Source organism: Exiguobacterium sp. s152 (assembly GCF_018618335.1).
Taxonomy (GTDB): domain Bacteria; phylum Bacillota; class Bacilli; order Exiguobacteriales; family Exiguobacteriaceae; genus Exiguobacterium; species Exiguobacterium chiriqhucha.
Genome location: NZ_JACSLX010000001.1, coordinates 399,403 through 457,073 on the forward strand (window position 1 = coordinate 399,403; position 57,671 = coordinate 457,073).

55 protein-coding genes, 3 pseudogenes and 2 riboswitches (2 of these 60 only partly in view) are annotated in these 57,671 nt (G+C 52.1%); of the genes and pseudogenes, 15 read left to right on the forward strand and 43 right to left on the reverse strand.

Features of this window, described 5'->3' with window-relative positions; all coding sequences use genetic code 11:
- Positions 1-1,096, reverse strand: partial view of a methionine adenosyltransferase gene (gene metK, locus KNP72_RS02065; RefSeq protein ID WP_214831935.1) — the 5' portion only. 113 nt of this gene lie to the left of the window's left edge; only the first 1,096 of its 1,209 coding nucleotides appear in the window; its start codon is at positions 1,094-1,096; its stop codon lies off the left edge, out of view.
- A gap of 132 nt (positions 1,097-1,228) precedes the next feature.
- Positions 1,229-1,348: riboswitch (SAM riboswitch) on the reverse strand.
- A 315-nt stretch (positions 1,349-1,663) separates the two neighbouring features.
- Here metK and pckA point away from each other — a divergent pair.
- Positions 1,664-3,235, forward strand: coding sequence for a phosphoenolpyruvate carboxykinase (ATP) (gene pckA / locus KNP72_RS02070; protein WP_214831936.1), 1,572 nt, complete (start codon positions 1,664-1,666; stop codon positions 3,233-3,235).
- 35 nt (positions 3,236-3,270) lie between these two features.
- On the opposite strand, the gene KNP72_RS02075 is transcribed toward pckA, so the two are convergent.
- From KNP72_RS02075 to KNP72_RS02130, 12 genes are all read right to left on the reverse strand, one after another.
- Positions 3,271-4,026: an alpha/beta hydrolase family protein gene (locus tag KNP72_RS02075; protein ID WP_021065549.1), complete on the reverse strand. Its 756-nt coding sequence runs from the start codon at positions 4,024-4,026 to the stop codon at positions 3,271-3,273.
- Positions 4,007-4,480, reverse strand: coding sequence for an RNA deprotection pyrophosphohydrolase (gene ytkD / locus KNP72_RS02080; protein WP_021065548.1), 474 nt, complete (start codon positions 4,478-4,480; stop codon positions 4,007-4,009). Before ytkD ends, KNP72_RS02075 begins: the two co-directional genes overlap by 20 nt.
- A gap of 98 nt (positions 4,481-4,578) precedes the next feature.
- Entirely contained in the window at positions 4,579-5,931 is a 1,353-nt protein-coding gene (locus KNP72_RS02085; protein WP_029595138.1) for a glucose-6-phosphate isomerase, read from the reverse strand.
- A gap of 106 nt (positions 5,932-6,037) precedes the next feature.
- The gene (locus KNP72_RS02090) at positions 6,038-7,201 is read right to left on the reverse strand and encodes an iron-containing alcohol dehydrogenase (protein ID WP_214831937.1); all 1,164 of its coding nucleotides are present in this window, start codon (positions 7,199-7,201) and stop codon (positions 6,038-6,040) included.
- A 68-nt stretch (positions 7,202-7,269) separates the two neighbouring features.
- Positions 7,270-8,268: a Gfo/Idh/MocA family protein gene (locus tag KNP72_RS02095; RefSeq protein ID WP_214831938.1), complete on the reverse strand. Its 999-nt coding sequence runs from the start codon at positions 8,266-8,268 to the stop codon at positions 7,270-7,272.
- A gap of 94 nt (positions 8,269-8,362) precedes the next feature.
- On the reverse strand, positions 8,363-8,755 hold the full coding sequence (gene yugI, locus KNP72_RS02100) for a S1 domain-containing post-transcriptional regulator GSP13 (protein ID WP_214831939.1): 393 nt from the start codon (positions 8,753-8,755) through the stop codon (positions 8,363-8,365).
- Positions 8,756-8,949: 194 nt separating this feature from the next.
- Positions 8,950-10,194, reverse strand: coding sequence for a lysine N(6)-hydroxylase/L-ornithine N(5)-oxygenase family protein (locus KNP72_RS02105; RefSeq protein ID WP_214831940.1), 1,245 nt, complete (start codon positions 10,192-10,194; stop codon positions 8,950-8,952).
- A gap of 58 nt (positions 10,195-10,252) precedes the next feature.
- Entirely contained in the window at positions 10,253-11,437 is a 1,185-nt protein-coding gene (locus KNP72_RS02110) for an aminotransferase (RefSeq protein ID WP_214831942.1), read from the reverse strand.
- Positions 11,434-11,928 (reverse strand): Lrp/AsnC family transcriptional regulator, encoded by a 495-nt coding sequence (locus tag KNP72_RS02115; RefSeq protein WP_021065542.1) that lies wholly within the window; start codon positions 11,926-11,928, stop codon positions 11,434-11,436. Before KNP72_RS02115 ends, KNP72_RS02110 begins: the two co-directional genes overlap by 4 nt.
- A gap of 3 nt (positions 11,929-11,931) precedes the next feature.
- Positions 11,932-12,732, reverse strand: a complete 801-nt coding sequence (locus tag KNP72_RS02120; protein ID WP_214831944.1) for a glycosyltransferase family 2 protein — start codon at positions 12,730-12,732, stop codon at positions 11,932-11,934.
- The gene (locus tag KNP72_RS02125) at positions 12,729-12,977 is read right to left on the reverse strand and encodes a NifU N-terminal domain-containing protein (RefSeq protein WP_021065540.1); all 249 of its coding nucleotides are present in this window, start codon (positions 12,975-12,977) and stop codon (positions 12,729-12,731) included. The genes KNP72_RS02120 and KNP72_RS02125 overlap by 4 nt, the downstream gene beginning before the upstream one ends.
- A gap of 12 nt (positions 12,978-12,989) precedes the next feature.
- Entirely contained in the window at positions 12,990-13,223 is a 234-nt protein-coding gene (locus tag KNP72_RS02130) for a DUF1871 family protein (protein WP_021065539.1), read from the reverse strand.
- A gap of 509 nt (positions 13,224-13,732) precedes the next feature.
- On the opposite strand from KNP72_RS02130, the gene KNP72_RS02135 reads away from it, so the two are divergent.
- From KNP72_RS02135 to KNP72_RS02145, 3 genes are read left to right on the forward strand one after another with little or no spacing between them, the layout of a single operon-like run.
- Positions 13,733-16,000: a ribonucleoside-diphosphate reductase subunit alpha gene (locus KNP72_RS02135; RefSeq protein ID WP_214831946.1), complete on the forward strand. Its 2,268-nt coding sequence runs from the start codon at positions 13,733-13,735 to the stop codon at positions 15,998-16,000.
- Positions 16,001-16,029: 29 nt separating this feature from the next.
- Positions 16,030-16,536, forward strand: coding sequence for a flavodoxin domain-containing protein (locus KNP72_RS02140; RefSeq protein WP_214831948.1), 507 nt, complete (start codon positions 16,030-16,032; stop codon positions 16,534-16,536).
- The gene (locus tag KNP72_RS02145; protein WP_131471322.1) at positions 16,493-17,533 is read left to right on the forward strand and encodes a ribonucleotide-diphosphate reductase subunit beta; all 1,041 of its coding nucleotides are present in this window, start codon (positions 16,493-16,495) and stop codon (positions 17,531-17,533) included. The genes KNP72_RS02140 and KNP72_RS02145 overlap by 44 nt, the downstream gene beginning before the upstream one ends.
- A gap of 57 nt (positions 17,534-17,590) precedes the next feature.
- Here KNP72_RS02145 and KNP72_RS02150 read toward each other — a convergent pair whose 3' ends face one another.
- The 3 genes and pseudogenes from KNP72_RS02150 to KNP72_RS02155 all read right to left on the reverse strand — a co-directional run bounded on the left by KNP72_RS02150 (position 17,591) and on the right by KNP72_RS02155 (position 20,197).
- Entirely contained in the window at positions 17,591-18,988 is a 1,398-nt protein-coding gene (locus tag KNP72_RS02150) for an N-acetylmuramoyl-L-alanine amidase (protein WP_483298420.1), read from the reverse strand.
- Between the two features lie 48 nt (positions 18,989-19,036).
- Positions 19,037-19,282, reverse strand: a pseudogene (locus KNP72_RS16100) (SH3 domain-containing protein); the annotation flags it as partial.
- A 129-nt stretch (positions 19,283-19,411) separates the two neighbouring features.
- Positions 19,412-20,197, reverse strand: a complete 786-nt coding sequence (locus KNP72_RS02155; protein WP_214717622.1) for a MazG nucleotide pyrophosphohydrolase domain-containing protein — start codon at positions 20,195-20,197, stop codon at positions 19,412-19,414.
- An 85-nt stretch (positions 20,198-20,282) separates the two neighbouring features.
- On the opposite strand from KNP72_RS02155, the gene ytvI reads away from it, so the two are divergent.
- Entirely contained in the window at positions 20,283-21,410 is a 1,128-nt protein-coding gene (gene ytvI, locus KNP72_RS02160; protein ID WP_214717623.1) for a sporulation integral membrane protein YtvI, read from the forward strand.
- Positions 21,411-21,414: 4 nt separating this feature from the next.
- Here ytvI and KNP72_RS02165 read toward each other — a convergent pair whose 3' ends face one another.
- Positions 21,415-22,074: a DUF429 domain-containing protein gene (locus tag KNP72_RS02165; protein WP_214831950.1), complete on the reverse strand. Its 660-nt coding sequence runs from the start codon at positions 22,072-22,074 to the stop codon at positions 21,415-21,417.
- 135 nt (positions 22,075-22,209) lie between these two features.
- The gene (locus tag KNP72_RS02170) at positions 22,210-23,652 is read right to left on the reverse strand and encodes a leucyl aminopeptidase (protein WP_214831951.1); all 1,443 of its coding nucleotides are present in this window, start codon (positions 23,650-23,652) and stop codon (positions 22,210-22,212) included.
- 329 nt (positions 23,653-23,981) lie between these two features.
- Here KNP72_RS02170 and ptsP point away from each other — a divergent pair, with 329 nt between their 5' ends.
- A complete protein-coding gene (ptsP, locus tag KNP72_RS02175; RefSeq protein WP_214717627.1) occupies positions 23,982-25,700 on the forward strand; it encodes a phosphoenolpyruvate--protein phosphotransferase in 1,719 nt (572 codons plus the stop codon).
- A 136-nt stretch (positions 25,701-25,836) separates the two neighbouring features.
- Here the strand turns inward: ptsP and ptsG (KNP72_RS02180) are convergent.
- The 5 genes and pseudogenes from ptsG (KNP72_RS02180) to KNP72_RS02200 all read right to left on the reverse strand — a co-directional run.
- A pseudogene (ptsG, locus tag KNP72_RS02180) lies at positions 25,837-27,774 on the reverse strand (glucose-specific PTS transporter subunit IIBC); the annotation flags it as partial.
- 140 nt (positions 27,775-27,914) lie between these two features.
- Positions 27,915-29,414 (reverse strand): annotated as a pseudogene (ptsG, locus tag KNP72_RS02185) (glucose-specific PTS transporter subunit IIBC); the annotation flags it as partial.
- A 217-nt stretch (positions 29,415-29,631) separates the two neighbouring features.
- On the reverse strand, positions 29,632-30,477 hold the full coding sequence (gene glcT / locus KNP72_RS02190) for a glucose PTS transporter transcription antiterminator GlcT (RefSeq protein WP_021065527.1): 846 nt from the start codon (positions 30,475-30,477) through the stop codon (positions 29,632-29,634).
- A 105-nt stretch (positions 30,478-30,582) separates the two neighbouring features.
- Positions 30,583-30,900 (reverse strand): YuiB family protein, encoded by a 318-nt coding sequence (locus KNP72_RS02195; protein ID WP_021065526.1) that lies wholly within the window; start codon positions 30,898-30,900, stop codon positions 30,583-30,585.
- Positions 30,901-31,026: 126 nt separating this feature from the next.
- The gene (locus KNP72_RS02200) at positions 31,027-32,238 is read right to left on the reverse strand and encodes an NAD(P)/FAD-dependent oxidoreductase (protein WP_214717628.1); all 1,212 of its coding nucleotides are present in this window, start codon (positions 32,236-32,238) and stop codon (positions 31,027-31,029) included.
- Positions 32,239-32,504: 266 nt separating this feature from the next.
- Here KNP72_RS02200 and KNP72_RS02205 point away from each other — a divergent pair, with 266 nt between their 5' ends.
- Positions 32,505-33,482 carry an NAD(P)/FAD-dependent oxidoreductase gene (locus KNP72_RS02205; RefSeq protein ID WP_034778371.1) on the forward strand — a complete coding sequence of 326 codons (978 nt, stop codon included), beginning with the start codon at positions 32,505-32,507 and terminating at the stop codon, positions 33,480-33,482.
- 35 nt (positions 33,483-33,517) lie between these two features.
- Here KNP72_RS02205 and KNP72_RS02210 read toward each other — a convergent pair whose 3' ends face one another.
- A complete protein-coding gene (locus KNP72_RS02210) occupies positions 33,518-34,372 on the reverse strand; it encodes an NAD-dependent epimerase/dehydratase family protein (RefSeq protein WP_214831953.1) in 855 nt (284 codons plus the stop codon).
- A gap of 129 nt (positions 34,373-34,501) precedes the next feature.
- Between KNP72_RS02210 and KNP72_RS02215 the strand changes: the two genes are divergently transcribed.
- Positions 34,502-34,744 (forward strand): hypothetical protein, encoded by a 243-nt coding sequence (locus KNP72_RS02215; protein WP_214717630.1) that lies wholly within the window; start codon positions 34,502-34,504, stop codon positions 34,742-34,744.
- A 39-nt stretch (positions 34,745-34,783) separates the two neighbouring features.
- Here the strand turns inward: KNP72_RS02215 and KNP72_RS02220 are convergent, their stop codons facing one another.
- The gene (locus tag KNP72_RS02220; RefSeq protein WP_021065521.1) at positions 34,784-35,140 is read right to left on the reverse strand and encodes a HesB/IscA family protein; all 357 of its coding nucleotides are present in this window, start codon (positions 35,138-35,140) and stop codon (positions 34,784-34,786) included.
- Between the two features lie 97 nt (positions 35,141-35,237).
- Positions 35,238-35,379: riboswitch (FMN riboswitch) on the forward strand.
- A 160-nt stretch (positions 35,380-35,539) separates the two neighbouring features.
- Between KNP72_RS02220 and KNP72_RS02225 the strand changes: the two genes are divergently transcribed.
- Both KNP72_RS02225 and KNP72_RS02230 read left to right on the forward strand, forming a co-directional pair.
- Entirely contained in the window at positions 35,540-36,127 is a 588-nt protein-coding gene (locus tag KNP72_RS02225; RefSeq protein WP_031199812.1) for an ECF transporter S component, read from the forward strand.
- Positions 36,128-36,201: 74 nt separating this feature from the next.
- The gene (locus tag KNP72_RS02230; protein ID WP_214831954.1) at positions 36,202-36,780 is read left to right on the forward strand and encodes a nucleotidyltransferase family protein; all 579 of its coding nucleotides are present in this window, start codon (positions 36,202-36,204) and stop codon (positions 36,778-36,780) included.
- 101 nt (positions 36,781-36,881) lie between these two features.
- Here KNP72_RS02230 and KNP72_RS02235 read toward each other — a convergent pair whose 3' ends face one another.
- Entirely contained in the window at positions 36,882-38,093 is a 1,212-nt protein-coding gene (locus KNP72_RS02235) for a NupC/NupG family nucleoside CNT transporter (RefSeq protein ID WP_214831956.1), read from the reverse strand.
- Positions 38,094-38,303: 210 nt separating this feature from the next.
- Entirely contained in the window at positions 38,304-38,540 is a 237-nt protein-coding gene (locus KNP72_RS02240) for a YuzB family protein (protein ID WP_021065517.1), read from the reverse strand.
- A gap of 97 nt (positions 38,541-38,637) precedes the next feature.
- On the opposite strand from KNP72_RS02240, the gene KNP72_RS02245 reads away from it, so the two are divergent.
- Positions 38,638-39,693: an NAD(P)/FAD-dependent oxidoreductase gene (locus KNP72_RS02245; RefSeq protein WP_021065516.1), complete on the forward strand. Its 1,056-nt coding sequence runs from the start codon at positions 38,638-38,640 to the stop codon at positions 39,691-39,693.
- Between the two features lie 239 nt (positions 39,694-39,932).
- On the forward strand, positions 39,933-41,363 hold the full coding sequence (locus KNP72_RS02250) for a S8 family serine peptidase (RefSeq protein WP_214831958.1): 1,431 nt from the start codon (positions 39,933-39,935) through the stop codon (positions 41,361-41,363).
- A gap of 38 nt (positions 41,364-41,401) precedes the next feature.
- Here the strand turns inward: KNP72_RS02250 and KNP72_RS02255 are convergent, their stop codons facing one another.
- Entirely contained in the window at positions 41,402-41,695 is a 294-nt protein-coding gene (locus tag KNP72_RS02255) for a DUF1462 family protein (RefSeq protein WP_029595112.1), read from the reverse strand.
- Between the two features lie 96 nt (positions 41,696-41,791).
- Between KNP72_RS02255 and KNP72_RS02260 the strand changes: the two genes are divergently transcribed.
- Complete coding sequence (locus KNP72_RS02260; RefSeq protein ID WP_228617585.1) at positions 41,792-42,049, forward strand: NifU family protein; 258 nt, start codon at positions 41,792-41,794, stop codon at positions 42,047-42,049.
- A gap of 34 nt (positions 42,050-42,083) precedes the next feature.
- Here KNP72_RS02260 and KNP72_RS02265 read toward each other — a convergent pair whose 3' ends face one another.
- Positions 42,084-42,854, reverse strand: coding sequence for a TIGR01457 family HAD-type hydrolase (locus KNP72_RS02265; RefSeq protein WP_214831960.1), 771 nt, complete (start codon positions 42,852-42,854; stop codon positions 42,084-42,086).
- A 4-nt stretch (positions 42,855-42,858) separates the two neighbouring features.
- On the reverse strand, positions 42,859-43,302 hold the full coding sequence (locus KNP72_RS02270; RefSeq protein ID WP_214831962.1) for a DUF86 domain-containing protein: 444 nt from the start codon (positions 43,300-43,302) through the stop codon (positions 42,859-42,861).
- 158 nt (positions 43,303-43,460) lie between these two features.
- Between KNP72_RS02270 and glpX the strand changes: the two genes are divergently transcribed.
- Positions 43,461-44,441 (forward strand): class II fructose-bisphosphatase, encoded by a 981-nt coding sequence (glpX, locus tag KNP72_RS02275; RefSeq protein WP_021065511.1) that lies wholly within the window; start codon positions 43,461-43,463, stop codon positions 44,439-44,441.
- Between the two features lie 37 nt (positions 44,442-44,478).
- Here the strand turns inward: glpX and KNP72_RS02280 are convergent, their stop codons facing one another.
- The 8 genes from KNP72_RS02280 to KNP72_RS02315 form a co-directional block, all read right to left on the reverse strand.
- Positions 44,479-45,147 carry a DUF975 family protein gene (locus KNP72_RS02280; RefSeq protein ID WP_214831963.1) on the reverse strand — a complete coding sequence of 223 codons (669 nt, stop codon included), beginning with the start codon at positions 45,145-45,147 and terminating at the stop codon, positions 44,479-44,481.
- Positions 45,148-45,248: 101 nt separating this feature from the next.
- The gene (locus tag KNP72_RS02285; protein WP_214831965.1) at positions 45,249-45,554 is read right to left on the reverse strand and encodes a hypothetical protein; all 306 of its coding nucleotides are present in this window, start codon (positions 45,552-45,554) and stop codon (positions 45,249-45,251) included.
- A 165-nt stretch (positions 45,555-45,719) separates the two neighbouring features.
- Positions 45,720-46,100 (reverse strand): YutD family protein, encoded by a 381-nt coding sequence (locus KNP72_RS02290; protein ID WP_058764068.1) that lies wholly within the window; start codon positions 46,098-46,100, stop codon positions 45,720-45,722.
- A 48-nt stretch (positions 46,101-46,148) separates the two neighbouring features.
- A complete protein-coding gene (locus KNP72_RS02295; RefSeq protein ID WP_251128812.1) occupies positions 46,149-47,489 on the reverse strand; it encodes a bifunctional metallophosphatase/5'-nucleotidase in 1,341 nt (446 codons plus the stop codon).
- A gap of 14 nt (positions 47,490-47,503) precedes the next feature.
- A complete protein-coding gene (locus KNP72_RS02300; RefSeq protein ID WP_214831966.1) occupies positions 47,504-48,349 on the reverse strand; it encodes a DUF72 domain-containing protein in 846 nt (281 codons plus the stop codon).
- A 17-nt stretch (positions 48,350-48,366) separates the two neighbouring features.
- A complete protein-coding gene (locus KNP72_RS02305; RefSeq protein ID WP_214831967.1) occupies positions 48,367-49,548 on the reverse strand; it encodes an MFS transporter in 1,182 nt (393 codons plus the stop codon).
- A 114-nt stretch (positions 49,549-49,662) separates the two neighbouring features.
- The gene (brnQ, locus tag KNP72_RS02310; protein WP_214801394.1) at positions 49,663-50,982 is read right to left on the reverse strand and encodes a branched-chain amino acid transport system II carrier protein; all 1,320 of its coding nucleotides are present in this window, start codon (positions 50,980-50,982) and stop codon (positions 49,663-49,665) included.
- A gap of 240 nt (positions 50,983-51,222) precedes the next feature.
- Entirely contained in the window at positions 51,223-51,495 is a 273-nt protein-coding gene (locus KNP72_RS02315) for an acylphosphatase (RefSeq protein WP_214714519.1), read from the reverse strand.
- A 92-nt stretch (positions 51,496-51,587) separates the two neighbouring features.
- Here KNP72_RS02315 and KNP72_RS02320 point away from each other — a divergent pair, with 92 nt between their 5' ends.
- Complete coding sequence (locus KNP72_RS02320; protein ID WP_214831968.1) at positions 51,588-52,970, forward strand: alanine/glycine:cation symporter family protein; 1,383 nt, start codon at positions 51,588-51,590, stop codon at positions 52,968-52,970.
- Between the two features lie 34 nt (positions 52,971-53,004).
- On the opposite strand, the gene KNP72_RS02325 is transcribed toward KNP72_RS02320, so the two are convergent.
- The 5 genes from KNP72_RS02325 to KNP72_RS02345 form a co-directional block, all read right to left on the reverse strand.
- Positions 53,005-53,979 (reverse strand): L-lactate dehydrogenase, encoded by a 975-nt coding sequence (locus KNP72_RS02325; RefSeq protein ID WP_214831969.1) that lies wholly within the window; start codon positions 53,977-53,979, stop codon positions 53,005-53,007.
- 127 nt (positions 53,980-54,106) lie between these two features.
- Positions 54,107-54,481, reverse strand: a complete 375-nt coding sequence (locus KNP72_RS02330; RefSeq protein WP_214831970.1) for a YciI family protein — start codon at positions 54,479-54,481, stop codon at positions 54,107-54,109.
- Between the two features lie 132 nt (positions 54,482-54,613).
- Positions 54,614-56,011: a Fe-S cluster assembly protein SufB gene (gene sufB, locus KNP72_RS02335; protein WP_214831971.1), complete on the reverse strand. Its 1,398-nt coding sequence runs from the start codon at positions 56,009-56,011 to the stop codon at positions 54,614-54,616.
- Between the two features lie 19 nt (positions 56,012-56,030).
- The gene (sufU, locus tag KNP72_RS02340) at positions 56,031-56,465 is read right to left on the reverse strand and encodes a Fe-S cluster assembly sulfur transfer protein SufU (RefSeq protein ID WP_024372279.1); all 435 of its coding nucleotides are present in this window, start codon (positions 56,463-56,465) and stop codon (positions 56,031-56,033) included.
- Positions 56,455-57,671 carry the 3' portion of a cysteine desulfurase gene (locus tag KNP72_RS02345; RefSeq protein WP_128122090.1) on the reverse strand. Its footprint extends 4 nt past the window's final position, so the window shows 1,217 of its 1,221 coding nt (coding positions 5-1,221); the start codon falls outside the window, past its right edge; it ends in the stop codon at positions 56,455-56,457. The genes sufU and KNP72_RS02345 overlap by 11 nt, the downstream gene beginning before the upstream one ends.

Below are 57,671 nucleotides of genomic sequence, written 5' to 3' on the forward strand. Positions count from 1 at the left end.
TTGGGCGACGAAGGTCGAGCATCTTGATGATGCCGGCCGGACGGAGGTCGAAGTTCTCACGAATGAGTTCGACGAGCTCAGTCTCGCTCAATTTGCCTGTGCCGAACGTATCAACCGCGATCGATACCGGGTGAGCAACACCGATTGCGTAAGCAAGTTGAACTTCTGCTTTGTCAGCAAGTCCCGCTGCAACGAGGTTTTTCGCCACGTAACGAGCTGCATACGCTGCTGAACGGTCAACTTTGGTAGGATCTTTACCTGAGAACGCGCCGCCGCCGTGACGAGCGTATCCACCGTACGTATCGACGATGATTTTGCGTCCTGTGAGGCCTGCATCCCCTTGTGGTCCACCGATTACGAAGCGGCCAGTCGGGTTGATGAAGTATTTCGTGTCCGCATCGATGAGTTCAGCCGGGATGACTACATCGATGACGTGCTCTTTCAAATCAGCTTGGATTTGCTCGAGCGTGATGTCTTCCGCGTGTTGTGTCGAGATGACGATTGTGTCGATGCGAACTGGGTTGTTCGCTTCGTCGTATTCGACTGTCACTTGTGTCTTACCGTCTGGGCGAAGGTAAGCGAGCGTGCCGTTCTTACGAACTTCTGCCAAACGACGTGACAATTTGTGAGCGAGTGAAATCGGGAGCGGCATGAGTTCCGGCGTCTCTTTTGTTGCGTAACCGAACATGAGACCTTGGTCACCAGCACCGATCGCATCGATTTCTTCTTCAGTCATTTGTCCTTCACGAGCTTCGAGCGCTTGGTCAACACCTTGCGCGATGTCTACCGATTGCTCATCGATCGATGTGAGGACAGCACAAGTCTCTGCATCGAAACCATATTTCGCACGTGTGTAGCCGATCTCACGAACAGTTTCACGAACAACTTTCGGGATATCCACGTAAGTTGATGTTGTGATTTCACCTGCTACGAGCACGAGACCTGTTGTGACAGACGTCTCAGCCGCAACGCGGGCGTTTGGATCTTCAGCTAAAATTGCATCCAAAATCGCATCTGAGATTTGGTCACAAATTTTATCCGGATGTCCTTCCGTGACGGACTCCGAAGTGAAAAGTCGACGGTTCAAGTTTGCCATTTCGAAAAACCTCCTATAATAAAGGGTGATGTGTGGACGGTACTCGTTCCCCTTACGCGTTGCTTTGGGACGGTAATGAAAAAAACCTCTCGCCATGTTCAAATGGGAAAGGTTGAATCGTTCTTCCTTACCCTCTTATCGTTCGAAGCTTACGCTTCGCTTCAGGATAGCACCTTTTCCGAATAACAATGAAAACTCGGACGGTTGCTGGGCTTCGTAGGGCCTTGTTCCCTCCACCGCTCAGAATAAGAGTATCCGTTACGAAGACCATCATATAAATGACACCCCGTTCTGTCAAGCGTATCGACCGAATTCGTCAAACTTTTCACAAACGGTCAAATAGTTATGTTTGTGAAATATCAAACATTTTTTTGTCCGTTTTGGTTTTTGTACTATGACCTGGTACAGAATATGTTAGAATGACAATGTAAGAAAGCGCTTACTTTAAAGGGTAAAAAATGCTTGTTTTTGATTAGTATGTCACATATAATAAAAACGTCATACTGATTAAACGCGGAAGTATGCGGATTTCATCCACATCTATTTAGGGGAAAGGTGGGATTCAGGATGGCGACAACGCTCCTGAAAATCGAAGAATTAATTAATGGTGCCGACATGAAGCGGAACTTGACGGTTCCAGAACTGGTGGAAGAAGCCATTCGCAACGGTGAGGGCGTACTGACGAAAGACGGGGCTTTATCGGTCAGTACCGGGAAATTCACAGGACGGTCACCGAAAGACAAATTCGTCGTGCAAGATGAAGTCAGCAATCATTTAGTAGACTGGGGTCCAGTCAACCAACCGATCGCGGAAGAGAAGTTCACCGCGCTACTCGACAAAGTGTTGACGCACCTCGAAACGATAGACAAGCTCTATTATCTCGAGGCGTCTGCGGGGGCAGACGAGCACTATACGCTCCCGGTCCGTGCCATCACGGAATACGCGTGGCACAATTTGTTCGCCAAACAGTTGTTCTTGCGTGAATGGCCGACGAAAGGTGCCTTCGAGCCATTCACGGTCATCTATGCACCGAGTTATAAGGCCGACCCAATCATCGACGGGACGAACTCCGAAACGTTCATTCTCGTCTCATTCGCCAAGCGGACCATTCTGATCGGGGGAACAGAATACGGCGGCGAGATTAAAAAATCGATTTTCTCGGTCATGAACTTCCTGTTGCCGGAACAACATGTGTTATCGATGCACTGCTCGGCGAACGTATCGGACGCCGGCGAGACGGCCCTTTTCTTCGGTCTATCGGGAACTGGGAAGACGACACTGTCGGCCGACCCGGAACGCCATTTGATCGGGGATGACGAGCACGGTTGGTCACCCGACGGCGTCTTCAATATCGAGGGCGGTTGCTACGCGAAGACGATCAATTTGTCGCGCGAGAACGAGCCGGAAATCTACGATGCCATCCGTTTCGGCTCATTGATTGAGAACGTCGTCTTAGACGAGAACCGGGCACCGGATTATAAGAATATCTCGCTCACCGAGAACACACGGGCCGCCTATCCGATTCAATTCATCGATAACGCGATGCTTCCGTCACGGGCCGGTCATCCGAACACGATCGTCTTCTTGACGGCCGATGCATACGGGGTATTGCCTCCAATCAGCAAATTGACGAAAGAGCAGGCGATGTACCACTTCTTGTCAGGGTATACGTCAAAACTCGCCGGCACGGAGCGCGGCGTCACTGAACCACAGGCGACGTTCTCGACCTGCTTCGGGTCACCGTTCCTGCCGCTCGCACCGGAACGCTATGCGGACATGCTCGGTACGCTGATTGAGAAGCACGACGTCGACGTCTATCTCGTCAACACGGGTTGGACCGGCGGCGCGTACGGAGAAGGATCACGGATAAAGCTCGCCTATACACGGGCGATGGTGAACGCGGCGGTCAACGGCAAATTGCGTGACGTCGAGACGACGCGCCACGACATTTTCAATGTCGAGATTCCACGCCACATTGACGGCGTGCCAGACGACGTGCTCAATCCGCGGGACACATGGAAAGACGGAGCGCGCTACGATGCCGAAGCAACGGCGCTCGCCCGGAAGTTCCAGGACAATTTCAAACGATTCACGAAAGCGAGTGAGGCGGTCGTTGCGGCCGGACCAATCATCGTATAACGAAAAATGAGACGATTGCCGATTCGGCAGTCGTCTCATTTTTTTGAGTTGGCGAGCATCCATTCCATCGCCGCATCGGTCGTCTTCCATTTTTCCCAAAACGGGAGTTGATGGGCGAACGGGACGACCCAAAGTTCGGCCCGCTCCCCCATCCGTTCCGCTACCGCCGTCGCATGGCGGAGTCGGACTTGTTCATCATCGGTGCCGTGAATCAACAACGTCGGTGCATCCCATTCCTTGTAGAGCGGCGAGCGCTCGACATAAGCGGCACGGGCCGCTTCCGGGTCGCCCCCGGTCATACGGCGCAACATCTTCCGCATCGAACGCTGTTCTTCATACGTCCACTCGAGATTGGTCACACCCGCCCATGACGTGACGGACGTGAGCGGTCGTTCCGCGGCGAGCGACAACGCCATCATGCCCCCGCGCGAGAAACCAAGGGCATGAATGAACGTATCCGTTCGACGGACGCGATCGTAGAGAGACAGGACGTCCTCTAGATCGGCGCCGCCGAAGTCCTCTTTCCCGCTCCCTCCATGGTTACCCCGGTAAACGGGCGCCACGACGTGAAAACCTTTGGCAGCGAACTGCATCAACCGGGGCAAACGCACATCCCCGATGCGTCCTGTTCCGCCGCGCAGATAGAACAGGACATGTCCGTTCGGCCGTTTCGGTGTGATCGTATAGGCGACGACGTCCTCACCGTCACGCGTCGCATACCAGCCACGATGGACCGGATAACCGGCGTACGGCGGCAGGACCTCGACCTTGTCAAACCAATTGTTTTTCATAGAGCACCTTCATCGTTTCCGGGAGCACCCGGTCTTTCATCATGAAGCTGTACCGATTGTTCCGGAGCAGATTCGTCGGCAATTCCTTCATAAGGACGGCCCCATCGGTCTCGTCGACCGCCGGATGATCGTCGAAACGTTCGATTTCGGCGAAATAAATATTTTTAATGACCGTGTCGCCACGCCCAAGCACGCGATATTGGCCGAGATAATGGAGCGTCTTCACGACACCGCCCGTCTCTTCATACACTTCCCGAATCGCGGCGTCATCCTCGTGTTCGCCGGGTTCGACTTTCCCACCCGGAAACTCGAGCCCGCGCTGCTTGTGCTTCGTCAGCACCCATTGATTTTCAAAGCGAGCGACGACCCAGACGTGGAGCGGTGTATCCGAAAATGGATAGTGCGCAAAGCTCAACTCGACTTTATTGTGATAGTAGTCCGTGAATGTCAACATAGTCCATCCCTTTCTTTCCCCTGTCTACTCTCACTTTACCTTGTCTTCCACTAGTTTCAAACAAAAAAATAGGCCCGCCGGAGCGGACCTACTCAAAATTATTGGTTCAAGCGCTTTTCAAGCTCAGCTTTTTGCTCTTCGTAACCTGGTTTTCCAAGCAACGCGAACATGTTCGCTTTATACGCTTCAACGCCTGGTTGGTTGAACGGATTCACTCCGAGGATGTATCCGCTCATCGCGCATGCCTTCTCGAAGAAGTAGAACAAGTAACCGAGGTGGTACGGCGTCATCTCTGGCAATTCGACGACGAGGTTCGGGACTTCTCCGTCCGTGTGGGCGAGGAGTGTTCCTTCAGCTGCCTTGTCGTTGACGAATTGAATCGTCTCACCAGCGAGGAAGTTCAAGCCATCGAGGTCTTGTGAATCTTCCGGCACGTTCATCGCGTGACGGACGTTCGTGACACGGATAACCGTCTCGAACAAGTCACGACGACCTTCCTGAATGTATTGTCCCATCGAGTGGAGATCCGTCGAGAAGTCGACTGCCGCCGGGAAAATCCCTTTGTTGTCTTTCCCTTCTGACTCGCCATAAAGCTGTTTCCACCACTCCGATACGTAATGCAAGGCTGGTTCGTAGTTGACGAGCAACTCGATCGACTTGCCTTTCGCATATAAAGCGTTACGGACGACCGCGTACTGATACGCTTCGTTGTCCGCCAAGTTCGGAGACGAGTAAGCCGTTTGGGCATCGCGTGCACCTTCCATGAGGGCGTCGATGTCGATGCCTGCTGCCGCGATCGGAAGGAGTCCGACCGGTGTGAGCACCGAGAAGCGACCTCCTACGTCATCTGGAATCACGAACGTCTCGTAGCCTTCTGCATCCGCGAGCGTCTTCAAGGCGCCACGGGCACGGTCTGTCGTCGCATAAATACGTTCACGTGCGCCATCTTGACCATACTTGTCTTCCATGAACTGTTTGAGGACACGGAACGCGATGGCCGGTTCAGTCGTCGTTCCCGATTTCGAGATGACGTTGACTGAGACGTCCTTGCCTTCGAGCACTTGGAGCAACTCCGTCAAGTATGTCGACGAGATGTTGTGGCCGGCGAAGAAGACTTGTGGTGCGTTGCGTTCTTCCTTAGATAACACGTTGAAGAATGAATGTTGGAGCATCTCGATTGCCGCGCGTGCGCCGAGGTATGATCCACCGATTCCGACGACGACGAGGACGTCCGAATTTTCACGGATTCGTTCCGCAGCCGCTTTGATGCGAGCAAACTCATCCGTATCGTAGTTTGTTGGAAGGTCGACCCACCCAAGGAAATCGCTACCTGCCCCACTGCGGTCATGAATGACCGAATGCATTGCTTTCACGGTTTCTTGCAATTGATCGACTTCATGTTCCCCGACGAAAGACAGGGCGTTTGAATAATCGAAACGTACTGTTGACATGTCATTTCCTCCTTTAAATCGCTCATTGAAGAGCCATACATGACCCATCATAAACGGAAACGTCTGATTCGTTCAATCATTATTGCAAAATAGGCATGAAATCGCCTTATTTGCTCAGTTCAAGAATCGCTGCGACGTCTTCACGTTCGAGCGTACGGAAGCGACCGAATGCGCCTCGTTTCATCGCCGAGTTGAGGATGGCGTCAAATGTCGATTCATCGATGTCATAGTCACGGAGTGAGCTTGGTGCACCGAGCTCATCGAAGAAGGCGCGGACAGCTGCAATCGTCCGTTTCGCCGTCTCAAGATCGTTACCGGCCGGTTCAACGTTGAACACTTCCGTCCCGAGGCGTGCAAATCGAGCGGCGTTGTCTTCTTCAAGCACATGCTCCATCCAGCGCGGGAACAAGATTGCGAGTCCGCCTGCGTGTGGGATGTCATGGACAGCCGAGACCGCATGCTCGATGTTGTGTGACGCCCAGTCGCCCGAGGCGCCCATTTGGAGCACTCCGTTCAAGGCGATCGTTCCGGCGAACAAGATGATGGCGCGCAAGTCGACGTTCTCCAAGTCATTGACGAGTTTCGGTGCCGATTCGACGACCGCTTTCAACACGCCTTCCGTCATACGCTCTTGGACCGGCGCATGGTTCGGGTGGAAGTATTGCTCGAAACAATGACTCATCATATCGACGATGCCGTAAATCGTTTGATCTTTCGGTACCGATACCGTATAACGCGGATCGAGAATCGAGAACGTCGGATAGACAAGCGGGTGGCCCCAACCGTACTTCTCTTGCGTCTCCCAGTTCGTGATGACCGAGCCCGAGTTCATTTCAGAGCCAGTCGCTGCGAGCGTGAGCACCGTACCGAACGGGACCGCTTCTGTCGGGATGTGGTCGCGAAGCACGATATCCCAAGCGTCGCCTTCATACGGGATGGCCGCCGAGATGAGTTTCGTACAATCGATGACCGAACCACCGCCGACCGCGAGCAACGCGTCGATGTTCTCTTCGCGTGCTTGTTTGACCGCGCGACGTACCGTCTCGATGCGCGGGTTCGGCTCGACGCCTGAGAAGTCGACGTAGTCGATCGCAGCATTGTTTAACTCGGCCACGACTTCTTCGTACGTGCCGTTCTTTTTGATGCTCCCGCCTCCATAGACGAGCATCACTTTCTTGGCGTCAAGCGCCTGTAACTCGCTCGCGAGTTTTTCGATTTGATGAGTCCCGAAAATAAGTTTCGTCGGGTTTTTGTATTCAAAGTTGTGCATAATTCATCCTCCTTCGAAAATATGTAACACCTACACTATATACCCTGTTTTTTGTGATTGAAAAGCAATCAGGTCTGAGCGTAGATGCGGTCGATGATTGTATGGAGCGTCACCGCCTGTTCCGCTTGCTGGTACGACGGCTCCTGACGACACGCCTCGAGAAACGTGTGAATCTGTCTCGCATACGGGTCTTCGAGCGCGAGGTGAGCCGGTGTCTTATCGAACAACGCCCCGTGCTCTTCCGTATGGATGACGAGTGGGAACAGCGACGCGCCACCGTTCGTCCCACGCAGTTCGACCCGCATCGTGTCCGCCGCGTCGACGTTGGCCATGAAACTCGCGTCTAAGAACAAGGATGCCCCATTATCGAACGTGACCATCGCCCGCGCCGTGTCTTCGACCGAAAACGCGTCCGCGTCCCAATCGCCCATCAGCCCGACACCAGGTCGTGTTCCGAGATATTGACCGACGTGACCGACCACATCGACCGGCTTCGGATAATCCATCAAATAGAGGGCAAGGTCGAGCATATGCACCCCGATATCGAGCAGTGCGCCGCCTCCCTGCAACTCTTTATTCGTGAACACGCCCCATCCCGGGATGCCACGGCGCCGAAGGGCGAGCGCGGTCGCGGCATAGATGTGTCCGAGTTCACCCGCCTCGATCATCCTCTTCAATAGTTGGGTATCCGACCGATGCCGGTAATGGAAGCCATAATGAAGGGTTCGCTCAGCTCGTCTGGCCGCCTCTAGCATCTCGTTCGCCTCGTAAGCCGAGATGGCCGGCGGTTTCTCGCAGAGGACGTGACAGCCGGCCTCGAGTGCGGCAATGACTTGTTGTTTATGTAAGGCGTTCGGTGTACAGATGCTGACCGCATCGAGTGTCTCTTCGGCGAGCATCTCCTCGACCGTCTCGTACACCCGTTCGATTCCGAACTGCTTCGCCACCGCCTCTCCGCGTTCGCGTGTCCGATTCATAACGGCGACGACGTCTGCGCCTGCTGCGATGTATTGCGGGATATGGGCGGTTTTGGCAATCCCGCCCGTACCGATGATTCCGATTTTCATGGTCCTCACTCCTTTTCTGTACTGTTCGTGAACGAGTGGGACATTTCCTGTACAAAAAAAAGACGACCTGCACAGGGCAGGTCGTCTCAATCACTTACTTTCTGAAGTTCGTGTTTTTGATCCAGTCTTCGAGCTTGTCCTTGAGGACAGTGAAGCCTGGTGCTTCTTCTTGCTTGAAGTTTGAAGCTTCGTTGCGGCGTGGTGCGCCACGACGAGCTGGCTTAACCGACTTCTCGCGTTTTGGAGCTTCTTGTGTCGCTTTCATTGAAAGCTTGATTTTCTTAGATGCTTCATCAACATCAAGAATTTTCACTTCAACTTCTTGACCGACTTGAACGTACTCGTTCACGTCTTTCACGTAGTCATGTGAGATTTCAGAGATGTGGACAAGACCTTGAGTCTCGTCGTCGAGTGCGACGAACGCACCGAAAGGTTGGATTCCTGTTACTTTACCTTTTAAAACTTGATCTTTTTCGTATTTTGCCATTACAAACACTCCTATGCTAAATTCATCAACTTACTATAACATACTTTTTTCGATAAAGTGTACAAATTAGTAAAAAAGATTATTTGGGATTGTTTTTGTGTTTCAAAGTCGACGGGTCGGGTAAATACAAATCAAGCAAGACTTCAAGTATTCCCCCCTGATTCCGCTAGGCTAAGGCCTAGCCCTTTTTTTGTTCAAAAACTTGTAAACGGTTGCTGCGCGGCCACATCAAACACCGTTTCCCCCATCATTTCATTTAACATGATCGCGTTTCGATACACTGCCATCCCCAAGTTCGTCGCCGCCGGACCGTGCGAATGTTCTAAATTCGTATGGGTAAATAAACCTCCCGCCAACGTCGTCTTCGTTGCAATCTGATAGCGACTATTGACGCGCCACTGCTGCTCCGCTTCCCATTCAATCTCGAATCGTTCGACCCACGTCGGGATGCGCGGTCGATAGCCGGTCGCCGCCACGACCGCATCATATTCACCCGTGAACGATTGTCCCGTATATTGTTGCGTCCCTTCGACAGTATAAACGATTTCGTGTGCGATGTGCTCGATTTCAATCTGCGTGTACAGGTTCGTCGCTTGCTCACTTCCGTCCGCAGTCCGATGATACAACAGTCCATAAATCGCTCGAAGCGTCTCAGGATTGACCCCGTTCCGGAACCGCTCGAACGCTTTTCCGAGTTGATCCCGCTCCGCATAGGGCAAACGATTGAAATAGTCGACGTACGGCAAACTGAAAATTTCCTCGCCGAGCTTCCCACTCTCGAGGGATTCGAACACATCCGAGCGCGTCACCCAATCGATTCGTTGGCGCATTTTATCGGACCGGGTCAATAAATCGAGATATACCTCGGCTGCACTTTGACCGCTGCCGATGACGACGATGCGGTCGGTTTCAAGCAAGCGCTCCCGCTCCATCCGATACGAACTCGTATGGACGACGTCTTGGAAGGCGTCTGGGACGAGAGGTTCTGCTCCCGTGCCGATGACGACGTGACGTGACGACAGCACCGTTTCCCCATCAGGTGTCTCGACCGTGACGAGAAACCCATCCGCCGCCGGACGGACATCGGTGACCCGGTGCGAGAACTTGATCGTGTCGAGCGAGGCGGCGACCGATTGTAAATACCGGTTGAACTCCGTCCGCGGAATCGTCGGGCTCTCTTGGACGATGAATGTCTGCAAGCGGCCGTTCTGTTTCAAGTAATTCAAATAACTGTGACGGTTCGTCGGATCGGCAAGCGTCACGAGATCATATAAGTAATGCGTCTGCATCGTCGCCGACTCGAGCAGCATGCCTTCGTGCCACTTGAAGTCCTCCCGTTCCTCAAAACAGACACCCTTCAATGACGTCGCTTCATTGAGCGCCATCAATCCCAGATTGTACGGCCCGCAGCCGATTGCTACAAAATCCACTTGTTCCATTGACTTCACCTCGCTCGTCTTTTCCCACCTATTATACCGCTAAAACGTAAACAGACCCTCATCGCTGAGAGTCTGTTGTTGTCGTCACCTCGAACTGTTTCATAAACCGATCGATGCGACGAATCGCTTCTTGTAACTGTTCGACCGACGTCGCGTAACTGGCACGGACGAAACCTTCGCCACTCGCACCGAACGCGTTGCCCGGTACGACCGCGACCCGTTCCTCGAGCAAGAGACGCTCGGCGAACTCTTCGCTCGTCAAGCCCGTGTGACGGATTGACGGGAAGGCATAGAACGCGCCTCCCGGCACGTGCGTCGGTAATCCGGCGTCATTGAGGGCCTGGATGAAGTAGTTACGGCGCTGTCGATAGCTCTTCACCATCTTCGGTACATGTTGGTCGCGACTACGGAGCGCCTCGAGACCGCCGAATTGGACGAGTGTCGGGGCACACATCATGCCGTACTGATGGACTTTGAGCATCTCTCGCGTCACGACTTCCGGCGCGCATGTGAAACCGAGCCGCCAGCCCGTCATCGCGAACGCCTTCGAGAACCCGTTGACGACGATCGTCCGCTCGCGCATATCGTGGAGCGTCGCGAAACTCGTGAACGGCTCATCGTAAGACAGCTCGGCATAAATCTCATCGCTGACAACCCAGAGATCGTGTTTCGTCGCGAGCTCCGCAATTTCGGTGAGCTCTTCGCCCGTCATCGTGGCCCCAGTCGGATTCGATGGGAAACAGAGGAGCATCGCCTTCGTCCGTTCGGTGATGGCCGCCTCGACATCGTCCCGGTTCAAACGGAACCCGTTCTCCGGACGACAGGCGACAGGAACGACCGTCCCGCCAGCGAGTTCAATGAGCGGTCCGTATGAAACGAAGGCCGGCTCGACGACGATGACCTCGTCACCTGGGTTGAGGAGTGCCCGGAACGCGATATCGAGCGCTTGTGAGGCGCCCGTCGTGACAATCAATTCCGTCGCCGGATCATACGTCGCCCCGAACCGGTCCGTCATGTAACTCGCGATTTCTTGTCGCAACTCGAGGAGTCCTGCGTTGGCGCTATAAGCCGTATACCCTTGCTCGAGCGCTGCATAGCTCGCCTCGCGCACATTCCATGGCGTGATGAAATCTGGCTCCCCCACCCCGAGAGAGACGACGTTTTCCATCGTTTGCGCCAAATCAAAGAAGCGGCGGATGCCGGACGGCTTCATCGAGACGACTTGTTGAGATAGTGACTTCATGGCGTAATGTTCAACCGTTTGTCTTCGACTTGTGGGGTGAACAAGATGCCATCGTGTTTATACGTCTTCAGTTTGAAGTGCGTCGTCGTCGAGACGACCGAATCGAGCGGTGACAGTTTATCCGACACGAACGACGCGACGTCTTGGAGTGAGTTCGCTCGAATGACGACTTGCAAATCGTAAGCCCCTGACATTAAATAGAGCGCCGTCACTTCCGGGAAGCGATAAATCCGCTCGGCGACCTCGTCGAAACCACGGCCGCGCTTCGGTGTGACTTTGACGTCGATGAACGCCGTGACGTCGTGCCGGTTGATTTTTTGCCAGTTGACCATCGCCCGGAAACCGAGCAAAATCCCGTCCGCTTTGAACTTCTCGAGCATCGCCTCAACGGTCGCCTCGTCGGTCGCCAGCAAGTTCGCCAACAATTTCGTCTCGAGGTAGCCTTTCTCTTCGAGCAACTCGAGCAGTTCTAATTCTTTCGATGTGTACATAATTTATTCTCCTTCCGTTCTACCGGGGAACGCCCCTGTGAACGTTCTCTCTGTCTGTCTCACGTAGTCCCGTCGCTCGGCTTGAACGATATGGAAGTTTTTCATCTCCATATCGACGAGGCCGTGCTTGTGACAAAACCGATCAAAGTAAAGACGACGCGTCTCATCTTGTTTGGCCGACAGATTGTCCGTGCCGTTAAACGCGTAGAGCACGGTCGCGCGCGCGGGATGCCGAATCGTCCCGACTTCACTGACACGTAGAATGAAATCCCAGTCCCAGTAGTTATAGACATCCTCGTCGAACGGTCCAATCGTCTCGTGGAGCTGTTTGCGATACAGCGTGCCGGACGGGATGAACGTCGAGTCTTGACGGAGTCGTTCCAAATCGAGGTCGTAGGCGAACGCCTCCCAGTCGGTGACGCGGCGACGTCCATCTTCCCATATGAAGCGGAACAGTTCCGCATCCGTGAAGACGAGGTCGGCCGAGCGGATGTCCGCGAGCGCCAACTCGAGATGTGTCGGCATGAGCAAATCGTCATCGTCGAGCAATAAGATATAGTCGCCGCTCGCCTCTTGCACGCCGAGATTGCGGGCTTTGACGTGATGGTTCTCGCCAAGTTCGATATAACGAATCGACAATCGATTCAAAAAAGGCGCCAAAAGATGCTGTTTTGGCGGCCCGTCATTATTGATTACAAGTACTTCGAACTGTTGAAACGTCTGGACGACCAGGCTTTCCAGCAGCTCCGTCAGTTCCGCCTCCCGGGAATAGACCGGGATGACGATGGAAACGAGCGGGTTCATCCGCGGTAAGCAGTTTCGACGTGTGGCAAGATGGTTTCCCAGCTCACGCCATTCTCTTTTGATACCGTGACGAAATCGCCATAGGCGAATACGCTCTCCACGCCTTCGATGGCGACGAGTTTCGCGAGAAGCGGTTGGTCCGTCTCTTCGCCAGCTTTCACGCTTTGGCTTTTCGCGCCGAAGACGTTCTCAGGAAGTGTGATTTTCATTGCATTTGGATTCGGTGTTGGATCGATACGTAACATCGTGGTTCCCCCTTATAAGTGACAAGATTCTGAAGACGCGAGTAAGTGTGCCGCCATGGCCCGTGTTTCCGATTCGGTCGGACAGTCGCCGAACGCGTCTGTCAAAATCCGGCGAATCGTCTCATCCAACTCATCGATCGTGTCGATGTGGATGAGCGCCAAGGCGATATCATCAAACTCTGGTCCATACGACCCAAGCCCGTAACCGAGTGGGTCCCATGCTAATAATAAGTCTTCTGCTCTCATTTGTTAAACCCTTCTTTTTACCTTGATTTCAAATCGTACTCCCTCAATCTACCTCACTTTTCAATCCGATGCTAGTGAGCGTTCGAATTTCCCTCGTTTTCAAAAACAAGCGACCACTATATATAGTAATGAATCAGTAGTGGGAAGAAGCAGGATTTTCTCAAAAAATAACGAAGGCGACTGCCGAATGAGGTCGTTCGCTTCTCGATTGACCGCTTACATAAAAATGAATGTGCTGTCATTTAACCGTCGCTCAAACTTTTTTCCATCTCAAATCTCATCTCAAATCGTATGACAGCGCCGTTTTTGAGTAAAAGTAATTCAAGCGTTTGCAGTTTGCCGAATGTCAAGATTGCAAAACTAAATATAGGTGATTTATGATTAAAAAGACAAGAAAACGTCAATATATAGTTAACGGATATTTATCACGTTCCGCTCACATTGACGTCGTATCGGACAAGTTCCGCTATACCTTTATAATATCTACATTCGAAGAAGGAGTGATCGTTTTGACATCCCCTATCCACCACGAGACGCTGTTGGCTGCGACGCCAACGCTCGCTGACGTCTCTACAATGATCCAATCCCTTAAACAACGCTACCCACAGCTCAGTGTTGAACGATATGAAGAACGGGCCGTTCGGGCGCTCGAAGGAAAGACACTGACACAAGATGTAGTATATGAACTCTTGACGATGCACGCCCTCGATATGTTGCAGGCAGAAGAGCCGGACTGGACGTTCGTTGCCACTGAGATGTACTTAAACCGCCTCTATTTAGAAGCGGCACGAAACCGTGGCTATGACGCCTCGATGCGTTACGGTGCGCTCTATCCGATGATTGAGACGCTCACGACAAAAGGCATCTTCACCTCGGCTTTACTCGATACGTATTCGAAAGAAGACATCGCCTACTTGGAGACGTTGATTGACCCGTCACGCGACCGCATGTTCACCTACATCGGTCTCCGGACGTTGTCGGACCGTTACCTCGGCCGCGACCATGTCAAGAACCTATATGAGTTGCCGCAAGAGCGGTTCATGGTCATCGCCATGACGCTCATGCAAAAGGAGAACGCCGACCAGCGCGTCAAGCTCGTCGAGGAAGCGTACTGGGCACTCTCGAACCTCTATATGACGGTTGCCACACCGACGCTCTCGAACGCCGGGAAATCGTACGGGCAGCTCAGCTCATGCTTCATTGACACAGTCGATGACTCGCTTCGCGGCATTTACGATTCGAACACGGACGTGGCCACACTCTCGAAAGGCGGCGGCGGCATCGGCGTCTATCTCGGCAAGATCCGCTCACGCGGCAGTGACATCAAAGGGTTCAAAGGCGTCTCAAGCGGTGCGCTCCCTTGGATGAAACAGTTGAACAACACGGCCGTCTCGGTTGACCAGCTCGGCATGCGCCAAGGGTCGATTGCCGTCTACCTCGACATTTGGCATAAGGACATCTTCGAGTTCCTCGATGCGAAATTGAATAACGGGGACGAGCGTCTCCGGACCCACGATTTGTTCACGGGCGTCTGTTTGCCAGACTTGTTCATGCGTACGGTTGAAGCCCGCGGTGACTGGCACTTATTCGACCCGCACGAAATCCGGACGGTCATGGGCTTCAGCCTCGAAGACTTCTATGATGAGACAGAGAACGGCGGTTCATTCACGGAGAAATACATGGCGTGCGTCAATACGCCTGAACTGACTCGCGTCACGGTACCGGCCATCGACCTCGTCAAACGGTATATGCGCTCACAGCTCGAGACAGGAACGCCTTACATGTTCTTCCGCGACGCCGTGAACCGCGCCAACCCGAACAAACACGCCGGCATGATTTACAGCTCGAACCTTTGCTCAGAGATCGCGCAAAACATGTCGCCGACGACAATCGATGAAGAATACACGGAAGACGGAAAAATCGTCATCACGAAGACACCTGGTGACTTCGTCGTCTGTAACTTGAGCTCAATCGCCCTCGCCCGGGCCGTCAAATCGGACGTCCTTGAGCGACTCATCCCGATTCAAATGCGGATGCTCGACAACGTCATCGACTTGAATACGATCGAAGTGCCGCAAGCGATGATCACGAACCAGAAATACCGTGCCGTCGGACTCGGCACGTTCGGTTGGCACCACTTGCTTGCCCTTGAAGGTATCCGTTGGGAATCGGTCGATGCCGTTCAATATGCCGAGAAGCTGTACGAGAAAATCGCCTACTTGACGATTCAAGCCTCGATGGAACTCGCCAAAGAAAAAGGCGCGTTCGGCGTCTTTGAAGGATCGGAATGGCACACAGGTGAGTACTTTAAGCGCCGCAACTACCGTTCACACGATGAACTCGATTGGGACGGTCTCGCCGCAGCGGTCCACCAAAACGGTGTCCGCAACGCCTACATGATGGCGGTCGCACCAAACTCGTCGACGGCCATCATCGCCGGCAGCACCGCGTCAATCGACCCGGTCTACAAAAAAGTGTATTCGGAAGAGAAGAAGAACTATAAGATTCCGGTGACGGTGCCTGACCTCAACCCGGAGACGAACTGGTTCTATAAATCAGCGTTCGAAGTCGATCAGCTCTGGAGCATCCGTCAAAACGCGGCGCGCCAGCGTCATATCGACCAAGCGATCAGCTTCAACCTGTACGTCAAAAACGACGTCAAAGCGACCGAGCTCCTCTCGATGCACCTCGAGGCGTGGTCGCTCGGAATGAAATCAATTTATTACACACGTTCGACGACCGTTGAAGTCGACGAATGTGAATCGTGTGCTTCATAACGTCACGTAACAGAAAGGTGGGAACGACCATGCATATCGCCATCGTCTACAGTTCCATGAGTGGGAATACAGAAGAGGTCGCCGAACTGATTCAAGAAACCCACGTTAATCGGGGCGACCGCGTCGTCTTGCTCGAAGCGGACCGCATCGGCCATCGCGAGGCCCGCTCGCTCACCACGTACGACCTCGTCTATTTCGGGTCGTACACGTGGGCCGACGGCGTCCTGCCGGACGAGATGAAAGACATGTTCCGACTCGTCTTGAAAGAGCTCAACGTGCCGCTTCGCCAAGCCGCCGTGTTCGGGACCGGGGACAAGATGTTCGTCCACTTCTGCCGAGCGGTCGATGAGATGGCGTACCACCTTTCAAAATACGGGATTCCCCTCGCCGGTGAAACGTTGAAAATCGAGCAATCACCGCGCAATCAACCGTACAACGTCCGTCATTGGGCCGAACGGTTGGCTAGAAACGCCGAAGAAGGAGTATATGTCCATGACCATTCAAAAGATCAAATTACTGTCGCCCAAACATCCTAACCGGGCGACAGCCATTATCGGGGGCGAGACGAGTTCCATCGTGAATTGGAACGACATCGCCTATCCACAGTTTTATACCATCTATAAGCAACTGCTCTCGAACTTCTGGATTCCGGATGAGATCTCGATGTCCAAAGACATGCAACAATGGCCGCAGTTGACGGAGCGCGAGCAAGACGCCTTCAAACGCATCATCGGCCTGTTGTCAATCCTTGACTCGGTGCAGACGCGTTACATCCTCGAGTCGTCGATGTTCTCATCGGACTCGTCGGTGCACGCCGTGCTCGCCGTCATCGCCCAGCAGGAAGTCGTGCATAACCAATCGTATAGCTACGTCCTCTCGAGCCTCGTCCCGCTCAGCGAGCAAAATCGCATTTTCGATATCGCCAAGGACGACGAGATGGTCATGAAACGCAACCAATTCATCTTGGACTTATATGAGGACTTCCGCGCCGACCAAACGGCCGAGACGTTCGCCAAATCGCTCGTCGCCTCAATCATCCTCGAAGGGATCAACTTCTATTCTGGTTTCGCCTACTTCTACAACTTGGCGCGCCATCAGAAGATGGTCGGCACGTCGACGATGATCAGTTACATCCAACGTGACGAGATGCAACACTCGTATTTCGTCAGCCAGTTGCTTCGGGCCGTCTTAACGGAAAATCCGGAGATCGACGCGGACGGCAGCTTCAGCCAGTTCGTCTATGACACGATGGCGGAAGCCGTCGACCTTGAAATCGAGTGGTGTGAGTACGTGTTGCGCGACCTCGATGGGCTCGACGTCAGCGAGATGCGCGACTACGTCAAATACCTCGCCAACAAGCGCCTCCGTGTCATCGGTTTGAACGATCTGTATGAAGGGTTCAATGAAGATGTCATGCCTTGGATTCGCGCCTATTCAGACGACTCATTGAATGCTACGAAATCTGACTTCTTCGAACAGAAATCACGCTCATACGCCAAAGTCACCGACGCCAATGGCTTCGATGACCTATAAGTACAAAAAATCCCCCGACTCACGATGAGTTGGGGGATTTTTATACTGTGATGAGGTTTAGTGGTAAGCATGTACGTATTGGGCAATGCCTTCTGCGATTCCTTCTGCCATCCGTTGACGTGAAGCATTACTCCTTAAATGTGTAACGTCTTGAGGCGAGGAGATGAAACCGAGTTCGACGAGCGCTGATGGCATCGTATTATAACGAATAACATAATAGTTCGCAGTCTTGACGCCACGGCTCGTCATCCCGGACATGTTCCCCATCAAATTGGATTGGATATTTGTTGCCAGGACACGGCTTTTGCCACTGTGGGCAGATGATGACGAATAAAACGTCTCAACACCTTTGGCGTACGGTGTCGTCGCTGCGTTCGTATGCAAGCTGACGAACAAGTTGCCGCGAAGTGTCTTAGCAGTTTGAACGCGTTGATCGAGCGTCAAATAGACGTCCGTCGAGCGCGTCAACCGAACTTGATATCCATATTTCGAGCGAAGATACGTCTCGACCCGCTTTGTCACGTCAAGCACGATCGTCTTCTCATAGAGGGATCCATTGACAGCGCCCGGGTCACGACCACCGTGCCCTGCGTCGAGCACAATCACTGTCATTTTCGGTTTTGTCGTTATGGTGTGAGTCGATGCGATATAGCCCTCTTTTCCATTGTACTTAATTTTGTAAAAACCACTTTTTGAACCATAATGTTCAACTAATGTACTATGAGCAAGTTTTCCAAGAATAGTCGCTTTAGGAGATGCACTTGATCTCACATTCAATACGTCTCCCGGCGTGTTTGTGTATACACTTCCATGTGGTTTCATGATTGGAGTAGTCTGTGGTTTCTCAGAAGACAAACCCGTAGTTAATGTGTAGAATGACTCTGACCCGATGTATACAATCGACCAAGACGCGTCGTATTTACTGTATACTATTGCCGTAGATTTCGGTAATACACGAGCAATTGGAGATGCTTGAAGCGCCCGCTCATACAGATTTACACTTTGCTTTGTATAACCTTGTTCTTTTTTTACGACCGGAGGTTTTGATGCCGGTGGTTTCGCTGCCGGCGGTTTCGCTGCCGGCGGTTTCGCTGCCGGTGGTTTCGCTGCCGGCGGTTTCGCTGCCGGCGGTTTCGCTGCCGGCGGTTTCGCTGCCGGCGGTTTCGCTGCCGGCGGTTTCGCTGCCGGCGGTTTTGCTGCCGGCGGTTTTGCTGCCGGCGGTTTCGCTGCCGGCGGTTTCGCTGCCGGCGGTTTCGAAGCAGCGCCCTTTTGTGCGATGTATGTTTTAGCAGCGTAATACGTCTTACCGTTCAAATATACTTTCGCCCAAGATGAATTGTGATTCGTGTATTGAACCGAAGTACCTTTTTTTAAAGTCTTAATGATTTTAGCCTTTGTATTAGCGGATGTACGCACATTCAAGTTGACCTTGGTGACGCCTTGCAATTTTGCCATTGGCTTAACTTTTGGGTTTGCATAGCCTGTCGTTCGTTTGATATAGGCTGAAGAAGCATAATAAACTCGATTTTTAACATATACTTTATGCCATGATTTGTTATGCGTTGCGTATTTTACTGTCGTTCCTTTTTTCAAAGTTTGAATCAATTTCCCACCTGTGCTCGGTGAGGCGCGTAAATTTAAATTAACTGTTGTTTTCCCTTCTAACGGAGCAGCTTCCGCTATCGGAATCTGGATAGAAAACAGCATGACAATAAGAATTATTACTGTTTTAAAAAAATTTATAATCATCCAAAATATTCCTTTCTACATGAGACATCAGAACTGATAACATGTTCATATTAGCATACTGCCCGCATTAAAAAAGTGAAAATTTGCATAATAAATTGAATATTTTAACAATGAGGTAAATGTATTTATTTACATTTTCCGAATCACCACAAACGTGCCCGCTTCATTATCCTCCATCTCCACGGTGAAAGACGACGGGATACCGAAATCACCTTTTATCGAATGTTCAATCAAAAATGACGGGTCAGGCTGTTGAATGACGAACCCGTCGAGACCCTCGACTTGGGCAATTTTTAAAAATCGAGCCAAGTGTTGTTCCCGCTCTCTATATCGGCTTGCCGCCTCAGAAGGTTTAGCCGCTACTCCACCCCAATAGCGTCCTTCTACATACGCCACATAGGCGCGGACCGACGCTTCCGTGATCGGGTCCGGGGTATGGTCGAAACGTCCGAAGTCCCGGGATGACTTGTCTTCGATGAGTGAGCCAATCGCTGCATATAAATCAAAGTCGTTTTGGGACGCAAGGTCGAGGACCGCTCGTTGGACAGCCTCGATATGTCGCTGCAACGAACCCGGCGTCGCGGACGCCTTCAGTTTTTTGTCCCCTTCATAGGCGTTTAAAATCCGTCCGACTTCCCCGGCCTCACGAACGAGCCGATAGTACGTCTTGTCCTGCGCCTCCTGACCATTTCCGGCCTCTTGACGCTGAAGCGTGATGGCGTACTGGTTCGCCAGACACGTCGAAATGACGAATACGTCCATCAGTTCTTCCCGTAGCGCCGATTGGTCGTTCGCATACAATGCTCCGCCGACTTCACCGACTTCTTCTAGCAGTCGGGCCAATCCCGACAGCGGCCGCCAATAGCCACCTAAATGAATAATCATTTGATCGATTCGTCGTTGTAATTCCTTCATATTTAATCACCTATCCATCCTCTATATTTACCGCTTGCGTGGTATACTATGCTCAATCCAATTGTTAGGAAAGGGGCAATGCATCGTGTCGCCAGCCAGACTATGGCAACTACTTCGTTTCCTGCTCGTCATCATCGGGCTCATCTTTGTCATCTGGGGACTGAGCGTCCTCTTCACGTACACGTATCCATTCGTGTTCGCTCTCTTGTTATCCTTGTTGACGGTCCCGCTCGTCAACTGGTTCGAGCGTGAGACCAAGTTGCCACGCGCCCTCGGCACTCTCGTATCTTTATTGATTGTCATGAGCATCGTCAGCGGAGTGATTGCCATCGTCGTGACCCAACTCATTCGCTATTTGACGATTGCCGCCGAAAAATTGCCTGCCCAGATTGAAACGTTTACCGAATACATACAACGTCTATTCAATGAAAAACTCGCCCCATGGGTCAACGATGCATACGACAGCATCCAACGACTCAACCCTGGACAGGCGAATTCGCTCGAAGGTGGCATCACCGAAATCGGTGTCCAGCTCGGCGCCGCGATCGGCGTCTTGTCCCGAGGGGTCGCCGGCTTGTTGCAGGGCATCTTGAGCGCGTTGCCGCTCGTCTTGCTCTTGTTCATCGTCATCGTGCTCGCCTGGTTCTTCATCACAAAAGACTGGCCGGACTATATGAAGTCCATCGCTCGCTTGAATGAACGAAAAGGTTTCAAAGAGTTCGAGCTCGTCATGACGAATTTGCGCTCGGCGCTGTTCGGTTACGTCCGCGCGCAATTGACGCTCATCTCGATCACGTTCGGAATCGTCTTAATCGGCATGTTCATCCTTCGTGTCGACAACCCGTTCTCGTTCGCCCTGCTCGCGGCCATCTTTGACTTGTTGCCGTACCTCGGTGTCGGGACGCTGTTATTGCCGTGGGCCGCCTATGCCGCCGTCACGGGCGAATGGTTCCTCGCGATTGGGCTCGTCGTCCTCTATATCGTCGTTATCGTGCAACGCAATCTGGCCGAACCGAAAATCGTCGGCTCTCACATCGGCCTCGACCCGCTCGCCGCCCTCATCTCGATTTTTGTCGGGCTCCAACTGTTCGGGGTACTCGGCTTCATTTTAGGGCCGGTATTGGCCGTCCTGCTTAAAGCCCTCTATAACGCCCAAGTGTTCCACTACATGTGGAAGTTCGTCATCGGGCCGACGACACCAAAAGAGCGATGACACGTCATCGCTCTTTTGTCTTCGGTACCGCCACGAACGGTGCCCCTTCAGTTTGGTCCGGATGCGTCACCATCCCGGTCGTGCCCGCCTCATAGGCGGCAACGGCCAAAATACAGGCGTCGATGATATCATCGACTTGCACGTTCGACATCTTCCATTTCCATGGCGAGCTGTTCGAATAACGGCGCAACAACTCGATCCGTTCGAGCTCTCCCGCCTCGGTCTTCTTGCTGAAGGCCGCCTCGTTCCCCGTCATGACGGCAAAACACACTTCAGGATGCGACTCGTAGACGTCCGCATCCGTGATCGTTTGAAACTCACGGATGCGCGGCACCAAGTTCCACGCCTGTTTACTGATCCCTTTTCCGACCAGTTCCCGGCTCTTCGCATTCGCCTCGGCATAGGACGCCTCCATGAGCACGTCTTGAATCGGCGGCGTGAAGATGGACGACTTCCGCTGCTTCAGTTGTGACCGCATCCAGGCATCACACGACCGGTCCGGCGCATCGATCGTCGCCAAGTCTTTCGGCATGTCGACAAAGTGGACGGCCCCTTCAATCAATAAATCTTCCAACTTTTCTGAGATGGTCAAACAGAGCGAGATGCTATCGTACGTGATTCGTACCCAGCTCCCGCTCGCGCCATCAATTCCTACTCCGACCACGTCGTCCCTCCTGCATCAAAAACAATATTCCGAGCACCGCGCATAAGACGGTCACTCCCAACAACCATTGACTCGGCCAAGCCGTGTATCCGAGTCCGAAGACGACGGCTAAGCCAATCAATAACAATCCTGACTTCAACGTTTCCACTCTTCGAGCATCAATGCGAGCGTGCGTACCATGACCCCAGTCGGTCCTTTTGGTCCGAGATCGCTTGCCGCCGAACGTTCACTCGTCCCGGCGATATCGAGGTGGAGCCAAGGCGTGTCGCCGACAAACTCACCGACGAACGCGCCACCAAAGATCATATGCCCATAACGGCCCGGCGAGTTGTTCAAATCTGCGACTTCTGATTTCCGGACTTGTTTAATGAAGACGTCGAAGTATGGCATTTGCCAGACGAGTTCATTCGTCTCTCGGCTCGCAGCTTCTAAGGCGCCGTAGAGCGACGCATCGTTCGTCAGGCAACCAGTCACTTCTGTGCCGAGTGCGACGAGTACACCGCCCGTGAGCGTCGCCACATCGATGATGGCTTGTGGTTCATACGTCTTGGCAAACGTGACTGCGTCGGCGAGGACGAGACGACCTTCTGCGTCGGTATTGAGCACTTCAATCGTCTTCCCGCTCATCGCCGTGATGACATCATCCGGTTTGAACGCGTCCCCTGAGATCATGTTGTCCGTCGATGGGATGACGCCGATGACGTTCACGTTCGGTTTCGTCGTCGCAAGCGTCTCGAATAGGCCGAGCACGGTCGCCGCGCCCCCCATGTCGCCTTTCATACCGACGATGCCGTCTTTCGGCTTGATTGAGTAACCACCCGTATCAAACGTGATTCCTTTTCCGACGACGGCGACGGGCGCTGCATCGCCTGCACCGTGGTATTCGAGGACAATCAATTTCGGCGGGATGGTCGACCCTTGATTGACGGCGAGCAGTGCACCCATCCCGAGCGCCTCCATCTCTTCCTTCTCCAAGATGCGATGGCTGAATCCATGACGTTCGGCCAATTCGACCGCATAGTCCGCGAGTGTTTCCGACGTCAAAATATTGGCCGGCATCATCGTGAGCGTCCGTGCGACATTGACACCGCGTCCGTAAGCGGCACCCGTCAACGCCTCTTCCTCTACACCAGCACCGAGCAACGTGATCGTCACGTCTGACTTCGCCGGCTTCGGTTCAGATTTGTATGTAGGGTGCTCATATGTCGCCATCTCATACGCTTCGGCAAACAGTTTCGCCGTGTTCGGTCCGAACGCGTCGAGCGCGACCGCGACGTTTGTGAAGGCGCGTGCTTTAATTTGTTTCGCGACTTTCCCGAACCAATTGCGCACGTTCTCAGGCGTATTCTCGTTGCGTTGTCCAAGACCGACGAATAGGATGCGTTTGACCGTTCCTTCGAACGTCGGGACGATGGACAGTTCCCCTGTTTTCGTCGAGATGTCCGACGCTTGGATGAGCGACTTGACGCGCCCGTTAAACAACATATCGAGGCCTTCGTCAATCGTGTCGGCAGCACCGATTCCGACGACGATCGTGTCATATGAACCGTTCCAATCTAAATCCTTCACTTGATACATGTTTGCCACTTCCCTTCTTTATATATGGTTAGCATAACGAACTTCGGCGAAATAATGAAACAGTATGCGTAAGAGTCATGAATTCTTCGAATTCAGGCGTTAACTCCTCGTTGTGACGATGATTTATTTTATGATAGGATAAGAAAGTACGCAATCAGGCATCCCTCACTGTTGAGGCGAGGCCATTTTGTTCGGTCGAGGCTTCCCCTAGTAGTAGACCGTTGCTACTTTAATCTTCCAGGTTTTCGTTAGTTCCTTTTTCATTTCGGGTAAGAACTAACGAGATAACATTGGAAACCACTATTTCTTTGAAGAGAGGGACTACGCTTATGTCACACATTAAAGGTATTGGCGCATCTGCAGGAATCGCAGTTGCGAAAGCATTCGTCATGGAGACACCTTCATTCGACATCCCGACAAACAAAATCGAGGACGTAGCAGCTGAGAAAGCCCGTTTCCAAGCGGCCATCGCTCAGTCAAAAACAGAACTCGAAGAAATCCGTCAAATCACGCTTCGTGAGCTCGGTGAAGACAAGGCTGAGATTTTCTCGGCTCACTTGCTCATCGTCGAGGATCCTGAGATCGTCTCACAAGTGAACGACAAAATTGAAAGCGAACACATGAACGCTGCGAAGGCGCTCGATGAAGTCGCTCAAATGATGGTCATGATCTTTGAATCGATGGATAATGAGTACATGCGTGAACGCGCTGCCGACGTTCGTGACGTCACAAAACGCGTCATGGCGCATATCCTCGGTGTCACATTCATGACGCCTGCGTCGATTTCTGAAGAAGTCATCATCATCGCTGAAGATTTGACACCGTCTGACACGGCGCAACTCAACCGTAAATACGTCAAAGGTTTCGCGACAAACATTGGTGGACGTACGTCTCACTCAGCGATCATGTCTCGCTCACTCGAGATTCCTGCTGTCGTCGGAACAAAAGTAGCGCTCGAAAAAATCAAGAACGGCGACCTCGTCGTCATCGACGGGACAGAAGGCGACGTCTTCGTCAACCCGTCTGAAGAACTCGTCAATGAATATATTGAAAAACGTGCTTCATTCGAAGCTTACAAAGAAGAGTTGAAACAACTCGTCAACGAAGAGTCAGTCACAGCCGACGGCCATAAAGTCAAACTTGCGGCAAACATCGGTACACCGAACGACCTCGAAGGCGTGTTGAAAAACGGCGCTGACGCCATCGGCCTTTACCGGACCGAGTTCCTCTACATGGACTCAGAAACGTTCCCGACGGAAGAAGAGCAATATACAGCCTATAAAGCAGTACTCGAAGGTATGGACGGCAAACAAGTCGTCATCCGTACGCTCGATATCGGTGGAGATAAAGAATTGTCTTACCTCGACCTTCCAAAAGAAATGAACCCGTTCCTCGGCTATCGCGCGATTCGCCTTTGCCTCGAAGAGACGGACTTGTTCCGCACACAACTTCGCGCCCTTCTCCGTGCCTCAGCGCACGGTGACCTCGCCATCATGTTCCCAATGATCGCGACACTTGAAGAGTTCCGCGCGGCGAAAGCGCTCCTTCTCGAAGAAGAAGCGAAGTTGAAAGCAGAAGGCATCGCTGTCGGTAACTACGAGACAGGGATGATGGTCGAGATTCCATCGACTGCCGTCATGGCGAAGCAATTCGCGAAAGAAGTCGACTTCTTCTCAGTCGGCACGAACGACTTGATTCAATACACGATGGCAGCGGACCGCATGAACGAGAAAGTCTCGTACTTGTACCAACCGTTCAACCCGGCCATCTTGAACCTTCTCCACAACGTCATCACAGAAGCACATAAAGCTGGCAAATGGGTCGGCATGTGTGGCGAGATGGCTGGAGAAGAGCTCGCGATTCCAATCCTTCTCGGACTTGGCCTTGACGAGTTCTCGATGTCAGCTTCAAGCGTCCTTCGCGCACGTAGCCTCGTGAAGCGTTTGACGAAGTCAGAAACAGAAGCGATCGTCAACGACGTCCTCAACATGGATACAGCTGAAGAAGTCGTGAACTTCCTCAGTGAAAAATTCGATATTAAGAAGTAACAAAAAAAAGAAGTTCTCGCAGCTGCGAGAGCTTCTTTTTTGTTTACTCGGCTCCTTTATCATCCGTTCTGAAGTCGAGCGCTTCACCGGCGACGACCGTCTCTCCGAATGGGACGACGACGATTTTACCGTCTCCGTTCGTCCAAATGATCGGCGTGATGAGCGATGGGACTTTGTCACGAATCAAATTGAGGTCAACGTCGAGCAAGACATCCCCCGCTTCGACGCGGTCGCCTTCTTTCACTTTGGCGACGAAACCTTCGCCTTTCAGATTGACCGTATCGAGTCCGACATGGATAAGAATCTCGCGTCCATCGTCCGCAAGTAGACCGATCGCATGTTTCGTCGGGAAGAACGTCGTGATTTGTCCCGTGACCGGCGCAACGACTTGTCCTGAACTCGGTTCGATGGCAAACCCTTCACCCATCATACGGCCCGAGAAGACTTGGTCCGGAACGTCATCGAGTGACAAGATGACACCCGACATCGGGGCGAGGAAGCGATGATCGGCATGTTCGGCCGCTTCTGGTGTGATGACGGCTTTTTCTTTCGGTTTGTATTCGCCGCCCTCGATGATGGCCGCGATTTGCGATTTGAGCGTATCCGATTTCGGTCCGAAGATGGCTTGAATATTATCTCCGACTTCGAGTACTCCGGCCGCTCCCAAATCTTTCAGCAAGTCTTTATCGACTTGTTTCACATCGTTCACGGTGACGCGAAGACGCGTGATACAGGCGTCGAGGTGTTTGACGTTTTCAGGTCCGCCGAGACCCACGAGCACTTCGTACGGTAAATCGTCTCCGACGACGGCACGGGCGCCTTTGCCTTCGGCGACGGTTTCACGTCCCGGCACTTTCAAGTCGAACTTCGTAATGGCGAAGCGGAACCCGAAGTAATAAATGACCGCGAAGACGAGGCCGACTGGAATGACGAGCCACCAGGCTGTCCGGTTCGGCAACACTCCGAACAATAGATAGTCGATGAGTCCGCCTGAGAACGTCATCCCAATCTTAACGTTAAGCAAGTGCATGGTCATAAAGGATAGTCCAGCAAAGACGGCGTGAATACCAAAGAGTAGAGGTGCAACGAAGACGAACGAGAATTCGACCGGCTCGGTGATTCCCGTTAAGAATGAGGTGAGGGCTGCTGAGAAGTAAAGTCCTTCGACGTCTTTGCGACGCTCTTTCGGGACCGTGTGGAACATGGCGAGACAAGCGGCAGGCAATCCGAACATCATGAACGGGAACTTCCCGGTCATATACGTACCGGCCGTAAATTCGACTCCATCACGTAATTGTGCGAAGAAGATCCGTTGGTCCCCTTGGACGAGGTCTCCCGCCTGGTTCGTATATTCCCCGAACTGGAACCAAAACGGAGAGTACCAAATGTGGTGCAGACCGAACGGGATCAAGGAACGCTCGACCAAACCGAAGACAAAGGCTGAAACGGCGACGTTCGCTTCAATGATCGTGCTCGAGAACGTGTTGATCGCTGAACCGATCGGCGGCCAAATGTAGGCGAGCGCAATCCCGATCACCAAGCTGAACGCGGCGGTCGCGATAGGCACGAACCGTTTCCCTGCAAAGAACCCTAAGAAATCCGGCAACTTGATGTTGAAGTACTTGTTGTACGCGAATGCGGCAATGAGACCTGCGATAATACCCCCGAATACCCCCATTTGGAGCGTCGGGATCCCGAGTACCGTGGCATAGGCCGGGTCTCCCTGGGCGATTTCCGCGGTAATACCGTTCCACGTGCTGATAACCTTGTTCATAATCAAATAACCAACGATAGCTGCTAACCCGGCAACACCGTCCCCGTTGGCTAGCCCGATGGCGACACCGACGGCGAACAATAGACCTAGATTGGCAAACACGATATCCCCGGCATCTGTCATAACTTGCCAGACGAGGACGAGTGAATCGTTTGCCAAGAAAGGCAAGAGCGAAACGAGATCAGGATTTTGGAACGCGGTACCAAATGCGAGTAATAGACCGGCTGCCGGTAGAATCGCAACCGGAAGCATGAGTGCCTTCCCGATTCGTTGCAAAACACCAAACACTTTCTTCCACATCATGGTTCCCTCCTTTTGTCAGAATACTTACTTTTCCCCATCTGCCAGTAGGCTGAAACCGTTTCACCCATACAAAAAAAGCCAATCCATAATGGATTGGCTTATAGCTTCATTCAGTTTGCTTTCTTTTCGTTACCTGAAGCGATGACCGCTTGCATTTCTGATTTCAATGCATCCGAACGTGGTCCGAAGATGGCTTGAACGTTGTTACCGACTTCAAGGACACCAGCTGCCCCGAGGCGTTTCAACTCTTCTTTGTTAACTTGGCTCTTATCTTTTACTTCGACGCGGAGACGTGTGATACATGCGTCAAGGTGTTTGATGTTTTGTGAACCACCGAAACCAACGAGGATATCTTGTGCAAGTTCCGAACCTGTAGCAGTTGATTGCTCAACGACTTCATCTTCACGGCCCGGTGTTTTAAGGTTGAACTTACGGATAACGAAGCGGAATCCGAAGTAGTAAACGACTGCGAACACGAGACCGACTGGAATGACGAGCCACCAGTCTGTACGGTTAGGAAGTACACCGAAGAGAAGGTAGTCGATCAAACCGCCCGAGAACGTCATCCCGATTTTGACGTTCAAGATGTGCATGACCATGAATGAAAGGCCCGCGAAGACTGCGTGTACTGCGAACAAGAGTGGAGCAACGAACAAGAATGAGAACTCGATCGGCTCAGTGATACCAGTCAAGAACGATGTAAGTGCTGCCGATGCCAAGAGACCACCGACGACTGCTTTACGTTCAGGACGTGCTTCGTGGTACATTGCGAGTGCTGCTGCTGGAAGACCGAACATCATGAACGGGTACTTACCAGTCATGAACGTACCGGCTGTGAGTTCAGCGCCATCACGAATTTGTGCGAAGAAGATAGCTTGGTCACCACGAACGATGTTACCCGCTGCATCCGTGTACGAACCGAACTCGAACCAGAATGGTGAGTAGAAGATGTGGTGAAGACCGAATGGAATCAATGAACGTTCGATCAAACCGAAGATGAATGCCGCGAACGTGCGGTTTTCAGTCAACATGAAGTTTGAGAACGTGTTCAAGCCGTGCTGAACTGGTGGCCAGATGAGAAGCATGACGAAACCAGCGACAACTGCCAATACCGCAGTAACGATTGGGACGAAACGCTTACCAGCGAAGAAGCCAAGGAATTGCGGCAACTCGATGTTGAAGTACTTATTATATGCCCAGGCGGCGATCAGACCGACGATGATCCCCCCGAATACCCCAGTTTGGAGCGTTGGAATCCCGAGTACTGATGCGTAAGCCGGATCACCTTGTGCGATGATTTCAGGTGTGAGTTCGAGCCAAACACCCATAACTTTGTTCATGATGAGGAATCCGACGATGGCTGCGAGTCCGGCAACGCCGTCCCCTGCTAAACCGATCGCGACACCGACTGCGAATAAGAGTGCTAAGTTCGAGAAGATAATGCCACCCGCTTGCTCCATGAGTTGAGCGAATTTCACAACGCCTGCGTTCGTTAACCAACCAGCGCGTGATGTGAGGGCCGGGTTTTGCATCGCGTTACCGAATGCAAGAAGAAGACCGGCTGCCGGCAAGATCGCTACAGGAAGCATAAGTGCTTTACCGACTTTTTGAAGAACACCAAAGATCTGCTTAAACATGATAAATCCTCCTTTTTGTGATTGTCTCGTGCGGAAAGACGACTGTAGATGTCAGACAACCGACGTATCTAAACGTTTTCATAATAAACGTTTATAAAAACAGAAACAGGCATGAATAAGGTATAGAACGTAGACCTCTCCTAATGGAGACATCGTTGCGTTCCACTCCTTACTCATGCCTGATCGAATCAGTAACACGTAAGATACGTGGTATCAGTTATCTACTTGTTAGGCGCTGGAGATGCATCGTCAAATATGTCGCTTCACCTCGCGGGACAGGACGCTTTAATTCGCGTTCCATGATGCCCATCAGCTCCCAAGCAGTACTATAGCATAGCGGATATTCTTCGCGCAATACCTTTTCAATTTTTTGTGGGGCCTCCACCATCTCACCCGTCGCAACCCGCTCAACGGCGTACCTTAAGTGCCGAAGTAAGCGCTTATAATCGAGTGAACTCCGGTCCATTTTGACGTTCAAACGACTCTCAATCGTCTGAACGATTTGCCCGATGATTTGGTTGTGCCGGTTGACCTCGAGGACGTTTTTAAACGTCGTCGCCGAATGGATATGGAGCGCGATAAATCCGATCTCCGCATCGGGCAACAGCACGTCGAGCCGCTCGTGAATCATATCGACGATACGTTCGGCGAGCGCGTACTCGTTCGGATAGAGCGATTCGGTCTCGAGCAAGAACGGATTTGTCACTTCCATCCCTTGTTCGATTCGCTTCATCGTGAAGAACAAGTGGTCAGTCAAACCGATATGAATATGTTGATCGACTTTTTTGCCCGTATTGTTCTCGATAAACCCGACGATTTCTTGCATGAAGGCAATAAAGTCTTCATCGACGTGTTTGACGAGCTCACGGTATTGTGATTGCTCTTCTTTATCTGTCAGTTGATACACTTTCTCCGGGACACTGGCCGGGTCGACGAGATCGCCCGCTTTCTTGCCGAAGCCAATCCCTTTCCCGAGTAGAATGACTTCCGGTTCCGGATCATGTTGGCAAATGACAACGCTATTATTCAACACTTTCTTGATCGTATACATCGGTAATGTCATTCTCATCGCATCCCTTACTAATTAAATCGTTATCTTATCTAGTATATCGGTTCGCCTTCTAAAAAAGTAGGCAGAAAACAAAAAAGACGAACATTTCTGCCGTCTTTAAAACATTGAGTAACCACTCTTACGCAAGTAGCGGATCGTGACGCCGGCCAAAATCGCACCGAGCAGTCCGAAACCAAGCATGAACACATCCAAAAACTGAAGTCCGAGCACCCGTTCGTAAACGTTGGCGAGCGCGGTCGATGTCTCCGTGATGTAACTCGAGAGCTTGACGTTATCAATCATCATAATGACGAAAATCGGATAGATGAACACGAGCGTCCATGTTTTTTTAAGTAGCATGTTCAAAATGAAGCCGATGCTGAAGAAGATGACCAAATAAAGAATCGCCCCAATGACAGCCTGGATGATATGCATGCGATTGCCCCCTTTTCCCGTTGTCTATTATACCGAATCGTCTGCGCTTAGGTCAAAGGTGAACCGCACCCTACCGACAATAAAAAAGTGACCCGCTCCTAGGAGCGGGCCACTCAGATATATGGCTTAGAATTTACCTTTTTTGAGGACGAGACCGTACTTCTTCAATTCGAGGAAGTGTTTGTTGTCGATCACTTTCTTCATGAATGAAGCGTTGCGACCGAAGATCTTTTTGCCCATGACGATACCGATGCCGTCGTTATGGCCAAGTGATGCGACTGTCCCTTTGCTCTCATACGTGAACTTCGAAGTTGATTTCCCGTTGATGAGTGCTGCGATGTTTTTCGCCACGTTGTGCGCTTGTTGTGTCGCGATTTGGGCAGTCGGCGGGTATGGACGGTTTGAGACCGGATCCATGACAGCCGAGCAGTCACCGATGATGAAGACGTTGTCGTGACCAGGGGCACGGTTGTCCGCCTCGACCATGACACGGTTACGGACCGCTTCAAAACCAGACTTCTCAACGATCGGGCTACCGCTGACGCCACCTGTCCAGAGAATCGTGTTCGCTTCAATCGTCTCTGTCGTGTCGCCTTGGAGTGGACCGAATGTGACGACACCAGGCTCAACGCCTTTGATGCCGTTGCCGAGTTTCATCTCGACGCCGTTTCGTTCGAGCCATTTCTGCGCATACGTCGTGAGTTCTGGGTCGAAACCAGGAAGTACAGTCGGAGCGGCCTCGATGTTCACGATGCGAACCGCTTCACGTGGCACGTCATACTGTTTGCAAAGCTCAGGCACACGGTTGACGAGCTCACCGAGGAACTCGATTCCTGTGAAGCCGGCGCCACCGACAACAATCGTCACGTACGAGCGGTCAGCTGAACCGTTCGTTTTATATTGAGCGAACGAGTACTCGATATGTTCTTTGATTTTACGGACGCTGTTGAGCGAGCTGATTGTCATCGCATGCTCTTTAAGGCCAGGGATACCGAATGTCTCCGGTACGCCGCCAAGCGCGAACACGACATAATCATATTCAACTGCTGAACCGTCTACGAGCAAGACTTGTTTTGCCGTAGTATCGACGCGATCGACGATCCCTTTGACAAATTTCACACGTGACGGGTTCACGACGTCGTTGATGTAAATGCGAGCTTGATCCGGTTTCATCGTTCCGGCCGCTGGCTCATGAAGCCACGTCGTCTGGTAATGGTAATCATGCTTGTTGATGAGCGTGATGTTCGCGTCGCCAGCTGAGAGCGTCTTCTGGAGGTTGACCGCTGTGATGAGTCCACCGAAACCTGCGCCAAGAATAACAATGTTAGGTCGTTTCATGTTCATTTCCACCTTGTTTTGATAGTTTTGTTTTCTTGAACAATCATGTTGTGTGTTTTTTCACATGAGTGTTCACAATAAAGCCTAAACCTTGTTCAACCAATGTTCACAATTGCTTCTCGTTCATTGTACGCTGTTTGTTTTGTTTTCTCAATGGAAAAGCATATCTTCTTGAAATTTTTTTGAATGTGTAGCATGTTTGTACAGAATGGATTTAATTCACGATTGTCACTATAATAGATGTATACGTTTTGAGGAGGAATTCGATGAAATCGACGAAAGATGTGATCATCATCGGTGGCGGCCCGGTCGGACTGTTCACCGCATTTTATGCAGGTATGCGCCAACTTGATACGGCGTTGATTGAAAGTTTGCCACAACTCGGCGGACAATTGTCGACATTGTATCCAGAAAAATATATTTACGACATCGCGGGCTTCCCGAAAGTGAAGGCCCAAGATTTGATTGACCAATTGAAAGCCCAGGCTGATCAGTTCGAACAAGACTACCGTCTCGGGGAGACCGTTGAAACGGTCGAGCGTCTTGAAGACGGCACGTTCCAGATTACGACGAATAAAGATGAGTACCATACGAAAGCCATCATCATCACGGCTGGGAACGGGGCATTCGCCGCACGACCGCTCGGCCTCGATGGTTGCGAAGACTATGCGAACCTTCATTACTTCGTCGACAACATGGAGAAGTTCCGTGACCGTCGCGTCATGATCGCCGGTGGCGGCGACTCTGCCGTCGACTGGGCACTCATGCTCGAAGGCATCGCCAAAGAAGTCCATATCGTCCATCGCCGTGACCGCTTCCGGGCCCACGAGCATACGGTCGAACAGATGAAAGCTTCGACGATTAACGTCTGGACGCCATATAACATCGAATCACTCTCAGGTGAGACGCACATCGAGTCGGTCGAATTGACGGACAAAGACGGCGAATCGAAATTCGTCGAGATCGATGACCTCATCTGTAACTACGGTTTCGTCTCGTCACTCGGCCCAATCAAAAACTGGGGCATGGAGTTCGAGAAGAACACAATCCGCGTCGACTCACGCATGGAGACGACGGTCGCCGGCATCTTCGCTTGCGGTGACATCGCCACGTATGAAGGAAAAGTGAAATTGATTGCGACCGGCTTCGGAGAAGCCCCAATCGCCATCAACCAAGTGAAGCAGCTCGTCGACCCGACAGCGCGTCACCCGCAACACTCAACTTCGGTATTTGCCGGGAAATAAAGATATGGCCCTCATCATCGCGATGAGGGCCATTTTCATTTACGGATGGTTTGGAGGATGACCCGATCGAGCCAGTCATCGAGTTGGGTAAAGACGAAGCCGGCCTTTTTCGCCTCGGCAATCGACATGTAATAGTCGACGTCCGTATCATATGGCGACGACTCGCCGTCTTTGATGATTTGGACCGGTTTATTTAAATGATGGCCAATCCGCTCCATGAGTGCACCGAGTGAGATGATGCCCTCACTCGCCGCATTGAACGGACCGGTCACATTGGCCCGACCGACCCACTCTAAAAACGACGCCGCCTCAAAACTTGAGATAAAGCCCATCTTTGCTTCGGGATGATGCAGGACGATCGGCTCTTCTCGACGGACGGCATCGATATAAAACTTGAGACGATCCGTATAGTCGTCTGGACCTAAGACGATCGGCAGACGGACGGTCGCGACCGGGAACGAGGCGCGGTGAAAGAAGTAGGACTCGGCTTCTCGTTTACCTTGTCCATAGTCGTGATCGGACTCGAGATGATAGTCATGATGAAGCGGATTGAAGTCACTTTCTTTCAAATCGGCGCCAGGTGCATAGACCGACATCGTCGACGTGAGCACATATTTGCCAACTTGATCCATGAACGCGTCCGATGCGATTTTCGCCTGATATGGATTGAAACAAATATTGTCATAGACGAGGTCGTAACGGTCGCGCGATAAATCTTTCATCGTCGCCACCGACTGTCGGTCCCCTTTGATGGAACGAATGCCTTCCGCCTCTGGCACTTGGAGCTGTCCACGCGTCACAATCGTCACATCATCACCGGTCTCCGCCAAGCGAAGCGCCAACCGCTTTCCAAAATAGCGTGACCCACCGAATATCAATACTTTTCTCATCGTCCCTACCCCTCCTACATAAAAATGACATCTCTTTTCATTTTCCCTTGGTTCCTCTCGACTAATCTTCCACATCCTTGAATTTTTTTGTTATTCTTATATATATGATAGAAGAAAGAGGCGAGACCCATGCATCAAATCATGTTAGAAAAAGGATGGACGTGTGAGTTACCGAAACAATACGCCATCTACCAAAGCTTATCCGATTTCAGCCGCTACTCAGTGCTTGACCAAGAGGAAGAGAGCGTCTGTTCGTTCCAAATCACGACCGACACATGCAAAATCACGGCGTTCCGCCCTTGGCAACATCACATCGAATTGAATGCGACATCCAAAGTGATTCGCTTGATTTTGATGGAAGAAACCGACTGAATCGAAAAAGGCCAATCGTCCACACGATTGGCCTTTCGTTTAGCAATCTCCAGGTGTCCCGGCGTTCGACGCCGTCCGGAAACTCGAACCACATCCACACGTGGCGATGGCGTTCGGATTTTTAATCGTGAACCCGCCTCCGAGCATCGACTGCTTATAGTCGATTTCGAGCCCGTCGACGACCCCATGGTCGGCTTCGGCGACGATGACGCGGACGCCGTGATGGTCGAATTGGATATCTCGATCCGTTTTATCTTCATCGAATCCCATTCCGTACGAGAGACCGGTGCAGCCTCCGCCTTGGACCTTGATGCGCAAGTACTGATTCTCGGGGTGTTCTGTCTGTTTCATCATATCGATGACTTGTAATGCAGCTGACTCTGTCAAATGAATCATCTGAACTCCTCCTTCATTATCTTAACTTCAAGTCAACTGACTTGAGATTTTGTGAAATATCTTGTATAACTAAACTGTAACAAAAAAAATTAAATCGTTCCATCTTCGGGGCAGGGTGAAATTCCCGACCGGCGGTATTGAAGACATGATCTTCTCAGCCCGTGAGCGAGCAAGGCGTTGCTTGCTGATTTCGTGAGATTCGAAAGCCGACAGTAAAGTCTGGATGGGAGAAGATGGCGGCATCCGACCGATATCCGGATGTTTTCTTTGACGTGGTCTCTTCCGCGACGGAAAACATCTATTTCGTATGCGCGTAACCTCTCCCGATTGTATGATGCAATCGGGATTTTTTATGCGACGGGTGCCATTCATCAAGGAGCGACAAAAGGAGAGATTTTGATGAAAACAACGCGCAACAAACGATTGACAACACTGGTGACGCTATCGATGCTCGGGGCCATTTCTTTTGTCCTCATGCTCTTTAACTTCCCGCTGCCTTTCCTACCACCATTTCTAAAAGTGGACTTTAGTGACATTCCCGCGCTCGTCGCCGGGATCGTCTTCTCCCCACTCGCAGGCGTCGTGGTCGTCGCTCTAAAAAACGTCCTCTACTATGTCTTTAACGGTGGCGGCGTTCCGGTCGGTGAAGTCGCAAACTTCTTTGCAGGAGTCGCCTTCATGTATCCGGTCGCATGGTTCTACCATAAACGTAAAACGAATAAAGCGCTCGCTTCAGGTCTCGTGGCCGGTACGATCACGATGGCACTCAGCTTGGCGATTTTGAACTATTTACTCATCTTACCAGCCTACGCGTTCTTCTTCGGCATGACCGAGATGGCGCAACCGGCAGTTAAAACGGACCTCGTCCTCTACGGCATCTTGCCGTTCAACCTCATCAAAGCGTTGTTGATTAGCGCCTTGTTCGTCCCCCTCTTCCTCAAATTGAAGCCGTGGATCGAACGCCAGCGGATGCAACTCCAGGCTTAATGCGAAAAGCACCTAGAAATAGGTGCTTTTTTGTATGGTTGCGTTATGCTTGAGGAAGAATAGGAGGGAATCACTTGAAAACGATTGAAGAGGTCACTCACTTTTTAGAGAATGATTCGGAATTGAGGGGTCTCTTGAAAGACGTCGCTTCCCTCGAGCTACCCGACTGGTGGATCTGTGCCGGATACGTGCGGGCGAAGATATGGGATGACGTGCATGGCTATCCAACACCAACGCCGACCGAGGACGTCGATGTCATCTACTTTGACCGGTCTCAAATTGACGAGGCGATTGAAAAAGAATATGAGGCACAATTACACGTCCTGTCCCCGACCGTCCCGTGGTCGGTCAAAAATCAAGCGCGGATGCATCTGGTTAATCAATTGCCGCCCTATCAGTCGGCGATCGACGCCTTGGCCCATTTCCCCGAGACCGTCACCGCCATCGGGGTCAGCCTCGATGCGAACGACCGCTTGATCGTGGCCGCGCCTTACGGTGTTGATGACATCATCGAATTGAGGCTGCGACCGACCCCAGCATTTGCAGACGGATCCCCGCATCACCACATTTATCAAGCGCGGATCCAAAATAAGAATTGGCAAGCCATTTGGCCGAAACTTCAAGAAGTGGACGTGACTCGTCACGGACTGTAGAACCCGACCGCCGATACGGTCGGGTTTTGCTGTGCGTTCATAAACGTCTTCACAAAAAAGAGTGACCACCGAAGTGATCACTCTGGGTATATCGGATTTGATTAGAGAAGCAGACCAGCAAGCGTGGCTGACATCAAGTTGGCAAGCGTACCTGCGAGAATCGCGAGGACACCCATACGTGCGATGTCGTTCCGACGGTTCGGTGCCATTCCACCGAGACCACCGAGAAGGATTGCAAGTGACGAGATGTTGGCGAATCCACAAAGTGCGAAGGCGATCATCGCTTCCGTACGTGCTGAAAGTTCACCAGTACCGATGATTGGTGCGAATTCAGAGAAGGCAACGAATTCGTTCAAGACGAGTTTTTGACCGAGGAAGCTACCGAACTGAACCGCATCAGCCCACGGTACACCGATGATAAACGCGAGTGGTGCAAACACGTAACCAAGAATCAATTCAAGTGAGAGGCTCTCAAATCCGACCAAGCCGCCGATTCCACCAAGAATCAAGTTGACGAGCGCAATCAATGAAACGAAGGCGAGAAGCATCGCACCGACGTTCAAGGCGAGGAAGAGACCGTCAGACGCACCGCGAGCGGCTGCATCGACGAAGTTCGCTGCTTTGTCCTCTTCATCTTCAGCGATTTCGATGTCATCATTGTACTCTTCTGTTTCAGGAACGATGATTTTGGCGAACAAGAGACCAGCAGGTGCAGCCATGAAGCTCGCTGCGAGCAAGTACTCGAGCGGTACACCAAGGGCAGCGTATCCAGCGAGAACCGAACCGGCAACCGACGCGAGTCCCCCGACCATGACGGCGAAGAGCTCCGATTGTGTCATCGTTGGAAGGTAAGGCTTGATGACAAGCGGTGCTTCCGTTTGACCGACGAAGATGTTTGCCGTCGCTGAGAGCGACTCTTTACGTGATGTGCCGAGAGCTTTCGCAAGGGCTGTACCGAGAATTCGGATGACCCATTGCATGACACCGAGGTAGTAAAGCAAAGCGATTAAAGAAGACATAAAAATGATAATCGGCAACACTTGGAATGCGAAGACGAAGTTGTCCCCTCCTACAGCTGTACCGAAAACGAAGGCGATTCCGTCATTTGCTGTGTTCAAGACGTTCTGAACGCCTCCTGAGATCCATTCTAACGCGCTACGTCCTGCTGATGTGAAGAGGACGAGGAAAGCGAACGTAAACTGTACCGCGAAAGCGGCAAGAACGGTACGCCATTTGATGGCTTTACGGTTGGTTGAGAAGATGTAAGCGATTCCAATTAGTGCCAAAATACCAACCACGCTCATGATATTCATTGGTGTTGTGCTCCTTTCATATTGGGGAAACCTGATATTGTGATATACCCGAATCGAGATATGTCCTACCGTTTGAAACGCTTTCTTTTTATGTTGTTAAACGTCAGACAACCTACATTCGAACCTCTTTGAATATAACAGACCCTTTTTAAAAATGCAACGGGTCAAAACAGTCAAAATAAAAAAAGTTTGAAGTTGCTTCAAACTTTTTCACCAAGCCATTTCTTCAATTTTTTCATATACGTTCGTCACGAGTTGCTCTGGCGTATCTCCCGTCACGACCTCGCCATCGACTAGGCAAAACAAGTCGAGCGAACAGACGCCACAGTAGCCTGTACAGCCGTATTCAACGACATCCAGGTCTGGATCGGACTCTAGTTTGGCCCGGGCGATTTGCGAGCCCATCGCCAAATTGGAGGCACAGAACTCAATGATCGGATTCATCATGTCATTCACCCTTCCCCTTTCCCTCAAAACAGGAAAATGGTTCTTCTACGGCGTATTATAACATGATACAGTTGAAGTGTAACAAAGGGGGATTTTTATGCGCAAATTAGTCGTCTTGGGAGGCGGTTACGGGGGTATGCGTGTAATCGAACGCGTCCTCGGCCATCAGCTGAAGGATGTATCGATCACACTCATCGATCGTCTACCTTACCATGGGTTAAAAACAGAGTATTATGCACTTGCGGCGGGGACCGTATCGGATCGCGATATCCGTATCGATTTTCCAGAAGAGATCGATTACATATACGGTCAAGTCACCGATATCGACGCAGGCGACAAGATGGTTCTGCTCGCGAGCGGTGAAAAAGTACCGTATGACGACCTCGTCATCGGACTCGGTTGCGAGGACAAGTATCACAATGTGCCTGGTGCAGCCGAGTTCACGTACAGCATCCAAACGTTAGAAGAATCACGTAAGACCCAACAAGCCATCAACGGTCTGTCACCCGGTTCAATCGTCTCAATCGTCGGCGCTGGATTATCGGGTGTCGAACTCGCCAGCGAGCTACGCGAGAGCCGTCCCGATTTGACGGTCCGTTTGTTCGACCGTGGCCCATCGGTCTTATCGTTCCTATCGAGCCGTGTCTCGATGTATGTCCAGTCTTGGTTCGAAGAGCACGGCGTCGAGGTCATCAACCAGTCGAATATCGTCCGGGTCGACGCCGACGGCCTATGGAATCACGAGCAACACTTCCCGTCTGATTTGACGGTTTGGACGGCTGGGATTCAACCGGTCGCCGTCGTCCGAAATCAAGGATGGGAACTCGATGGCGGCGGGCGCGTCAAATTGACACCGCACCATTACGTCCCGGAACAGCCGGACATCTTCGTCGTCGGAGACAACGCCAGCCTTCCGTATGCACCTTCCGGTCAACTTGCGGAAGCGCAAGCGGAACAGATCGTCCAAGTGTTGCTCTGTAAATGGAAAGGCGTCAGTTATCCGGATTTACCGGATATCAAACTTCGAGGAACGCTCGGCTCGCTCGGGAAGAAGGCCGGCTTCGGCGTCTTCATGGGCAAACAGTCGCTCACCGGCAAAGTCGCTCGGCTACTCAAGTCCGGAATTCTTTGGAAACATAAAGTCATTAAATAACATGAACGGGTCGACCTTTACGGTCACCCGTTTTTTTTGTGTAACGTGTTCGATTTGGCGTTCTGCCGCCATCTCCTTGAGTCAAAAGTCTTGTATCTGAATCCCCTGTATCCTTATCTAAATATTCAGATTTTTAATTCCATTGACATATTCTACCCGATGGGAAAACTTGTTACTCTATGGGCACGGCAGTTCGACATCGCGTCACCTCGCCTACATAACCCGAAGGAGGAAACAAGTTGAAAAAAGTTTGCAGCACTGTCCTCGCCTCACTGCTCGTCTTGTCAACCGTTCCAGGAGGCGCAGAAGCCGCCCCGAACAAAGAGAAAGAACGTGTCATCGTCGTCTTCAAGGAATCGGCGAAGAACATCCCGCTCTCGATTGAAGGCATGGAAGTTCGCCAACAGTACAAAAACCTTCCGGCCGCAGCGCTCGAAGTACCGAAGGCTGCCTTGAATGGCTTGAAGAACAACCCGAACGTCGCCCACGTGGAAGTCGATCAAACGGTACAAATCGAAAATCAGACGCAAGACTGGGGCATTCCGAAGTTGAAAGCTCCATCAGCTTGGCAGAGTGGCTACACCGGGAAAGGCGTGAAAGTATCGGTCGTTGATACCGGAATCTCGCCGCACCCTGATTTGACGATTTCTGGTGGTGCCTCGTTCAGTACAGTCACGAGCTCATACGCGGATGACAACGGTCACGGTACGCACGTCGCCGGGATTATCGGTGCCCGCAACAACAGCATCGGAACGGTCGGGATTGCCCATGAGGCGAGCATCTATGCCGTTAAAGCACTCGAAGCCGACGGTAGTGGTAGCCTCTCGAGTATCATCGCCGGGATTGACTGGTCGATCACGAACGATATGGACGTCATCAACTTGAGTCTCGGGACGACAAGTCCATCGACGACGCTCCAACAGGTCGTCGATCGCGCCAATAACGCGGGTATCCTTGTCGTCGCGGCAGCCGGTAACAACGGACGCTCTGACGGTACAGGCGACCTCGTCAACTACCCGGCCCGTTACAGCTCGGCCATCGCCGTCGCGGCGACGGACATCAACAATAACCGCGCCTCGTTCTCGGCGACAGGTAGTACGGTCGAAGTCGCGGCACCAGGTGTGAGCATCAACTCGACACTCGCGAACGGCGGCTACGGTCAAATGAGCGGGACATCGATGGCGACACCTTACGTCGCCGGTAACCTCGCACTCATGAAGCAAGCGTTCCCGACGTTGTCGAGCTCGCAACTCCGCACGAAACTATCACAAGATTCAATCGACCTCGGAACGGCCGGACGTGACACATGGTTCGGGAACGGACTCGTGCAAGCACCGACGGCTGGCGGCACGACGCAACCGGTCCAAGCGCTCACGACGACAGTATCGACATCGAAATCAACTTACTACGCTGGTGAAGTCGTCTCCATCTCTTCAACAGTCCGGAATTCGAACGGCCAAGCGGTCGCGAACGCCGACGTCCGTGTGACGGTCACACAGCCAAACGGCGCGACGCTCACAGGAACAGGCAAGACAAGTTCAACGGGCGCCATCACGTTCACGCTCTCAACAACCTCTTCGTCACAACGTGGGACGTATCAAGTGAAATCTGATGCGACGCTCACGGGTTACACGTCAGGTTCGGCGACGTCGTCGTTCCGTCTTCTATAACGCAAAAGAGTCGAACGACAATCGTCGCTCGACTCTTTTCATGCTGTCGTCTGTTCGATGGCCGAATAGACTTTCCGAAGTTGGACGACCCCTTCGTCCACCACTTCCCCATCGATGAGCACGAGCGGATAGAACCACTCGTCCTGCTTGATTGCTTCGGCGATGTCATCGTCCGCCGTCTCAAAATCGATATACTCGAATTCGAACGCCTGATTCGGGTACTTCCGTGCCAATGCGCTTTGCAACCATTCATATGTCTCAATCGAGCTCGGCGCCCCGACACAGCTCGCACACTGTACTTCGGCCCCATATACGGTGATTTTCATATCCATTCCCCCTCTTCTTTCCTATTATACAAAAATCAAGAAGGGGCATCGTCACAAAACGCTCAGCGTTAATGATTGAGAAACAATCTCAAACTTGCTAGAATGAAAGAGAACCAGAAAGGGGTAGATACCATGGAAATGTTTGATCAAGTCCAAGAAGTACTCGATAAATTACGCCCGTTCTTGCTTCGCGACGGCGGTGACGTCGAACTCGTTGATGTAGAAGAAGGCATCGTCAAACTTCGTTTGATGGGTGCATGCGGCAGCTGCCCATCTTCAACAATTACATTGAAAGCCGGGATTGAGCGCGCGCTCATCGAAGAAGTACCTGGCATCGTTGAAGTCGAACAAGTATTCTAAACAAAAAGGGAGACAATCATGTCATCCCTTTTTTTCATGCATGCGTCCATTCGTCCAAGCTCTCGACCATATAGGTCGGGAGTTTTTCTTGTTCCTGAATGAAAGCCGGACCATGTACGCCTGAGTTGACGTGGAGCGTCCGAATCCCGCCGTTGATCCCGAACAAGATGTCAGTATGGTAGTTATCCCCGACCATGACGACTTCTTCTTTCGTGAGACCAATCATCTCAAGCGCGATATCGACCATGACCGGTTCCGGTTTGCCAATAAAGAACGGATCTTTTTCCGTCGTCACCGTCAAGACGGACGTGAGCGCACCGTTCCCTGGTAAAAAGCCGCGTTCAGTCGGAATGGCGATATCGCCGTTCGTCGAAATGAAACGAGCGCCGGAGCGGATCGCGAGCGCGCCTTTCGCCAACTTTTCGTATGTGATGTTTCGGTCGAGCCCGACGACGACGTAATCCGCCTTCGCCTCTTCCGTCACATGGAAACCGCGTTCTTCGAGCGCCAGGCGCAGGCCATCTTCCCCAATCATGTAAATCGTCGCCCCTGGCGTCATCTTCTCGATATAACGGGCCGTCGCCATCGCACTTGTCAATACGTGCTCAGGCGTCACATGCACTCCCATCGAGACAAGTTTATCCGCCACTTGCTCCGGCGTCATCGACGCGTTGTTCGTGACGAATAAGTATGGGAAGCCGGTCGCCTCGAGTCGATTCACGAAATCGACCGCTGCTTGAATCGGGGCCGTCCCCGCATACATCGTGCCATCTAAATCAAATAAGTATCCTTTAATCGGATTCATCCAATCACTCGCTTTCTGGTAAAAATGCTGATACAGGACCGAGCTCCACCTCGAGATAGCGTCGGACCTGCTCTGGGAATGCCTCGAACGTTGATTTATCACGGTCGACCCAGGCGTCGAACCGGGCCGAATCTGCCGTGACGAACTCCCTGACATAGTGCGCCCGTAATCCGACGAGCGCTTTCGTCGCTTCGGCCGTCTCGGCGTCGAGCACACGCTCGTCGAGCAAGATGTCGACAATATCCTCATAGCTGCCCGGGTCACGCATGATGAACCCGTCAATCATTGAGTTGCCGACGTCAATCACGCCCTCTATCAAGTGAACGGCCAAACGTTGTTTCGCCAGCTCGATGGTGAACGCGTCCCCCTCTAATTGGTCGAGTCGACTGAGCATCGTCTCCATATGGGTCAACGTCTCATTAATCTTTTCTCTGTTTACAAAATACATCGCAATCCCCCCTGCCTCCTATAGTAATCCTTTTTCTCGTTCGAGAAAAGAATCTCTCCTATTTACATCATTTACGTAATTGTGATACACTAATCCACGGATTAACACAACTATTAGTATGTCACATTAAATAGATATCATGTGGAGGGTACAACACTATGGAACGAGAATTAGCGTTAGAGATCGTACGAGCAACCGAGGCAGCAGCATTGGCCTCATCGAAATGGATCGGTCGTGGTCAGAAGAATGAAGCGGATGACGCAGCGACATCGGCCATGCGTGAAGTACTCGGTACAATCAATATGGATGCAACTGTCGTCATTGGTGAAGGTGAACTCGATGAGGCACCGATGCTATACATCGGGGAACGTCTCGGGACGACGTTCGGACCAGAAGTCGATATCGCCGTTGACCCGCTCGAAGGGACATCGATCGTCGCCAAAGGACTCGGGGACGCCATGGTCGTCATCGCGGTCGCGGATAAAGGCGCCCTCCTCCACGCACCAGATATGTATATGGATAAGCTCGTCGTCGGCCCGAATTTAAAAGGCAAAGTCTCACTCGACGAACCGCTTGAGTCGATTATCGAGAAAGCCGCCCTTTATAACGGCAAGCGCATCGAGGAAGTGACCGTCATCATGCAAGACCGTGATCGTCATGAACATTTCCGTCAAGCGGCGATGAACATGGGCGCACGCGTCAAGCTGTTCGAAGACGGCGACGTCTCGGCGGGAATCGCAGCGGCCGTCAAGTCGAACCCGATCGATATCTTCATCAGTACGGGCGGCGCACCAGAAGGCGTCATCACGGCAGCGGCCGTCAAAGCGCTCGGTGGCGACATGCAGGCACGCCTCCACCCGATGAATGAAGAAGAGACGGCACGTGTCATCTCGATGGGCATCGAGGACCCGCTCCAATTGCTCACGCTTGACGACCTCGTCAAGAGCGACGACTGCATCTTTGCGGCGACAGGCGTCACATCGGGCGAATTGCTGGACGGCGTAAAATTCTTGACGGACGATATTGTCGAGACGACGTCACTCGTCATGCGATCGAAGACGAAGACGATTCGTAAAGTCGTCGCCGAACACACGTTATCGCTCAAGCCCTACCTTCAAAAACAAGAAGTCAACGCCTAATACAAAACCTCCGCTCTCGATGAGCGGAGGTTTTCGTTTAGAATCCTTGTTCAAAATCTGTCCCGACATGGTTCGTCTGCGGTTGTTCTGCTTTCCGAAGTGAATCGTAGAACGTCGCATACGTCGTCGTGAAGTACGGATAGACGTACAAGAAACCGATGCCGAGTGTAATGACCCCGAGAAGGAACCAACCGATAAACGAGAGGACGAGTTTGAACGCGTCCATCTTATGCCCGTCCATCATCCGGCGTGATTCGGTGATCGCCTCGAGAGCCGATAATTCCGGCTGGTCACGTAAGATGTAAAACGTGAGAGAATACGAGAAACTTTTGATGATTCCCGGAATCACGAGGAGCAGCGACCAAAGGAAGATAAACAATCCCATGAAGAACGGGGCGAGCACGTGCTTGACGTATCCCGTTTTGAACGGCTCGAACAACGTAGAGACAGCAGGCTTGTCACCGCGCGATACAGACAGGACGAGCCAAGACCAACCGATTGCGAGCGGCGCAATCAATAATGTGAGGAGGAGCGACAAGAACGTAAGTCCCGTGTCCGCCGCTGTTGGGACCGCTTCAGGGTCTACAGGAGGCGCGAACGATTGTGGAATCCCGTTCAAGACGACGAACAAAATTAATAGCCCGGCGAGTAGCCAACGCTTACCAGTTAACATTTGTTGTGCATGTTGCTTAAGTTGTGCAGTCATTTTCATCATCCTTTTTTTGAGTTCTCTCTTCAGTGTACGTCATCATTTCACGAAAAGTTTCAAAAAAACACGAAAAAAGGGAAAAGGTTTTTCCTTTCCCTTCAATACATGATGTTGCCCATGAAAAACTGTGACATCGATACGATAAATAAGAGCACACCTGTGGCCACTGCCGCCAACGAAATAATTTTAAAGAGGCGGCTTCTCAAAAACGCCTGACGATATTCAAAGCGGCGGATTAGCAAGACGTGGACAACCTCATAAATCAGGACTGCGGCGGTGAAGTAAAACGTCATGATACTCTCGAACCCGAAGAACAACATCGCCAGTACGCCCAAGCCGAAATTATGAATTCGATTATGGACGTCATCGCGGTCACCGACGGTCGCCGTTTGTACGTGTTGCATACTTCCACCTCACTTCCAAAACCCACAAAAACCCGAACAGAAACAATAACCTTAAATATAAGTTATCACAATTTTCCTATCCCTAAACCTGTCACACCGTCTTTTCACCTAAAAGAAACATTTGGAAAATAAATGTAACAAAAAAGCGCTGATGTCATCAGCGCGTCATGTACCGGTCGAAGGCTCGACTTCTTCCGATTTATTGAATTTGCGTTTCAGTTTGAGCGGTTGTTTCGTGCCACCGAAGACTGGACCGTCTTCCGCCTCATCGATTTCCGTCTCTTTTTTGAGTACAAAGAACGGGCACCCAAAGTTACAGTATTCATACACGTAATCCATCACGTGATCGATTCGATTATCATACGTCGCGAACTTGGACTTCGTCTCATAGAACCCTTTCAACCGAAGTTGTCCGTGGCCCCAATCCCCGACGATATAATCGTATTTATCAAGCACGTCGCTATAGCGTGCGATGAACGCTTCCTCGTCAAAACCGTCACGTTTCTCTTCAATGACGGTATAGCCATGGCGATTCACTCTAATCATGTTTCACACCTCCACTGTTCTATCATAGCATGCCAACCGGTCCCGTCCCTATCCTTTTCGGATGGCATTATGACGGGTCACGATCGTCTCGCGTAACACGTCACGCAGCAGTTCCGGCATAAAGTAACGCTTCGGCTGATCGGCCAAATACGGAAGGAGCGGTCCGAACGTGAACATGTCGACCGTGGCGACATGATACGTCCCGTCTAGCTTGATTTCCTCACCATTAATCGAATAGCGACCGTGTCGGCTGTCGATTCCATGGAGGATCGGGCTACCGAGCACCGTCCCGCGAAAACCGAGGCCACGGACATGCATTGTCGTGAACGCATCTTCTTGGACGTCGTTCAAAAATCGGACGAGGGTAGCCCCGTCAAGCGTCAAGAGACAAGGGTTGATCGGATGCGGACAAATCCGGTGCAACATATTTAGCGTGACGTGGCCCGGGCGCAAACCTTCCAACAAGACACCGGATGGGATGATACTCAACTCGGCGTCACACCAGTCCGCGAGTCCGCTCGCCAATAGGTCTCCGATGGCTGACGGACCGAACCAGTCACTTTCATAACCTGGTGTCTCAGCAATCGTCACATCGAGCAGACGCTCGGCTTGACCATACTCTGCGGCTAGGACCGCGACCGTCGCTTCATCAGGTTCGCGCTCCGATACATCGTGGAGACAAGCCCGTTTCTCGATGACCCGCTTTCCTTCGATGGTCAACTCGATTTGCCCGACGTACTGCCCGTACTTGCCGGCCTGCGCGATCAGGACGCCGTTCGTGACGACACCTTCATCGAGTACGTGGTGGGTATGGGCTCCGAGGATGACATCGATTTCTGGGAACGCCTCGGCGAGCCGCTCGTCGGCATAAAAGCCGAGATGGCTGAGCGCGATGATGACGTCGCAGTCTCGAAGTGTCTCGAGGGCACGCGCCGTTGCCCCGTGTGGTGCTTCGATGGCCCAACCGAGTTCAGGATAAAGCTCTTCATACGGCGCGGTCACCCCGAACAGCCCGATCTGAATTCCCTCTCGTTCGACGATGAGCGTCTCCGACGCCCATTCTGGCCGTTCACCAGCTGCTTGATAGACGTTCCCTAATAGGACTGGGAACGCGGCCTCGTCATACAGATGGGCGAGCCAGTCGTGCGGGAACGTGATGCCTTCATTATTGCCGATCGTGACCGCCGTCGGTCGAATCCGGTTGAGCAGTCGGACGTTCACTTGTCCGCGCGTCACTTCTGTCGCCGGATGGGTGCGGTCGGCATGGTCGCCGAGATCGAAGACGAGCGTCTCGTCCGTCCGATGCTCATTCAAAAACGAGACGAACCGCGGCCAGTTATGGAATTTCGAATGTAAGTCATTATAATGAAACATCGTAATCGTTCTCAAGACGATCCCCCTTCCTAGAACAGACTGATTTGGCTCGGGGCGAGTTCATATTCGGCACCGAGAATCTCAATCAACCGTTTGGCGTTTGGTACCGCGTCGCCGGCCGAGTTGTTGTTGAAGTAGACGTACACCGACTTCGCTGTTTCGTCGACTTGTTTGAGGGCCGCGGCGAGCTCCTGCAGTTCATCCTCACTATAGCGATACAGGCAGCGTACGTGACGCCATTCCTGGCTCGTCATGCCCGGTTTTCGAAGCCAGCCGGCGGTGTTGCGGCCGTGCAAACGTACGACGGCCACATCCGGATTGGTCACGACCGGGACGAACGGGATGCTGCTCTCTTTCGTTTGCGGCTCATCACAAATCGTATTGATGAAACGTTGTTCCGCCAAGAACGCGAGCGTCCGCTCCCGGAACGCCTCCGAGAACCACGTCGGGTTCCGGAACTCGATGGCGATGTCATAGTCGCGCAACTCGTCACGGATCGTCCGTAAATAATCGAGATGTGGCTTCGAGACATCAAACCAGGGCGGGAGTTGGACGAGCACGGCTCGTAGCTTCCCAGCTTGTTTCAGCGGTTCGACAGACGTTCGATACCTCTCGAACAGCTCGGCGAGAGGTAGCTTCGGCTCCCGGTCATGGCCGCTCATTTCCCTGGAAACTTTGACGATGAATTGGAACGTCTCCGGTGTTTCCAAGTTCCACTTCTCGTAATTCTTCACCGGTTGAATCGCATAAAACGAGGAATCGATTTCAACGGTCGGGAAATGCCCCGCATAGGTCGACAGTTTATGTTTTCGTTCTTCTGGGGTCGTATACAGTAAATCATGGTCTCCCCACCCCGTCACACCGACATAAATCATCACATTCCCTCCTCAACTTATTGTTTGAACGTGGCCGCCGTGTTCCGTTTCGACCAATTCAACGTTCCCGCGAACGTCACGAGCAACAGGACGAGCCCCATCACAAACGGATAGCGCATATCGATATCGAAGGCGATTCCGGCAAGCGTCGGTCCGACGATATTCCCGATGCTCATATAAGCATTGTTCATCCCCATCGCAAACCCTTGCTCTTTATCTGCCATTTTCGATACGAGCGTATTCAATACCGGTCGTAAAATTGACGTCGACAAGAAGATAATCAACGTGACCGCGAAGAAAATCGTGTAAGACCCGGCAAACAGTGAGAACAAGAAGCTGAGCGCAGCGAGCATGATAAAGATGAGCACGACTTTAATCTCACCGAACAGCGAGACAAGACGGTCGACCGCGAACAGCTGGACGATGACGCTGACGATTCCCGTCCCGGTGATCATGACCGCAATCTGTTGCGGCGTTGCGCTGAACGTCTCACTGACGAACAGACCGAGGACCGACTCGTATGCCATCAAACCGAACGCCATGACCAAGTTGATGACGAGCACGAAGAAATACGGTTTCCGTGTCGACGACACGAGTTGACGCGGTAACGATTCACTCTCACTCGTTTGGACATACGGTTCACGGTCCGGTTCTTTCAATAGAATGATTGACGAGATGACGGCAACGAATGATACGATCGCCGATAACAAGAGCGGTGCCTTCAACCCGAATTCGGCGAAGAATCCACCGATTCCTGGGCCGATGACAATCCCGAGCGACATTGCCGCGGAAATATAACTGTTCCCTTTCGCCCGTTGTTTGAGCGTCGTGATATCGGCCACGTAAGCAAAGATGGCTGGAATCAAGAGAGCGGCCCCGACGCCGCCGATTGCCCGTGAAATCAACAGGACGGTCAAGTTGTCTGATAAGTAAAAGACGCCCATCGAGATGGTAAAGCCGATGAGCCCGAGGATGATCATGAGCCTGCGCCCGTAAACATCCGCCCATTTCCCGGCAATCGGCGACATGAGCAGCTGGGCCCCGGCAAAGACAGAAATCATGAGTCCGGCAGCGGTGCCGCCTTCTCCAATCATCTTCAAATAATCAGGAATAATCGGTATGATAATCCCGAATCCTGCTACAGCGATGAACATGTTCAACATGAGAATCGCCAATTGTTTCTTTTGTTTAGTCGTCAATGTATGTCACTTCCTTTTCATCCTTTCATTTTACTTGTTGATGAATGAAATGAGCAAACGATAAGACAGCAAAACACCCATCCTTGACCAGAGGATGGGTGTTCAAACACTTGCTTATGAGATGCGTGATTGAGCGAGTGCTTGGTTGGAACGATTTTTCGGTAATAACAGTGTGATCACATACACGATCAATGTTGGAACTGCCCAAGCAAGTCCGATCTCAGCCATCGGCAAGTTCGTGATCCAAGCTGTTGCTGCTGACGGCGCCAATCCGTGTGTCGTCTCGAAGAGCGAGAGAACGAGGGCCGTATATACAGTCGCCTTCATGGCGACATGCGGGTTGCGTTGAATCCGCTCCGTAATCGAGACGAGTACGAGTGCGATCATGACCGGATACAAGAGCGTGAGGAGCGGTACTGCGATTTCAATCAACATACCAAGTCCGACGAGTGAAATCATGAAGCCGAACAATGTCGTCGCGATGACGACTTGGTAATACTTGAGTGATTCGAACGTGTTGCTGATGAAGCGTGAGAACTCAGTGATGAGTCCGACCGCTGTCGTCAAACAAGCGAGGAAGACCGCAGCCCCGAGTACGAGCATTCCGACTTGTCCGAAAGATGAACCTGCAAACGCTTGAAGCAAGCTTGCTCCGTCTGTCGTTCCTGTTTGGCCTGTCATGTTCGCTCCAATCGACCCGAGCGAGATATAGACGAGCATCAAACACGTGACAGCGAGCATTCCAGACGTCCGAAGAAGTGAAGATGCTTCTTTCTGGTCCGTCATCCCGTTCGCTTTAAGCGTGACGAGCACGATGGCACCGAAGACGAGAGCGCCGAAGACGTCCATCGTCAAGTAGCCTTGTTTGAAGCCCTCCCCGAGAGCGCCAATCCACGTCTCATATCCTTCTGCTGGTGCGACCGGCTTCCCGAGTGGCGCCACGAGGTTCGTGATTCCGATTGCCGCAAGCAAGAGCAAGAGAATCGGTGTAATGATGCGTCCGATGACTTCAATCAATTTCTGAGCGCGTAACGTCAAGAAGAACGTCAAACCGAAGAAGACAGTTGAACTGATTGCGAGCGTGAGTGTAGATGGCGCACCGAGGAACGGTACGACTCCCATCTCATACGTGACTGCTGCCGTCCGTGGAATCCCGAAGAACGGTCCAATCGCCACGTACATTAATCCCGTCAAGACGAGTGCAAGTCGCTTCGGAATATACCGAGCGATTTGGTCAGATCCACCGCCTACCCGCGCGACTGCGAAGAGCGCGAGTAATGGTAGCCCGACGCCGGTAATGACGAAGCCGACTAGGGCTGGGACGAGGTTCTGTCCTGCCATCGCACCTAGCATCGGTGGGAACAGCAAGTTCCCGGCCCCGAAGAATAATGCGAAAATCGTGAATGCTAACGGGAATAATGTCGATTTTTTCATACAACTACCTCCACATACATGTAATACCTTCCGTGTTACCAATGAATCAAATGACTAAATTTTCTGACAATAAACCGCTTAGTCTATTCCATTATACACACTTTCATTTTTTTGACCACCCTATCCATAAAAATGATGTTTATTTTTTTAAAATGTGGATTTATTGTATGGAACCGTTCCCTTAATTTACAAATTGTCGGTTGGTTGCACTCACTGACTAGCTGTAAATGAGAAAAATGGTCAATAACGGATATCAAACTTCCGGAATGATTCGACCGTCGTGTCTTCCGCTTCAATCCGTTCGACCCCGACAAAACGATTCCCGTTATAGAGGGCGCGTTTATAGGATTCGAGTCTCTCCGCGTCTCCTTCGATTTGAAGTTCAACCGTCCCATCATTCAAATTCCGGACCCAACCTGTGATGCCGTATTCAAGGGCAGTCGCTTGCGCGAAGTAACGGAAGCCGACCCCTTGGACCCGGCCTGATACGATAAGATGCTGTGCCTGTTTCATATAAGTCTCCTCCTCAAATTTGAAAGAATGGGTTTAGCCTCTGTCTCGTTAGGCAACAATATATAAGTAAAATACTGGATAGGAGTGGTGATGTGGAACAACTTGTGACTGTGGTGACGACAATTTCAGATTGGCTATGGGGTGTGCCAATCATCTCGTTACTCGTTTTGTCTGGACTCTATTTGACGATTCGTTTAGGATTCTTCCAATTCCGATACCCCATCTACATAATGCAACAAACGTTAGGCAGTGTCTTTAAAAAACCAAAAGGTGAAGGTGACATCAGTCCCCGCCAGGCGTTGACGTCAGCCTTATCTTCGACGATCGGTGCCGCCAATATAATCGGGGTACCGGCCGCCATCATGTTCGGCGGGCCGGGCGCCATCTTTTGGATGTGGGTCATCGCCGTCGTCGGCATGGCCATCAAGTTCTCGGAGAGCGTCCTCGCCGTCCGTTACCGCGAGAAGAACGAGGCCGGTGAATTTGTCGGCGGTCCCGTCTACTATATGGCGAAAGGCTTGAAGCTGAAATGGCTCGCCTCATGGTTCGCCTTCGCTCTCATGATCGAACTCATCCCGAGTATCATGGTTCAAGGAAACGCCGTCAGTTCGGCCGTCCGAGAGACGTTCAACGGCAATACCCTTGTGACCGGGATTATCGTCGCCGGGCTCGTCGCCCTCGTTGTCTTCGGCGGTATGAAACGCATCGCGAAAGTGACGGAAGTCATCGTCCCGGCGATGGCCCTCGTCTATGTCGGTGCCGGCTTCGTCATCGTCTTGATGAATTTCTCACAAATCCCGGAAGTACTCGGGCTCATCTTCTCATACGCATTCCAACCGATGGCCGCGCTCGGTGGTTTCGCTGGTGCCGCCATCGCCGAGACGATTCGTTGGGGCTTCGCCCGTGGTCTTTATTCGAACGAAGCAGGACTCGGGACGGCACCGATTGCCCACGCCGCTGCGCAAACGGATCATCCGGTCCGGCAAGGCTTCTGGGCCGTAATCGGGATCGTCATCGATACGCTCATCATCTGTAGCACGACGGCGTTCGTTGTCTTGTCGTCCGGGGTATGGACACGGGCCGATGCGATGAACGATCCAGCAGCCCTGACGACGATTGCGTTCCAACAGTACTTCGGCTACACGGGTAGTCTTCTCGTCACCATCTCGCTCATCTTCTTCGTCTTGTCGACAATCATCGTCGTCATCTTCTACGGATCGCGTCAAGCCGAGTACTTGTTCGGTTTGAAGGCCGGCTTCATGATGAAAGTCGTCTACATCGTCTCGATTGTCATCGGTGCGATCGGTGGGGCCCAAATGATTTGGAACTTCCTTGATTTGATGCTCGCGATGATTCTCATCCCGAACATGATTGCCGTCTTATTGCTCAGCGGTGAAGTGAAGCGCTTGACGACCGAGTTCTTCACGTCCGAGAAATATTATAAGAAAGACGTCGCCGAGAAGAAGGCGTCGTAATGACAAACCCGGCTGCGATTGCAGCCGGGCCTTTTTATGAACTCGATTCAATCTTGTCGATCGCTTGGCGAATCCGTCCGACCGAGGCATCGAACTGTCTTTGTTCCTCGTCCGTCAGTTCAATTTCGACGATTTGGCGGATGCCGGTCCGGTCAATCAAGGCCGGTACGCCGATATGGAGGCCAGATGCCCCGTATTCGCCGTCGAGATGGGCCCCGATCGTCACGACCGAGTTCTCGTTCCGGACGATGGCGCGGACGATACGAAGCAAGCCGAGCCCGATCGCATAGTACGCGGCACTCTTATATTCGATGATTTGATTGGCCGCATCACGGACGCGTTGATAAATCGCATCCAAGTCTTCTTGCCGATACGACTCATTCTCGGCGAGCAGTTGCTGGACCGATTTCCCGTAAATGCGGGCGTTATCCCAAGCGACGAAACCTCCGGCACCGTGCTCACCCATATAATAGACGTGGCAGTTCCGTACCGACAAGTCGAAATACTCACCGACCTTATAACGGAGACGAGCCGTATCGAGCACGGTCCCCGAACCGATAACGCGATGCTTCGGTAACCCGGACGCTTTCCAGACGACGTGCGCCATGACGTTGACCGGGTTCGTCGCGACGACGAGGATGCCGTCGAATCCGCTCGCCATAATTTGCTCCGTGACATGTTGCATGACCTTCGCATTTTGTTCAGCGAGGTCCATCTGGGTCTGACCGAGCTTTTGTGCGGCACCGGCCGTGATGACGACGATATCGGCGTCGCGGCAGTCCGAATAGTCGCCTGCCCAAATTCGGACTGGGCTCGGAGCGAACGAGATGCCGTGATTGAGGTCCATCGCCTCCCCTTCAGCCTTGGCGTGGTTCGAATCAATCAAGACGAGCTCTTCACAGAGCGCGGCCATCGACAGTTGATAGGCGAAACTGACGCCGACCCATCCGGCACCGACGACGGCGATGCGGGTGATGTCTTCTGGGTCAATCGTGTTCAAATGATCCATATGCTTCATCCCTTTCTAAACGTGTTCTCTTTCTTAGCATACCCGACTCTCCTTCGTTTCACGACAAAAAAAGCGAACTCGCTTGTGAGGAATTCGCTTCTAAACAAAACAATGTTTATCACACATATCATTCTCGCTCCCGATAATAGTGCACCGGCCGAATCTCGAGCCTCCATCCTAACGATTCCGCTTCGGGCACTTGGGTCGTTGGATGGATGGAAGCGATTCTGACCGCATCCTCCATATCCAACGCTTCAATCAGGAACGCACTTCCCATGACTTCTTTCGATTCTGTAACAGGCTCATCCGTAATCGAAATCTGATGTGACTCCCGCTTGAGTTGTTTCATGCTTGCTTCAAGCCCCATATCCATCAGCACCTGATCACTTGCATACAGCTCCTGTAAGTGTGGTTCACACGTCGCCATGATTTGATCGATTTCTAGGTCGGTCTTTTCGTTCACTTTGTCAGCGTTGAAATATCCCGTTACTAAGAACATCATGTGATTTTCTCCTCTCGAATCTACAGGCACGCATCAGCTATCCATGCCCTATTCCCTGTTTACAGGCATAGCCTACACAAAAAGACGGTCGACATGAAATCATGTCAACCGTCTTTCAGTATCTATGCAGGATTATCCGATCGATCCTTCCATCTCAAACTTGATGAGACGGTTCATTTCGACGGCATATTCCATTGGCAATTCTTTCGTGAACGGCTCGATGAAGCCCATGACGATCATTTCCGTCGCTTCTTCTTCCGAGATTCCGCGGCTCATGAGGTAGAAGAGTTGCTCTTCTGACACTTTTGAGACTTTCGCTTCGTGCTCGAGTGAGACTTGGTCGTTCAAGATCTCGTTGTACGGGATCGTGTCCGACGTCGACTGATTATCCATGATGAGCGTGTCACATTCGATGTTCGAACGTGCGCCTTTCGCTTTACGACCGAAGTGGACGATTCCGCGATACGAGACTTTTCCGCCTTGTTTCGAGATCGACTTCGAGACGATTGACGACGACGTGTTCGGTGCGAGGTGAATCATTTTCGCGCCCGCGTCTTGGTGCTGCCCTTTACCGCCGAGAGCGATTGAGAGCGTCATACCGCGTGAGCCTTCACCTTTCAAGATGACGGCCGGGTATTTCATCGTGAGTTTCGAACCGATGTTGCCATCGATCCATTCCATCGATCCACCCGCTTCACAGACAGCACGCTTCGTGACCAAGTTGTAGACGTTGTTCGCCCAGTTCTGGATCGTCGTATAGCGGCAATATGCGTCTTTGTTGACGAAAATCTCAACGACCGCTGAGTGAAGTGAGTTCGTCGTGTAGACCGGTGCTGTACATCCTTCGACGTAATGGACAGAAGCGCCCTCGTCGACGATGATGAGCGTCCGCTCGAACTGACCCATGTTCTCCGAGTTGATGCGGAAGTAAGCTTGGAGCGGTTGCTCGAGCTTCACGCCTTTTGGTACGTAGATGAACGAGCCACCTGACCAAACAGCCGAGTTGAGTGCCGAGAACTTGTTATCCGTCGGCGGAATCAATTTTCCGAAGTACTCACGGAAGAGGTCTTCATCTTCTTTGAGCGCCGTGTCTGTATCTTTAAAGATGACACCTTTCGCTTCAAAGTCTTCTTGCATGCTGTGATAGACGACTTCTGACTCGTACTGAGCCGAAACGCCTGCCAAGTATTTTTGCTCCGCTTCCGGGATTCCGAGCTTGTCAAACGTACGTTTGATTTCTTCAGGAACCTCGTCCCACGAGTGCTCTGTCTTTTCAGACGGTTTGACATAGTAAGTGATCTCATCGAAATCGAGTGCCGTGAGATCGCCGCCCCATGTCGGCATCGGCATTTTGCGGAACTGTTCGAGTGATTTCAAGCGGAACTCGAGCATCCATGCCGGTTCTTCTTTCATGCGCGAGATCGTCTCTACGATTTCATTCGTCAAGCCGCGGCCTGAACGGAAAATCGAGATGTCTCGGTCATGGAAGCCATATTTATAATCGCCAATGTCAGGCATGTTTTTCGCCATATCGGTCTCCTCCTTCTACTTACGCTTCCTCGTCGACTCCCTTTTCAAGCGCTTTCCACGCGAGCGTGGCGCACTTGATGCGAGCCGGAAACTTTGAGACGCCAGACAACGCTTCGATGTCGCCTAGGTCGAACGTGTCTGTATCGTAATCTTTCCCTTGGACCATCTCCGAGAAGATGGTGGCCAATTGGAGTGCCTCGTCAACAGACTTGCCCTTCACGATTTGAGTCATCATCGATGCCGACGCGAGACTGATTGAACAGCCTTCACCTTCGAACTTGGCATCTTTCACGATTCCGTCCTCGACTTGGAGTTGGAGTCGGAGTGAATCCCCGCATGTCGGGTTGTTCAAGTCGACCGTCACGCCATCTTCGATGACGCCACGGTTTCTTGGGTTTTTATAATGATCCATAATGACCTGTCGGTACAACATGTCGAGATTGTTAAAACTCATAATTGAAATACTCCTTCGTTTGACGTAGCCCTTCGATGAAGCGGTCGACTTCTTCTTTCGTATTGTACAAGTAGAAGCTCGCGCGGGCTGTCGATGATTGCTTCAGGAGACGCATGAGCGGCTGAGCACAGTGGTGGCCGGCCCGGACCGCGATGCCTTGCATATCCAATACGGTCGCAAGGTCGTGGGCGTGCACGTCACCTAAGTTGAACGTGACGAGTCCGACACGTTCCTCTGGCCCGTAAATCTCAATGCCTTCAATCGTCCGCATCTGTTCGATGGCGTACGTCGCGAGCGCCCGTTCGTGGGCTTCGACGTTCTCGAGACCGAGGTCTTCTAAAAAGTCGATGGCCGCTGCCAAACCGACGGCGCCGGCGATAATCGGCGTCCCCGCTTCGAACCGGTACGGGATGTCTTTCCACGTCGACTCATACAAGTCGACATAGTCGATCATCTCACCACCGAATTCGACCGGTTCCATGTGTTTGAGCAACTGCTTCTTCCCATATAAGACGCCGATCCCGGTCGGACCGAGCATCTTATGGCCAGAGAAGGCGAGGAAGTCGCAATCGAGTGCTTGCACGTCAAGTTTCCGGTGTGGTGCGCTTTGCGCCGCATCGACGACCATGACCGCCCCTTTTTCATGGGCGAGCTTCGCCACGTCGGCGATTGGGTTGATCGTGCCGAGCACGTTCGAGACGTGACTCATGGCGACGATTTTCGTCCGGTCCGACAAGACGGCACGGACCGCGTCGAGCGTGACCCGACCGTCCGGCGTCAATTCGACGTAACGGAGTGTGGCCCCTTTACGCTTGGCGAGCTGTTGCCACGGAATCAAGTTCGCGTGGTGCTCCATCGGCGTGAGGACGATCTCGTCCCCCGCTCCGACGTTGGCATCCCCGTAGCTTGACGCGACGAGGTTAATCGCCGTCGTCGTCCCGCGTGTGAAGATAATCTCTTCTGGGACGGCGGCGTTGATGAATGAACGGACGCGCTCCCGCGCCCCTTCATACGCATCCGTCGCGTGCGTCCCGAGCGTATGGACGCCCCGGTGCACGTTCGAGTGGATGCGGCGATAGTAATCCTCGATCGCCTCGATGACAGCAAGCGGCTTTTGGGAGCTCGCCGCACTGTCGAGATAGACGAGCGGATGACCGTTGATTTCCTGATCTAAAATCGGGAACTGTTTACGAATCGAGGCATCGA

Bases quoted from the DNA above. Each gene is read 5' to 3' on its own strand.
- KNP72_RS02300 (WP_214831966.1), bottom strand. From the start codon at position 48,349: ATGATTTATGTCGGTGTGACGGGGTGGGGAGACCATGATTTACTGTAT.
- KNP72_RS02095 (WP_214831938.1), bottom strand. From the start codon at position 8,268: ATGAAAATCGGAATCATCGGTACGGGCGGGATTGCCAAAACCGCCCAT.
- yugI (WP_214831939.1), bottom strand. From the start codon at position 8,755: ATGGCAAAATACGAAAAAGATCAAGTTTTAAAAGGTAAAGTAACAGGA.
- KNP72_RS02270 (WP_214831962.1), bottom strand. From the start codon at position 43,302: ATGTATTTTGTAAACAGAGAAAAGATTAATGAGACGTTGACCCATATG.
- brnQ (WP_214801394.1), bottom strand. From the start codon at position 50,982: ATGAAAAAATCGACATTATTCCCGTTAGCATTCACGATTTTCGCATTA.
- sufB (WP_214831971.1), bottom strand. From the start codon at position 56,011: ATGGCGAAAAACATGCCTGACATTGGCGATTATAAATATGGCTTCCAT.
- ptsP (WP_214717627.1), top strand. From the start codon at position 23,982: ATGTCACACATTAAAGGTATTGGCGCATCTGCAGGAATCGCAGTTGCG.
- KNP72_RS02225 (WP_031199812.1), top strand. From the start codon at position 35,540: ATGAAAACAACGCGCAACAAACGATTGACAACACTGGTGACGCTATCG.
- KNP72_RS02260 (WP_228617585.1), top strand. From the start codon at position 41,792: ATGAAAGAGAACCAGAAAGGGGTAGATACCATGGAAATGTTTGATCAA.
- KNP72_RS02325 (WP_214831969.1), bottom strand. From the start codon at position 53,979: ATGGATCATTTGAACACGATTGACCCAGAAGACATCACCCGCATCGCC.
- KNP72_RS02145 (WP_131471322.1), top strand. From the start codon at position 16,493: ATGACCATTCAAAAGATCAAATTACTGTCGCCCAAACATCCTAACCGG.
- KNP72_RS02285 (WP_214831965.1), bottom strand. From the start codon at position 45,554: ATGCAACACGTACAAACGGCGACCGTCGGTGACCGCGATGACGTCCAT.
- KNP72_RS02330 (WP_214831970.1), bottom strand. From the start codon at position 54,481: ATGATGTTCTTAGTAACGGGATATTTCAACGCTGACAAAGTGAACGAA.
- KNP72_RS02205 (WP_034778371.1), top strand. From the start codon at position 32,505: ATGAAATCGACGAAAGATGTGATCATCATCGGTGGCGGCCCGGTCGGA.
- KNP72_RS02195 (WP_021065526.1), bottom strand. From the start codon at position 30,900: ATGCATATCATCCAGGCTGTCATTGGGGCGATTCTTTATTTGGTCATC.
- KNP72_RS02255 (WP_029595112.1), bottom strand. From the start codon at position 41,695: ATGGATATGAAAATCACCGTATATGGGGCCGAAGTACAGTGTGCGAGC.
- KNP72_RS02075 (WP_021065549.1), bottom strand. From the start codon at position 4,026: ATGAAAAACAATTGGTTTGACAAGGTCGAGGTCCTGCCGCCGTACGCC.
- KNP72_RS02235 (WP_214831956.1), bottom strand. From the start codon at position 38,093: ATGAATATCATGAGCGTGGTTGGTATTTTGGCACTAATTGGAATCGCT.
- KNP72_RS02105 (WP_214831940.1), bottom strand. From the start codon at position 10,194: ATGGAACAAGTGGATTTTGTAGCAATCGGCTGCGGGCCGTACAATCTG.
- KNP72_RS02170 (WP_214831951.1), bottom strand. From the start codon at position 23,652: ATGTATCAAGTGAAGGATTTAGATTGGAACGGTTCATATGACACGATC.
- KNP72_RS02280 (WP_214831963.1), bottom strand. From the start codon at position 45,147: ATGACTGCACAACTTAAGCAACATGCACAACAAATGTTAACTGGTAAG.
- KNP72_RS02220 (WP_021065521.1), bottom strand. From the start codon at position 35,140: ATGATTCATTTGACAGAGTCAGCTGCATTACAAGTCATCGATATGATG.
- KNP72_RS02110 (WP_214831942.1), bottom strand. From the start codon at position 11,437: ATGAAGTCACTATCTCAACAAGTCGTCTCGATGAAGCCGTCCGGCATC.
- KNP72_RS02290 (WP_058764068.1), bottom strand. From the start codon at position 46,100: ATGATTAGAGTGAATCGCCATGGCTATACCGTCATTGAAGAGAAACGT.
- glcT (WP_021065527.1), bottom strand. From the start codon at position 30,477: ATGACATTACCGATGTATACGATCAAGAAAGTGTTGAATAATAGCGTT.
- KNP72_RS02120 (WP_214831944.1), bottom strand. From the start codon at position 12,732: ATGAACCCGCTCGTTTCCATCGTCATCCCGGTCTATTCCCGGGAGGCG.
- sufU (WP_024372279.1), bottom strand. From the start codon at position 56,465: ATGAGTTTTAACAATCTCGACATGTTGTACCGACAGGTCATTATGGAT.
- KNP72_RS02245 (WP_021065516.1), top strand. From the start codon at position 38,638: ATGCGCAAATTAGTCGTCTTGGGAGGCGGTTACGGGGGTATGCGTGTA.
- KNP72_RS02315 (WP_214714519.1), bottom strand. From the start codon at position 51,495: ATGAAACAGGCACAGCATCTTATCGTATCAGGCCGGGTCCAAGGGGTC.
- KNP72_RS02140 (WP_214831948.1), top strand. From the start codon at position 16,030: ATGCATATCGCCATCGTCTACAGTTCCATGAGTGGGAATACAGAAGAG.
- KNP72_RS02130 (WP_021065539.1), bottom strand. From the start codon at position 13,223: ATGAGAGCAGAAGACTTATTATTAGCATGGGACCCACTCGGTTACGGG.
- KNP72_RS02090 (WP_214831937.1), bottom strand. From the start codon at position 7,201: ATGCACAACTTTGAATACAAAAACCCGACGAAACTTATTTTCGGGACT.
- KNP72_RS02115 (WP_021065542.1), bottom strand. From the start codon at position 11,928: ATGTACACATCGAAAGAATTAGAACTGCTCGAGTTGCTCGAAGAGAAA.
- KNP72_RS02150 (WP_483298420.1), bottom strand. From the start codon at position 18,988: ATGGCAAAATTGCAAGGCGTCACCAAGGTCAACTTGAATGTGCGTACA.
- KNP72_RS02265 (WP_214831960.1), bottom strand. From the start codon at position 42,854: ATGAATCCGATTAAAGGATACTTATTTGATTTAGATGGCACGATGTAT.
- KNP72_RS02085 (WP_029595138.1), bottom strand. From the start codon at position 5,931: ATGTCAACAGTACGTTTCGATTATTCAAACGCCCTGTCTTTCGTCGGG.
- KNP72_RS02240 (WP_021065517.1), bottom strand. From the start codon at position 38,540: ATGATGAATCCGATCATTGAGTTCTGTGCCTCCAATTTGGCGATGGGC.
- KNP72_RS02125 (WP_021065540.1), bottom strand. From the start codon at position 12,977: ATGTTACGTATCGATCCAACACCGAATCCAAATGCAATGAAAATCACA.
- pckA (WP_214831936.1), top strand. From the start codon at position 1,664: ATGGCGACAACGCTCCTGAAAATCGAAGAATTAATTAATGGTGCCGAC.
- glpX (WP_021065511.1), top strand. From the start codon at position 43,461: ATGGAACGAGAATTAGCGTTAGAGATCGTACGAGCAACCGAGGCAGCA.
- KNP72_RS02155 (WP_214717622.1), bottom strand. From the start codon at position 20,197: ATGAAGGAATTACAACGACGAATCGATCAAATGATTATTCATTTAGGT.
- ytkD (WP_021065548.1), bottom strand. From the start codon at position 4,480: ATGTTGACATTCACGGACTACTATCACAATAAAGTCGAGTTGAGCTTT.
- KNP72_RS02215 (WP_214717630.1), top strand. From the start codon at position 34,502: ATGCATCAAATCATGTTAGAAAAAGGATGGACGTGTGAGTTACCGAAA.
- KNP72_RS02210 (WP_214831953.1), bottom strand. From the start codon at position 34,372: ATGAGAAAAGTATTGATATTCGGTGGGTCACGCTATTTTGGAAAGCGG.
- KNP72_RS02200 (WP_214717628.1), bottom strand. From the start codon at position 32,238: ATGAAACGACCTAACATTGTTATTCTTGGCGCAGGTTTCGGTGGACTC.